The organism is Nonomuraea sp. NPDC003754 (genome assembly GCF_053605785.1).
Map to the genome: position 1 here is coordinate 1 of NZ_JBSGJX010000045.1, position 55,855 is coordinate 55,855.

At 71.3% G+C, this 55,855-nt stretch carries 50 protein-coding genes and 2 pseudogenes (1 of these 52 cut by a window edge); 23 read left to right on the forward strand and 29 right to left on the reverse strand.

Translation table 11 applies throughout. The features are described 5' to 3' along the window. Positions 1-182 precede the first annotated feature (182 nt). The 4 genes from qcrB to ACWEVS_RS37790 form a co-directional block, all read right to left on the reverse strand. Positions 183-1,823: a cytochrome bc1 complex cytochrome b subunit gene (gene qcrB / locus ACWEVS_RS37775; protein ID WP_452555518.1), complete on the reverse strand. Its 1,641-nt coding sequence runs from the start codon at positions 1,821-1,823 to the stop codon at positions 183-185. Next, the gene (locus ACWEVS_RS37780) at positions 1,816-2,343 is read right to left on the reverse strand and encodes a hypothetical protein (RefSeq protein WP_449931076.1); all 528 of its coding nucleotides are present in this window, start codon (positions 2,341-2,343) and stop codon (positions 1,816-1,818) included. The genes qcrB and ACWEVS_RS37780 overlap by 8 nt, the downstream gene beginning before the upstream one ends. Positions 2,344-2,789: 446 nt before the next feature. Continuing rightward, positions 2,790-4,619, reverse strand: coding sequence for an LCP family glycopolymer transferase (locus tag ACWEVS_RS37785; protein ID WP_449931074.1), 1,830 nt, complete (start codon positions 4,617-4,619; stop codon positions 2,790-2,792). 135 nt (positions 4,620-4,754) lie between these two features. Continuing rightward, entirely contained in the window at positions 4,755-6,410 is a 1,656-nt protein-coding gene (locus tag ACWEVS_RS37790) for a neutral zinc metallopeptidase (RefSeq protein ID WP_452555520.1), read from the reverse strand. Positions 6,411-6,933: 523 nt separating this feature from the next. On the opposite strand from ACWEVS_RS37790, the gene ACWEVS_RS37795 reads away from it, so the two are divergent. Together ACWEVS_RS37795 and folP are read left to right on the forward strand one after the other, a co-directional pair. Further along, entirely contained in the window at positions 6,934-7,803 is an 870-nt protein-coding gene (locus ACWEVS_RS37795) for a LysR family transcriptional regulator (protein WP_354921543.1), read from the forward strand. A gap of 853 nt (positions 7,804-8,656) precedes the next feature. Further along, a complete protein-coding gene (gene folP / locus ACWEVS_RS37800) occupies positions 8,657-9,505 on the forward strand; it encodes a dihydropteroate synthase (RefSeq protein WP_354921540.1) in 849 nt (282 codons plus the stop codon). A gap of 495 nt (positions 9,506-10,000) precedes the next feature. Here the strand turns inward: folP and ACWEVS_RS37805 are convergent, their stop codons facing one another. Beyond that, the gene (locus ACWEVS_RS37805; protein ID WP_449931069.1) at positions 10,001-11,335 is read right to left on the reverse strand and encodes a sensor histidine kinase; all 1,335 of its coding nucleotides are present in this window, start codon (positions 11,333-11,335) and stop codon (positions 10,001-10,003) included. Positions 11,336-11,337: 2 nt separating this feature from the next. Continuing rightward, the gene (locus ACWEVS_RS37810; RefSeq protein ID WP_354921535.1) at positions 11,338-12,012 is read right to left on the reverse strand and encodes a response regulator transcription factor; all 675 of its coding nucleotides are present in this window, start codon (positions 12,010-12,012) and stop codon (positions 11,338-11,340) included. A 109-nt stretch (positions 12,013-12,121) separates the two neighbouring features. On the opposite strand from ACWEVS_RS37810, the gene ACWEVS_RS37815 reads away from it, so the two are divergent. Genes ACWEVS_RS37815 through ACWEVS_RS37825 form a run of 3 tightly spaced genes read left to right on the forward strand, consistent with a single transcriptional unit; the run spans position 12,122 to position 15,262 of the window. Continuing rightward, complete coding sequence (locus ACWEVS_RS37815) at positions 12,122-13,246, forward strand: LolA family protein (protein WP_449931067.1); 1,125 nt, start codon at positions 12,122-12,124, stop codon at positions 13,244-13,246. Positions 13,247-13,248: 2 nt separating this feature from the next. Further along, positions 13,249-14,196, forward strand: a complete 948-nt coding sequence (locus ACWEVS_RS37820; protein WP_449931065.1) for an ATP-binding cassette domain-containing protein — start codon at positions 13,249-13,251, stop codon at positions 14,194-14,196. Then, entirely contained in the window at positions 14,183-15,262 is a 1,080-nt protein-coding gene (locus ACWEVS_RS37825) for an ABC transporter permease (protein ID WP_449931063.1), read from the forward strand. The genes ACWEVS_RS37820 and ACWEVS_RS37825 overlap by 14 nt, the downstream gene beginning before the upstream one ends. A 76-nt stretch (positions 15,263-15,338) precedes the next feature. Here ACWEVS_RS37825 and ACWEVS_RS37830 read toward each other — a convergent pair whose 3' ends face one another. After that, on the reverse strand, positions 15,339-16,076 hold the full coding sequence (locus ACWEVS_RS37830) for a YcnI family copper-binding membrane protein (RefSeq protein ID WP_452555523.1): 738 nt from the start codon (positions 16,074-16,076) through the stop codon (positions 15,339-15,341). A gap of 48 nt (positions 16,077-16,124) precedes the next feature. Then, positions 16,125-16,715: an MFS transporter gene (locus ACWEVS_RS37835; protein WP_452555525.1), complete on the reverse strand. Its 591-nt coding sequence runs from the start codon at positions 16,713-16,715 to the stop codon at positions 16,125-16,127. 149 nt (positions 16,716-16,864) lie between these two features. Here ACWEVS_RS37835 and ACWEVS_RS37840 point away from each other — a divergent pair, with 149 nt between their 5' ends. Continuing rightward, positions 16,865-17,311, forward strand: a complete 447-nt coding sequence (locus ACWEVS_RS37840) for a hypothetical protein (RefSeq protein ID WP_452555527.1) — start codon at positions 16,865-16,867, stop codon at positions 17,309-17,311. Positions 17,312-17,358: 47 nt separating this feature from the next. Here ACWEVS_RS37840 and ACWEVS_RS37845 read toward each other — a convergent pair. The 3 genes and pseudogenes from ACWEVS_RS37845 to ACWEVS_RS37855 all read right to left on the reverse strand — a co-directional run. Continuing rightward, positions 17,359-18,048, reverse strand: a pseudogene (locus ACWEVS_RS37845) (ABC transporter ATP-binding protein); the annotation flags it as partial. 2 nt (positions 18,049-18,050) lie between these two features. Continuing rightward, positions 18,051-18,839, reverse strand: coding sequence for an ABC transporter permease (locus tag ACWEVS_RS37850; RefSeq protein ID WP_452555529.1), 789 nt, complete (start codon positions 18,837-18,839; stop codon positions 18,051-18,053). After that, entirely contained in the window at positions 18,832-19,563 is a 732-nt protein-coding gene (locus ACWEVS_RS37855; protein ID WP_452419433.1) for an ABC transporter permease, read from the reverse strand. The genes ACWEVS_RS37850 and ACWEVS_RS37855 overlap by 8 nt, the downstream gene beginning before the upstream one ends. Positions 19,564-19,903: 340 nt before the next feature. Between ACWEVS_RS37855 and ACWEVS_RS37860 the strand changes: the two genes are divergently transcribed. From ACWEVS_RS37860 to ACWEVS_RS37870, 3 genes are all read left to right on the forward strand, one after another. After that, positions 19,904-20,869 carry an alpha/beta hydrolase fold domain-containing protein gene (locus ACWEVS_RS37860; protein ID WP_452555531.1) on the forward strand — a complete coding sequence of 322 codons (966 nt, stop codon included), beginning with the start codon at positions 19,904-19,906 and terminating at the stop codon, positions 20,867-20,869. Between the two features lie 48 nt (positions 20,870-20,917). Continuing rightward, the gene (locus ACWEVS_RS37865; protein WP_354921505.1) at positions 20,918-21,727 is read left to right on the forward strand and encodes a siderophore-interacting protein; all 810 of its coding nucleotides are present in this window, start codon (positions 20,918-20,920) and stop codon (positions 21,725-21,727) included. 172 nt (positions 21,728-21,899) lie between these two features. Then, complete coding sequence (locus ACWEVS_RS37870) at positions 21,900-23,459, forward strand: protein kinase domain-containing protein (protein WP_452419435.1); 1,560 nt, start codon at positions 21,900-21,902, stop codon at positions 23,457-23,459. Between the two features lie 36 nt (positions 23,460-23,495). Here ACWEVS_RS37870 and ACWEVS_RS37875 read toward each other — a convergent pair whose 3' ends face one another. Further along, the gene (locus ACWEVS_RS37875) at positions 23,496-24,704 is read right to left on the reverse strand and encodes an MFS transporter (protein WP_452555533.1); all 1,209 of its coding nucleotides are present in this window, start codon (positions 24,702-24,704) and stop codon (positions 23,496-23,498) included. 148 nt (positions 24,705-24,852) lie between these two features. Next, entirely contained in the window at positions 24,853-26,133 is a 1,281-nt protein-coding gene (aceA, locus tag ACWEVS_RS37880) for an isocitrate lyase (protein WP_354921496.1), read from the reverse strand. A 302-nt stretch (positions 26,134-26,435) separates the two neighbouring features. On the opposite strand from aceA, the gene ACWEVS_RS37885 reads away from it, so the two are divergent. Then, a complete protein-coding gene (locus ACWEVS_RS37885; protein ID WP_449931044.1) occupies positions 26,436-27,908 on the forward strand; it encodes a helix-turn-helix domain-containing protein in 1,473 nt (490 codons plus the stop codon). Between the two features lie 41 nt (positions 27,909-27,949). On the opposite strand, the gene ACWEVS_RS37890 is transcribed toward ACWEVS_RS37885, so the two are convergent. From ACWEVS_RS37890 to ACWEVS_RS37905, 4 genes are all read right to left on the reverse strand, one after another. Further along, on the reverse strand, positions 27,950-28,291 hold the full coding sequence (locus ACWEVS_RS37890) for an FAD-dependent monooxygenase (RefSeq protein WP_452555535.1): 342 nt from the start codon (positions 28,289-28,291) through the stop codon (positions 27,950-27,952). A 50-nt stretch (positions 28,292-28,341) separates the two neighbouring features. Next, entirely contained in the window at positions 28,342-29,073 is a 732-nt protein-coding gene (locus ACWEVS_RS37895) for a TetR/AcrR family transcriptional regulator (protein WP_452555537.1), read from the reverse strand. Positions 29,074-29,144: 71 nt separating this feature from the next. After that, complete coding sequence (locus ACWEVS_RS37900; protein WP_452555539.1) at positions 29,145-29,855, reverse strand: 2OG-Fe(II) oxygenase; 711 nt, start codon at positions 29,853-29,855, stop codon at positions 29,145-29,147. A 20-nt stretch (positions 29,856-29,875) separates the two neighbouring features. Beyond that, positions 29,876-30,436, reverse strand: a complete 561-nt coding sequence (locus ACWEVS_RS37905) for a methylated-DNA--[protein]-cysteine S-methyltransferase (RefSeq protein WP_452555541.1) — start codon at positions 30,434-30,436, stop codon at positions 29,876-29,878. Between the two features lie 216 nt (positions 30,437-30,652). Here ACWEVS_RS37905 and ACWEVS_RS37910 point away from each other — a divergent pair, with 216 nt between their 5' ends. After that, positions 30,653-31,579, forward strand: a complete 927-nt coding sequence (locus tag ACWEVS_RS37910) for a glucosyl-3-phosphoglycerate synthase (RefSeq protein ID WP_449931034.1) — start codon at positions 30,653-30,655, stop codon at positions 31,577-31,579. Positions 31,580-31,907: 328 nt separating this feature from the next. Here ACWEVS_RS37910 and ACWEVS_RS37915 read toward each other — a convergent pair whose 3' ends face one another. Beyond that, on the reverse strand, positions 31,908-32,891 hold the full coding sequence (locus ACWEVS_RS37915; protein WP_452555543.1) for a helix-turn-helix domain-containing protein: 984 nt from the start codon (positions 32,889-32,891) through the stop codon (positions 31,908-31,910). A gap of 101 nt (positions 32,892-32,992) precedes the next feature. Here ACWEVS_RS37915 and ACWEVS_RS37920 point away from each other — a divergent pair, with 101 nt between their 5' ends. From ACWEVS_RS37920 to ACWEVS_RS37935, 4 genes are all read left to right on the forward strand, one after another. After that, on the forward strand, positions 32,993-34,024 hold the full coding sequence (locus tag ACWEVS_RS37920; RefSeq protein WP_449931030.1) for a saccharopine dehydrogenase family protein: 1,032 nt from the start codon (positions 32,993-32,995) through the stop codon (positions 34,022-34,024). A 513-nt stretch (positions 34,025-34,537) separates the two neighbouring features. After that, complete coding sequence (locus ACWEVS_RS37925; protein WP_452555545.1) at positions 34,538-35,128, forward strand: class I SAM-dependent methyltransferase; 591 nt, start codon at positions 34,538-34,540, stop codon at positions 35,126-35,128. 485 nt (positions 35,129-35,613) lie between these two features. Then, positions 35,614-36,675: an MFS transporter gene (locus ACWEVS_RS37930; protein WP_452555547.1), complete on the forward strand. Its 1,062-nt coding sequence runs from the start codon at positions 35,614-35,616 to the stop codon at positions 36,673-36,675. A 594-nt stretch (positions 36,676-37,269) separates the two neighbouring features. After that, positions 37,270-38,481: an acyl-CoA dehydrogenase family protein gene (locus tag ACWEVS_RS37935; protein WP_452555549.1), complete on the forward strand. Its 1,212-nt coding sequence runs from the start codon at positions 37,270-37,272 to the stop codon at positions 38,479-38,481. Between the two features lie 386 nt (positions 38,482-38,867). Here the strand turns inward: ACWEVS_RS37935 and ACWEVS_RS37940 are convergent. The 3 genes and pseudogenes from ACWEVS_RS37940 to ACWEVS_RS37950 all read right to left on the reverse strand — a co-directional run bounded on the left by ACWEVS_RS37940 (position 38,868) and on the right by ACWEVS_RS37950 (position 41,839). Continuing rightward, positions 38,868-40,000: pseudogene (locus ACWEVS_RS37940) on the reverse strand (methyltransferase domain-containing protein). 20 nt (positions 40,001-40,020) lie between these two features. Beyond that, positions 40,021-41,313, reverse strand: a complete 1,293-nt coding sequence (locus ACWEVS_RS37945) for a radical SAM/SPASM domain-containing protein (RefSeq protein ID WP_452555551.1) — start codon at positions 41,311-41,313, stop codon at positions 40,021-40,023. Between the two features lie 172 nt (positions 41,314-41,485). Beyond that, complete coding sequence (locus tag ACWEVS_RS37950; protein ID WP_452555553.1) at positions 41,486-41,839, reverse strand: hypothetical protein; 354 nt, start codon at positions 41,837-41,839, stop codon at positions 41,486-41,488. 76 nt (positions 41,840-41,915) lie between these two features. On the opposite strand from ACWEVS_RS37950, the gene ACWEVS_RS37955 reads away from it, so the two are divergent. From ACWEVS_RS37955 to ACWEVS_RS37965, 3 genes are all read left to right on the forward strand, one after another. Beyond that, positions 41,916-42,362 (forward strand): hypothetical protein, encoded by a 447-nt coding sequence (locus tag ACWEVS_RS37955; protein WP_449931016.1) that lies wholly within the window; start codon positions 41,916-41,918, stop codon positions 42,360-42,362. A gap of 25 nt (positions 42,363-42,387) precedes the next feature. Continuing rightward, entirely contained in the window at positions 42,388-43,614 is a 1,227-nt protein-coding gene (locus tag ACWEVS_RS37960) for a hypothetical protein (protein ID WP_452555555.1), read from the forward strand. 110 nt (positions 43,615-43,724) lie between these two features. Then, positions 43,725-44,159 (forward strand): nucleotide triphosphate diphosphatase NUDT15, encoded by a 435-nt coding sequence (locus ACWEVS_RS37965; RefSeq protein WP_452555557.1) that lies wholly within the window; start codon positions 43,725-43,727, stop codon positions 44,157-44,159. Between the two features lie 358 nt (positions 44,160-44,517). Here ACWEVS_RS37965 and ACWEVS_RS37970 read toward each other — a convergent pair whose 3' ends face one another. The 4 genes from ACWEVS_RS37970 to ACWEVS_RS37985 form a co-directional block, all read right to left on the reverse strand. Beyond that, a complete protein-coding gene (locus ACWEVS_RS37970; RefSeq protein WP_452419451.1) occupies positions 44,518-46,575 on the reverse strand; it encodes a DUF4132 domain-containing protein in 2,058 nt (685 codons plus the stop codon). Positions 46,576-46,588: 13 nt separating this feature from the next. Beyond that, positions 46,589-46,756: a DUF7737 domain-containing protein gene (locus tag ACWEVS_RS37975; RefSeq protein ID WP_452419466.1), complete on the reverse strand. Its 168-nt coding sequence runs from the start codon at positions 46,754-46,756 to the stop codon at positions 46,589-46,591. A gap of 7 nt (positions 46,757-46,763) precedes the next feature. Continuing rightward, positions 46,764-47,156 carry a hypothetical protein gene (locus tag ACWEVS_RS37980; RefSeq protein WP_354921444.1) on the reverse strand — a complete coding sequence of 131 codons (393 nt, stop codon included), beginning with the start codon at positions 47,154-47,156 and terminating at the stop codon, positions 46,764-46,766. A gap of 224 nt (positions 47,157-47,380) precedes the next feature. After that, complete coding sequence (locus tag ACWEVS_RS37985) at positions 47,381-48,313, reverse strand: DJ-1/PfpI family protein (protein ID WP_452419452.1); 933 nt, start codon at positions 48,311-48,313, stop codon at positions 47,381-47,383. Between the two features lie 125 nt (positions 48,314-48,438). Here ACWEVS_RS37985 and ACWEVS_RS37990 point away from each other — a divergent pair, with 125 nt between their 5' ends. Next, positions 48,439-48,750, forward strand: coding sequence for a cupin domain-containing protein (locus ACWEVS_RS37990; protein ID WP_354921438.1), 312 nt, complete (start codon positions 48,439-48,441; stop codon positions 48,748-48,750). Between the two features lie 267 nt (positions 48,751-49,017). Here ACWEVS_RS37990 and ACWEVS_RS37995 read toward each other — a convergent pair whose 3' ends face one another. After that, positions 49,018-49,464 carry a cupin domain-containing protein gene (locus tag ACWEVS_RS37995; protein ID WP_449931003.1) on the reverse strand — a complete coding sequence of 149 codons (447 nt, stop codon included), beginning with the start codon at positions 49,462-49,464 and terminating at the stop codon, positions 49,018-49,020. A gap of 111 nt (positions 49,465-49,575) precedes the next feature. Continuing rightward, the gene (locus ACWEVS_RS38000) at positions 49,576-50,349 is read right to left on the reverse strand and encodes a glycoside hydrolase family 16 protein (protein ID WP_449931001.1); all 774 of its coding nucleotides are present in this window, start codon (positions 50,347-50,349) and stop codon (positions 49,576-49,578) included. 822 nt (positions 50,350-51,171) lie between these two features. Here ACWEVS_RS38000 and nadE point away from each other — a divergent pair. Then, entirely contained in the window at positions 51,172-51,984 is an 813-nt protein-coding gene (nadE, locus tag ACWEVS_RS38005; RefSeq protein ID WP_354921561.1) for an ammonia-dependent NAD(+) synthetase, read from the forward strand. 49 nt (positions 51,985-52,033) lie between these two features. On the opposite strand, the gene ACWEVS_RS38010 is transcribed toward nadE, so the two are convergent. Beyond that, the gene (locus ACWEVS_RS38010) at positions 52,034-52,588 is read right to left on the reverse strand and encodes a YceI family protein (RefSeq protein ID WP_452555559.1); all 555 of its coding nucleotides are present in this window, start codon (positions 52,586-52,588) and stop codon (positions 52,034-52,036) included. 127 nt (positions 52,589-52,715) lie between these two features. After that, the gene (locus ACWEVS_RS38015; RefSeq protein ID WP_452555561.1) at positions 52,716-53,051 is read right to left on the reverse strand and encodes a putative quinol monooxygenase; all 336 of its coding nucleotides are present in this window, start codon (positions 53,049-53,051) and stop codon (positions 52,716-52,718) included. A 222-nt stretch (positions 53,052-53,273) separates the two neighbouring features. Between ACWEVS_RS38015 and ACWEVS_RS38020 the strand changes: the two genes are divergently transcribed. The 3 genes from ACWEVS_RS38020 to ACWEVS_RS38030 all read left to right on the forward strand — a co-directional run. After that, a complete protein-coding gene (locus tag ACWEVS_RS38020) occupies positions 53,274-54,353 on the forward strand; it encodes an NAD(P)H-dependent amine dehydrogenase family protein (RefSeq protein ID WP_452555563.1) in 1,080 nt (359 codons plus the stop codon). Continuing rightward, on the forward strand, positions 54,350-54,856 hold the full coding sequence (locus ACWEVS_RS38025) for a carboxymuconolactone decarboxylase family protein (protein ID WP_449930991.1): 507 nt from the start codon (positions 54,350-54,352) through the stop codon (positions 54,854-54,856). Before ACWEVS_RS38020 ends, ACWEVS_RS38025 begins: the two co-directional genes overlap by 4 nt. Positions 54,857-54,928: 72 nt before the next feature. Beyond that, a protein-coding gene (locus ACWEVS_RS38030; protein WP_449930989.1) for a GMC oxidoreductase crosses the window boundary here: on the forward strand, positions 54,929-55,855 show its 5' portion. It continues 708 nt past the right edge of the window; the window shows 927 of its 1,635 coding nt (coding positions 1-927); its start codon is at positions 54,929-54,931; its stop codon lies beyond the right edge, outside the window.

The following is a 55,855-nucleotide window of genomic DNA, read 5'->3' on the forward strand; positions in this document are numbered from 1 at the left end:
GATGCGCGACACCGACGAGGACGTCTTCAGGGCGGCCGAGGAGCTCGGTATCGATCTGTCCCGGCGCGAGCCGAGCAGCGTGGAAGAAGTCTGAGCGGGTCACGGCCGCAGGGCCCGGCCACGCCGGCCGCGCGTGACCGGCAGGCACCCCGGGTGTGCTGGGCCTGGTCACGCGGGGACGCTCACTCGGAGCGGGAGCGCTCCTCCTCGGCGGGGCCGAGGGCGGCGTGGCCGTGTCCCTCACCGGTGTCCAGCGGGATCTTCTCCCCTCCGTACGCCCGGGACATGCGCGCCCGCAGCCTGCCGAGCGGGCCGCGCAGCCCCTTCGGCGGGATGCCCTCGGTCTCGGCGGCGCTGATCTCCCGGACGGGCTCCTTGCCCCGCACGTGGGCCTCGATGTCCTCCGACGGGGGCGTGTGGATCTCGACGTACTCGCCGTGCGGCATCCGCTTGATCACACCCGCCTCCACGCCGTGCCCGATGACGGCGGCGTCGGAACGCTGCAGGCCCAGGCAGATCCGGTAGGTGACGATGTAGGCGACCACCGGGCCGGCCAGCACCAGCACCCGGCCGATGTAGGTCGTCCAGTTCAGGCTGATGTGGAAGTTGGCCGAGATCTCGTCGTTGGCGCCGAGCAGCCACAGCACCCCGTAGAAGGTGATGGCCGCCATGCCGATCGAGGTGCGGTGCGGGTTGTTGCGGGGCCGGTCGGTGATGTGGTGCTCGCGCCGGTCGCCGGTGACCCACTGCTCGGCGAACGGGTACAGGGCGAGCCCGGTCATGATGATTCCCATCGGCAGCAGCGCCGGGATGATCACGCTCAAGGGCAACGTGCCGGCCTGGGCGGTCCCGAACAGGTTGATCTCCCAGGCAGGCATCAGCCGCAGCGCGCCCTCCAGGAAGCCCATGTAGAAGTCGGGCTGCGACCCGGCCGAGATGTCGGCCGGGGTGTACGGGCCGAACGCCCAGATCGGGTTGATCTGTGCGAAGGTCGCCAGTCCGGCGATCACCGCGAAGGTGAACATGAAGAACGAACCGGCCTTGAGCATGAACGCCGGGAGGAACGGCGCGCCGACCACGTTGTGGTTGGTGCGTGCCTTGCCCGGCATCTGCGTGTGCTTCTGCACCCACATGAGCACCATGTGGGCCGAGATGAGGGCCAGCAGGATGCCCGGGATCAGCAGGATGTGCAGCGAGTAGAACCGCGCGATGACCGAGTCACCCGGATACTCCCCACCGAACAGGAAGAAGGTGATGTAGGTGCCGATGAGCGGCAGCGAGATCATCACGCCCTCGGTGATCCGCAGGCCCGCGCCGGACAGCAGGTCGTCGGGCAGCGAGTAGCCGGTCAGACCCTCGAGCAGCGCGAGCGTCAGCAGCATGACGCCGATCAGCCAGTTCAGCTCGCGCGGCTTGCGGTATGCACCCGTGAAGAACACGCGGAGCATGTGCACCATCATGCCGGCCACGAACAGCAGGGCCGCCCAGTGGTGGATCTGCCGCATGAGCAGACCACCGCGCACCTCGAAGCTGATCTTCAGCGTCGAGGCGTAGGCCTCCGACATCATCACGCCCTTGAGCGGCTCGTAAGGGCCGTCGTAGGCGACCTCGCTCATGCTCGGCACGAAGAAGAACGTCAGGAACGTGCCGCTCAGCAGCAGGATGATGAACGAGTAGAGGGCGATCTCACCGAGCAGGAACGACCAGTGGTCCGGAAAGACCTTGCGCAGGTTACGCCGCAGGAAGTTGCCCGCGCCCGTCCGGTCGTCGAGGAAGCGGGCCGGACCGCCGGCGGCCTTCGGTACCCGCGTCAGCTCACCCATCGTCCTGTGCCTTCCTGCATCGCGAGACGGCGCGGTGGTATCGCCAGGCCACCCAGAAGCCCACGCCCACGCCGATGCCGGCGGCCAGCGCGTTGATGGTCCAGTGCACGACGTCGGAGCCGTAGCCGTACCCGTTGCCGAGCACGAGGACGGCGATGACGATCGCGGCCAGGACGCAGGCCGCCGCCCCCGACGCCACGCCGACCGCGACGGTGCGCACCAGCCGGGAGACGCGCGACCGCGGCCGCGGCGGGGGGAGCGGCGTGGCCAGGCGGCTGACGATCTCCTCAGGCGCCTCACCCACACGGCCGAGGCAGCGCTGCGAGATCAGACCCGATCGGTCCTCGCCGACGCAGATCCATTGGTCGCCCGACACGTAGACGATCGAGCGCGCGGAGTCGGGAAGGCCCAGCCGGACGAACTCCTCCCCCTCGGGAAAGTGTCTGATCCGGTACGGCACGGCAGGCAGCTGGGCGTCCAGCGCGTCGAGGAGTTCGGTCAGCTGGTGCATCCGGGTCATCGCCCCCTCACCCTCTTTCTCCCATCTTCGCGCGACAACCTTCTGCGGATGCACTGCCAGCCGTCAAAGATGCACCGGCTTCGCGCCCCCCGGGGAGCATGCCCTTGCACTCGGCGCCCTGCCCGTCACCCACAGTCACCCTGAGCCTGGGGGTCCGCACTCCACGGGGTGTCCCGAAGAGCCTCGGCGCGCTCTCAAGGGACGTCAGCCCACGTCCTGCGCCGGTTCCCGTCAGGCGTCAGCCCGAGCTCTCCGCCGGATCCCCTGAAGGCGGCGGTCCGCGCCCCCAGCCGGGATCATCGGCCCCTCGCCCGGGCTGTCCCGACAACGCGGAAGCCCGCGCCCCCAGCCGGGATCACCGGCCCCTCGCGTTGGGCTGTCCCGACAACGCGGAAGCCCGCACCCCAGGTCACCTGGGGTGCGGGCTTCCGGTCGAGACGAGACGTCTACAGCCCGCACAGCTCCGCGAGGCTCTTGGCCGAGCCGTTGTTGGCCGCCTGCCCGTTCCGCGTCGGCGTCTGCGAGGGCGTCGCGGTCTTGGAGGCCTGCGGCGTCGCCGCCACGGTGCCGGACGGGGACGTCGTCGCCCCGGGAGAGGCCGTCACCTGCGCCGCCAGCGCGCGCCTGCTCGGCTTCACCGAGTCGTTCAGCGCCTTGACGGTGGCCCTGCGGATCTTCGGCCAGTCCGGCGACCCGGTGTAGAAGTGCGGCGGCACGAACTGCAGGCTGGTGATCCGCGCGTCCTTGACCTTGAGAGCCAGGTTGGCCAGCGGCTCCAGCAACTCCTGCGGGATGTTCGTCTGCGCCATCCGCTTGGCCGCGTCCGCGATCTTGGTGAAGTTCGTGAGGATCTTGTCGGGCGTCGCCTGCTGGGCGAACGCGCCGATGACGCACCGCTGCCTGCCCATGCGGCTGAAGTCGTCGTCGACGACGCGGGAGCGCCCGTACCACAGCGCCTCCTCGCCGGACAGCCGCTGGTAGCCGGCCTTGATCGTGCCCGCGGTGCCGTAGTGGCCGCCCCACGGGATGTCCTTCTCCACGCGCAGCTTGATGCCGCCGATCGCGTCGACGAGGTCGACGAAGCCGTACATGTTGATCAGCGCGTAGTAGTCGAGCCGCAGCCCGAGCGTGTGGCCGATGGCGTCCATCAGCGCGCGGGGGCCCTTGTTCTTGCCGTGCATGATCTCGGGGTGGTCGTTGGCGAACTGCCAGACCTCGTTCAGCAGGCCGCCGTTGGGCAGCTCGGCCATGAAGCCGTTCGGGAAGTGCTTGGCCAGCGGCGAGGACGGCGGGAACCGTACGTGCTGGAGGTTCCTGGGCAGGCTGAACAGCACGGTGTTGCCGGTCTTGATGTTGACGCTGGCCACGGTCATGCTGTCGGTCCGCACGCCCTGGCGGTTGCCGGCGCCGTCACCGCCGATGAGCAGGAAGTTGACCCGGTCCTTGCCGTTCCACGGGTCCTCCTCCTTGATCGGCTGCACCTCCGGGTCGGAGACCGAGGGGAAGATGCCCTGGACGGCGTCCCGCGTGGCCAGGACAGCGTTGGCGGTCAGCGCGAACGGCGACATCACCACCACGCACAGCAGTCCGACCACGATCCCGGAGACGATCTGGCCCCGGCCGTTCAGACGGTCGGGGCCGAGGGCGATGTAGGAGACGAGCACGAGCGCGAACCATGCCAGCGCGCCGATCACGGCGGCCACCGACACGGTGATCATCGTGCTCTCCCTGACCGCCGCGCCGAGGTTGCCCACGAAGGACAGGCCGTAGACGATCGCGGCGATCAGCAGCGCGCCGAACGCGCCCAGCAGCACGAATCCGGTACGGCGCCGCCCGGCCCGCAGGTGTGCGGCACCGGGTACGAGGGCCGACAGCGCGGTCCAGCCGATGATCGAGCCGACGCCCATCTTCCTGGCGAACGCGGGCGCCTGGGCCTTGGGCGTTCTCGGCGCCTTGGCGTTCTTCGGGGCGCCGGGCGCCTTGAGGCTCGGTCGCGTGTTCTGCTCCCTGACCGCCGGGCCGGAGCCGGTGTCGCGCTGCGCGCCGCTGTCGTCCGCGGCGCGGTCCTGCGCCGCGCGGGCGCGGGTGCCACGCTCGCGGGAGGAGCGGTCCTGGCCGGTCTGGTCCGGCGCCGCGGAATCCTGCGCGGGGCGGTCCTGACCGGCGCCGTTCCGGGCGGATGGCTCCTGGGCGGAGGGCTCGGCGGGCGCGGCGCGCCGAGGCGCACGCCGCTTTCTGCCGCGCTCGGGGAAGTCTCCTCCAGGGCGCTTCGACACACCGGCTCCTTCGCACGTCGTACCAGGCCAAACCCGAAGGTTTGCCCCCCGTTGGTCACGAGATTGCCAGGATTCTAGCCCCCATATTGGGACATCAATGACAGATGACCAATGTGGGATGAACGCTCCATGAAGCTAGGACGTCGTGGAAGCGGGGGCCAGCCACGTGTTGCATTGGTAGGCCTTGTTCTTCAACCAGCCCTGCCGGAACCAGACGTTGTTGTTGGCCGGAGTGCCGTGGTCGCGGGGATACCCGGGATGGTCGCCCACCTTCGAGTAGAACCAGAACAGGATGTCACGCTGGCGGCCGCTGACCGGATAGGTGTCGGCCACCGCCCGCATGAACATACCCCCGAAACAGGTTGCCTGGAGTTCCAGTTTTCTGCTGAGTGCCAGCCGGCCGCTCTGGCTCGACGTCTGGACATGCTTCTGCCAGTGCGAGTCGAGGATGCCGGTGATCTGCTGGATGTGGTGACCGTACTCGTGGGCCATCATGCTGATCGTCGCCCCGTGCCAGGCGACCATCTCGCCGTACCCGATGGAGTTGCCGTTACCCCTGGCCAGCGCCGAGGTGGAGGCGTAGATGGTGTTGTTGCGCGGGCAGTAGTACGGCACCATGCTGCCGGGCGACGGGTAGTCGCCGCAGGCGCCCCTGCCGCGCTTGGCGGCGATCGCGTAGTTCGGCGGGCTCCAGTCGATGCCCTTCTTGCGCAGGATCGGGGCCCACGCCGCGTCCATGCACTTGCCGGTCTTCAGGATCAGCGCCTTGAGCTGGCTGTGGCTGAACAGGCTCGCGCTGCCCGCCCTGCACGTCGTGCGCGGCAGCCCGCCCGCGAAGTACAGCGTGTTGGCCTGCAGGCTCGTGTTGAGCTTGACCGTGGCGGGCTGCTCGGATGTCGGCTGTTCGGACGTCGGCGGCTCGGAGGACGGCTGCTCCGAGGAGGAGGGCCGGTCCGACGACGGCTGGTCCGACGGCTGGTCGCTGGGCCGGTCCGACGGCTGGTCAGAGGAGGACGGCTGGTCGCTGGGCCGGTCGGTCGGCTCGGCCGACTCGTCGGTGTCGTCGTCCCGCGGCTCGAACGTCGGCGGCGTGTACGTGGGGATCGCGATCGGCGAGGTCGCGTCGGTGTCCGAGGCGCCCTTGAAGACCGCCGAGCCGATCACGAGCAGCACGAAGATCGCCGCCAGCGAACCGAACACCGCGCCGACGATGGCGCCCGCGTTCGACTTCCTGCGCTGCGGCGGGCGCTGCCACGGGCCGTACGGACCCTGCGCGGGACCGTGCGGCGGCCGGTGACCGGGCCCCGGATGCGGCGGCGGGTCCTGCCGCGGCCGGCCGTTCCCCGGCGGGTACGGCCCGCCCTGCCCTGACCCGTGCGGATGGGGGCCGCCCTGTCCGGGTCCCTGCGGGTGCCCGCCTCCCTGGGGGTACGGTGCGCCCTGGCCGTTCCCCTGGGGGTAGGGGCCGCCCTGGCCCGGCCCGTGCGGGGGCGGGTACGGCATGCCGGGGTGAGGCGCCTGCGGCCCGCCGGGCGGCGGTCCGGCGGGCCGGTGGCCGTTCGGAGGGCCGGGCGGGGGAACGTACGGCCCCGCGGGCGGCGGCGGCTGCGGCGCGCCGTACGGCGGGGCCGGGCTCTGCGCCCCCGAGCCGTTCGGGTAGGGGGCCTGCGCTCCCGAGCCGTTCGGGTACGGGGTGTGCGTTCCCGGGTCGCTCGGGTGCGAAGGGTGCGCTCCTGGGCCGTGCAGGTACGGGGGTTGCGCTCCTGGGGCGTTCGGATGTGGGGCCTGCATGCCGTGGCCGGGCGGGGGCGGTGCCGGGGGGCCATGGCCGGGCGGGGGTGGGGTGTGTACGCCGGGAACGGGCGGAGGCGGCTGCGCGGGGCCCGAACCGGGCGGCGGAGGCGGCGGAGGCGGCGGCGCGTAGGGGTGCCCCTGCGCGGGTCCCTGAGGCGGGGCCGGGGGAGGCGTGGGGGGCCGGTACCGGCGGGTGGCGGGCTCCTCGTACGCCCCAGGCCCGTTCTGCTGGGGCGGCCACGTGGGGAAGGGCGGCTGCTGGGGCTCGCCGGACCCGGGCTCTCCCTGATGCCCCGGAGGCGGCGGTGGGTATTGCCCGTTGCCTGTCACCCTGTCTCCCCCTCGACCTGGTCGTCCGAACCGGACCCGCATACCGGACCTTTGCCGAATTTGGGGCAGAAGCATACTGATTTATCACCCGTCACGGATGTCGCCGTGCTCGATTACAGTCCGAAATCATTCGAGGTGATCTCTGCTATGTCGCCGTCCGAGCGGCCGCAGTTGTCCTAGCTTCAATGTCATGAATCTGCAGCAGCTCCGCTACGTGGTCGCGACTGCGGAGCACCGCACCATGACCGACGCGGCCAGGTCGCTCTACATCGCGCAGCCTGCGCTTTCACGCGCGATCCGAGACCTGGAGCGCGAGCTCGGGATGACCCTCTTCGCCCGTTCGGGGCGCGGGGTGGTCGTCACCGCGCACGGCCGCAGGGTGGTCAAGCTGGCCAAGGAGGCGCTCGACGCGGTGGGGGAGATCGAGGCGCTCTCCAGCCACGGCGGTGCCTCCGACGCCGAACTGCGCATCGCATCGACGACAACCCTCGAGCCCGGCCTGGCCGGGCGGCTGCTTCCCGCCTACGCGGCCGAGCATCCGGGTGTCCGCGTGCACATCATCCGCTGCGACGGCCGTGACGCGGTCGTCAACGCCATCAGGGACCAGCGGGCCGACCTCGGCCTCACCGACCTGCCGGTCCCGACCGACCTGATCACCCATCCCCTCGAACGACAGGAGATCGTGCTCATCTCGCCGCCGGGAACCGACCTGCCGGATCCCGTCCCGATGACCCACCTCGACGGACTACGCCTGGCCCTGCCCGCACGGGGAAGCGTCAGGAGAAGGGAGTTCGACGCGATGTTCGGCAAGTACGCGGTCAATCCGATCATCGTGCTGGAGACCGACGAGAGGAACGGCTGGCTCAACGCCGTCCGTGCGGGCCAGGCCTCGCTGCTGTGGTACCGCGGCATGGCCGAGCAGGCGCTCAGGGCCGGGCTGGTGGTGCGGTCACTCGAGCCCGCCGTCCGCCGCGTGATCGCCGTCGTCCACGCCCGCCGCAGGCTGCCGCTGATCGCCCAGGACTTCCTGGCGACCGCGGAGAAGGGTTCAGCCGCCTAGGAACGTTCCACCTCCACCGATCCGTACGCCCGGGGGCCACGCGCCACCCCCGCGGCCGACGCGGGGCCGGCAGCAGCGCACGCCGCCGCGGCCCGCCTCCTCACCCGTGCACCCTGACGCCAGACCCCGGACACGCCGGACCGCCTGCCGGGACACGCCCCTCCCCGACATCGGACCACGCCGCCCAGGCACCCGGCCACCGCACGCGCAAGCCCGTTCTGAGACAACCCTGAAGCCGGGCCCGCCGCCATCCGAACCGCTGCTCGTCTCGAGCCCGGATCCGCCGTCTTCCCGAACCCCTGCGCGTCTTGAGCTCGAATCCGCGTCCCCCTGCACCCCTGCGCGTCTCGAGCCCGGATCCGCCGGCCCCCTGAACCCCTGCGCGTCTCGAGCCCGGATCCGCCGGCCCCCTGAACCCCTGCGCCTCGTCGCCCTCGAACCAGCCGCCGATCCGCGCGAGCCCGGGCCGACCTCCCTGAGCCCCCGTGCGTTCCCAGATCGGTCGCGACGGGCTCTTGCGGGTTTCCGGGCCGGGTCCGCCTGAACCCGGGTGCGTCGCCAGGTCGGTCGCCACGAGTCCTCACCGGTTGGCCTGAGACACCAGTGCGTTCCCGGGCCGTCACCCTGGGTCCCACGTGTTCCAAGGCCGGTCAGTCTGAACCCGGGCGCGTTTCCCGGGCCGTCACCCTGGGGTCAGCCTGAACCCGGGTGCGTTCCCGGTCGGTCACCATGAGCCCCTGCGCGTCGCCGAGTCGGCCACTGAGAATCTCTTCATGTCCCGAGGCGACACCGGACGGGCAGGTGCGGGACGGCGATGTGCCAACCCGCGGGATCTTCCGTAGGCTCGAAGGTGATGAGCATCTTGCGACTGCGCGGCAAGGAGTTCGGTCCCGGAGACCACGCGGTGATGGCCGTGGTCAACAGGACCCCCGACTCCTTCTTCGACAAGGGGAAGACCTACGGCTTCGGCGCCGCGCTCGAAGCGGTCGACGCCGCGGTCGAGGGCGGCGCCGACATCGTCGACATCGGCGGCGTCAAGGCGGGCCCCGGCGACACGGTCGACGCCGAGGAGGAGATCAGGCGCGTCGCGGGCCTGGTCGCCGCCGTACGCGACCGCCATCCCGACCTGATCATCAGCGTCGACACCTGGCGCTCGGAGGTGGGCGACGTGGTGGCCGGCGCGGGGGCCGACCTGCTCAACGACACCTGGGGCGGCGTCGACCCGCTGCTGGCGGAGGTGGCGGCCAAGCACGGCGCCGGGCTGGTGTGCGCCCACGCGGGCAGGGTCGAGCCGCGCACCAGACCACACCGCATCGCCTACGCCGACGTGGTCGCCGACGTCATCGGTTACACGGTCGACCTGGCCGAACGGGCCGTCGCCGCGGGGGTGGCGAGGGAGTCGATCCTCATCGACCCGGCCCACGACTTCGGCAAGAACACCTACCACTCGCTGGAGGTCAGCCGGCGGCTCGACGAGATGGTGGCCACCGGGTGGCCGGTGCTGGTGGCGGTGTCGAACAAGGACTTCGTCGGGGAGACGCTGGGCGGGCTGCCGGTGGACGAACGGCACGCGGGCACGATCGCGACGCTGGCGGTCTCGGCGCTGCAGGGCGCCAGGGTGTTCAGGGTCCACGACGCCGCCTCGGCGCGGGCCGGGCTGGCGGAGGTCGCGCGGCTCGCCCCCACGAATCCCACCCCCTGACCGCCGCCGACAGTCCCGGCGGTCATCGACCGACCGGCCGGAGAGCCGAGCGGGCACGCCCGCCGGGACGGGCCCGGCCCACAGCCGTCAGGCGGCCGGACGACGAGCGGGCAGGCGACCCAGGCCGAGCAACCGTAGACCTGGGCGGCGATCCAGGGCCGTCAGCCGTCAGCCGTCAGCCCGGCGGGCGGCCGTGGAGCGGCCGGGGCAGATGGTGGGGCGGAGACGCGAGAAGGCGAGTCGGTGCGGAGCTGGGGTGAGAGGAAAGGCGGAGGGGGTGAAACGGGAAGGGCTCCGGCAGATCGGGAACCGGGGGTCTGTACAAGCCCTCAGCGACGCGACCCTGCGGAGAGGTCGCGGGGTGCGGTGGTGCGGCGGCGGTAGTAGTCGACGGCCACCAGAGCGAGCAGAGGGCTCCAGGCTGCCAGGGGCCAGTACGTGACGTTGAAGATCACGGCCCGGCCCGTGATCGCCTCGACTTCGCAGTTCGGTCGATCAGATGAGGGCGGGCAGCCGCACCACCGCGCGCAGGCCCGGCCCGGCGTCCTCCAGGTGGACGGCCCCGCCGTGTGCCCTCAGCGTCTCGCGGACGATCGCCAGGCCCAGGCCCGCGCCGCCCTCGTCCCTGCTGCGCCCGTGGTCGAGCCTGGTGAAGCGGTTGAACACCCGCTCCCTGTCCTCCTCGGGGATGCCCGGGCCGTCGTCGGTGACGGTGAGCACGCCGTCGCGGGTCAGCGCCACCTCGACGGTGGAGGTGGCGTGCCGGACGGCGTTGTCCATCAGGTTGGTCACCACGCGGCTCAGGTCGAGGGCGTCGCCGCGCACCACGACGGGGTCGCAGGCGGTCAGCCTCGCCTCGCCGTACCTCTCCACCACCTGACGGACGACCTCGTCCAGGTTGACGGGTACGTTCCTGGCCAGCCTGCCGCCGCGCTCGTCCAGCCTGGCCAGCGCGAGCAGGTCCTCGGCCAGGCGCGACAGGCGCAGCGTGTCCTCCAGCACGCCTTCGGCCGTCTCTGTCCAGTCCTGCCCGTCGGGGTGGCCGAGCGCCACCTCCAGCTGGAGCCTGATGCTGGCCAGCGGGCTGCGCAGCTCGTGCGCGGCGTCGGAGACCAGCGCCCGCTGGCGGGACTCGGCCTCTTCCAGTCTGGCCAGCATGTCGTTGAGGGTGACGGCCAGCGAGTGGACCTCGTCGCGGGCGGCGGGCACCGGCAACCGCCTCGACCTGGCGGTGTGGGTGATGTCCGCCGCGCCTCTGCGCAGCGCGTCGATCGGCCGCAGCGTCCTGCCGATGATCAGCCAGCCGCCGCCCGCCAGGAAGGCCACCAGCAGCGGCGTGCCGAACAGCAGCACCTTGCCCGCCGTGAGCAGGCTCCGCTCGATCTCGCGCACCGGCCGCGCGGCCAGCACCGTCACGCCCCTGTCACCGCTGACCACGACGACCCGCAGCGGCCCGGGGATCCCGTACGGCTCGCCGTTCAGGAACCAGGCCGAGTCGTGGCGCAGCGCCCTGCGCCGGTCGCCGGCGTCGAGCAGGGGAACCAGCCGGTCGGCGCCGTAGGTGCCGTGGGTGACCCTGCCGTCAGCTCCGACGACCTGCACGATCGTGCCGTCCTGGGTGGTGATCGGGTCGGTCAGCGTGCCGCTGTCGGCCTGAGCCCGCACCACCTGCGCGTGCTGCCTGGTGGTCTCGTCCACGGTGTTCGTCAGCGACCGGCCGAGCACCATCATCAGCACCGAGGCCGACACCGCGAACGCGAGCGCGAGCCCCACGGCCGACAGCGCCGTCAGGCGGAAGCGCAGGCTCTTGCGCCGCCACCACTCAGCCATCGTCAGCCACCGTCGCCGGCCAGCCGGTAACCCGCGCCGCGCACGGTCTGGAGCGCGTTCCTGCCGAACGGGCCGTCGATCTTGCGACGGAGGTAGCCGACGTACACCTCGACCACGTTCGGGTCGGTGTCGAAGGTGTCCCAGACGTGCTCGAGGATCTCCGCCTTCGACACCACCTCGTCGTGGCGGCGCATCAGGTACTCCAGCAGCGCGAACTCCCGGGGCGTCAGCTCCACCGACTCCTCCCCGCGCTGCACCTTGCGCCTGGCCGGGTCCAGCGACAGGTCGCCCGCCGTCAGCACCGCGGGACGCCGCCCCGCGTCGCGCCGCAGCAGCGCGCGCAGCCTGGCCACCAGCACCACGTAGGAGAACGGCTTGGTGAGGTAGTCGTCGGCGCCCAGATCGAGCCCGTCGGCCATGTCGTACTCGCCGTCCTTGGCCGACAGCATGAGGATGGGCACCCAGTTCTCCTCCGCGCGCAACCGCTTGCACACGTTGTAGCCCGACAGCCGGGGCAGCATGATGTCGAGCACGACCACGTCGTAGTCGCCGTGCCTGGCCAGGTGCAGCCCCTCCTCGCCGTCGTGGGCGAGATCCACGGCGAACCCCTCGGCCTGCAGCCCCCGCTGGAGGGCGGCGGCCATCCGCCGTTCGTCCTCGACGACCAGAACTCTCATAGCGCACATAGTGCACCATCGGTGCTGAGAGGCCTCTCAGCTCGTCTCAGGATCACCACAGCACTCCTCACGCACTGTTGAGACGTAAGCAATACCGTGAAGGAGTGAGATGTCCAGAGGCAAGCTCGTGAGGTGGGGCGTCCCCGTCGCGGCCGTCGCCGTGATCGGTGCCGCCATCGGCGCGGGTCCGGTCATCGCCGCCGTCAGCGGGGACCCCGTCCTGCCGGAACGCTCGGCGCAGCAGCTGCTGGCCGAGGCCGCCGCGGCGGTGCAGAAGGACGGCCTGCCCCCGATGTCGGGGACGGTCGTGGAGACCGCCTCCCTCGGCCTTCCCGCCCTGCCGCAGGGCGCCGCCACCGGTTCCCCGCTCAGCCTGCTGTCGGGTTCCCACGAGGCGAAGGTCTGGTACGGCTCCCGCGACCAGTTCAGGCTGGCCGTACCGGGCCCGATGAGCGAGACCAACGTCATCGTGAACGGCGACCAGACGTGGCTGTGGGAGAGCCAGTCCAACCGGGCCACGCGCGTCAAGCTGGCCCCCGGCACCGCCGACCGGCCCGGCGCGACGCACGTGCCCGACGCCCCCGCGCTGACCCCCCAGCAGGCCGCCGAGCGCCTGCTGGCCCAGGTCGGCGAGCACAGCGTGGTCAGCGTGACCAACACCACCAAGGTGGCCGGACGCCCGGCCTACGAGCTGGTGCTGGCGCCCAAGCAGGACGGCTCGCTGATCCAGGACGTCCGCCTGGCGCTCGACGGCGAGACCTACGTCCCGCTGCGCGTCCAGGTGTACGCCAAGGGGTCGGCGGAGCCGGCCTTCGAGGTCGGGTTCACCCAGGTCACCTTCTCCGCCCCCGCGAAGGAGAACTTCACCTTCACCCCGCCCGCGGGCGCCAAGGTGGAGGAGAAGACGTTCGGCCCGGCCCTCGAGGACCGCAAGCCCGAGCACGACTTCCGCGAAGGCGCGGTCAAGACCGTCGGCGCCGGCTGGACCACGGTCGCGGTCCTGCCGACGCCCACGCCCACGGCAGGGGCCGCCCAGCCGCAGGCCGAACCCGGTGGCGAGCAGGCGCCCTCGCTCGATGCAATCCTGCGCACCGCCACGCCGGTGAGCGGCCCGTGGGGGAGCGGCAAGCTGATCAAGACCAAGCTGGTCAGCGTGCTGTTCACCGACGACGGCCGGCTGCTGGTCGGCGCGGTCACCCCGGAGGAGCTCACGAAGGCGGCAGGCGCCAGGTGAGCATGACGCTGGAAGCGGGGGCGCCCTCAGGGGCGGCCCCGCCCTCCGCTGACCACGCGATCGTCACGGAGGGCCTGACCAAGCGCTTCAAGGGCGGGCAGATCGCGGTCGACGCCCTTGACCTGACCGTGCCGCGCGGCTCGGTCTACGGCTTCCTCGGCCCGAACGGGTCGGGCAAGACCACCACCATCCGCATGCTGCTCGGCCTGGTCACGCCCACCTCCGGCACCTACGCGACGGTGCCGCTGCCGCGGGTGGGCGCGCTGGTCGAGGGCCCGGCCTTCTACCCCTACCTGTCGGGCGAGGCCAATCTGCTGCGCTACGACGCCGCCGACCCCACCGCCTCGGGCCGCACCGCCCGCGCCAGGGTCGGCGCCGCGCTGGAGCGGGTGGGCCTGTCGGCCGCCGCCGGCAAGCGCTACCGCGCCTACTCCCTCGGCATGCGGCAGCGCCTGTCCATCGCCGCCGCCCTGCTCGGCCCGCGCGATCTGCTCATCCTCGACGAGCCGACCAACGGCCTCGACCCGCAGGGCACCCGCGAGGTCCGCACGCTGGTCAAGGAGATCGCCGCCGACGGCACCACGGTGTTCGTCTCCTCGCACCTGCTGGCCGAGATCGAGCAGATGTGCACGCACGCGGCCATCATGCGCACCGGCAGGCTCGTCGCCGACGGCACGATCGCCTCGCTGAGCGGTGGCCGCGCCCCGCGCGTCAGGGTGGAGACGCCCGACGGCGCGGACGCGGCGCGGGTGCTGCGCGGGCTCGGCCTGGCGGCCGTCACCCACGAGGGGACGCAGGTGAGCGCCGAGCTCGGCGGTCACGCCCCCGAGCGGCTCAACGTCGCGCTGGTCGAGGCCGGCGTCGCGGTCAGGGGCCTGTCGGTCGTACGGCCCAGCCTGGAAGAGGTCTTCGTCGGCCTGACGGGGGAGGGGTTCGATGTCGAAGGTTGAGCCCGAAGTGGCAGACCTGGTGGCAGACACCGTGGAAGACCCAACGGCCGGCCCGGTGGCCGGCACGCCGGTCGAGGATCCCGGCCTGCGGAGCGGGCGCGGCGCGGGAGCCAGGCGGACGCCCGGCCTGGTCCCGGTGAGCGAGTCGAGGCGCACCGCCGAGCAGGGCCCGCGCCCCGACCTGCCCGTGCCGGCCGCCTCCACCCTGGACGCCGTCACCCGGGAGGCGACGTCCGGCCCCGGAGCCGTCGCCGCGTTCGCCAGGATGCTGGGCTCCGAGCTCGGCCTGACCTTCCGCCGGCCGCGCAACCTCGCCATGCTCGCCGTCCTCGCCGCCGTCCCCGTGATCATGGGCGTCGTCCTGCGCATCCTCGGCGACGACATGGCCGACGGGCCGGGCGGCCTCATCCAGCAGGTCGCCGGCAACGGTTTCTTCCTGGCGCTCGTCTCGCTGGGCGCCCTGGTGCCGCTGCTGATGCCGGTCGCGGTCGCCGTCGTGGCGGGCGACGCGCTGGCCGGCGAGGCCGCGGGAGGCACGCTGCGGTACCTGCTGGCCGCCCCCGCCGGGCGCACCAGGCTGCTGGCGGTCAAGTTCGTCAACGCCGTGCTGTTCTGCCTGGCCGTCGCCTCGGCCGTGGCGCTCGCGGCGCTCATCACCGGCCTGCTGCTGTTCCCGGCCGGGCCCGTCACGCTGCTGTCGGGGGTCGCCATCCCGCTCGGCGACGCCCTGCTGCGCCTGCTGATCGTCATCGGCTACGTCACGCTCGGCATGGCGGCGCTGGCCGCGGTCGCGATCGCGCTGTCGACGCTGACCGAGGCGCCGATCGGCGCCATCGCGGCGACCGTCGTGCTGGTCATCGCCACCCAGGTGATGCGGGCGATCCCGCAGCTGGAGCCCGTCCAGGCGTACCTGCTGCCGAACTGGTGGAGCGGTTTCGACGCGGTCCTGCGCGACCCGATCGCCTTCGATCACCTGACCTCGGGGCTGCTGGCCTTCGGCGCCTACATCCTGCTGTTCGGCTCGTTCGCGTGGGCCCGCTTCACCAGCAAGGACATCACCTCCTGAGCCGCGGCGGGGCCGAAGGGGAGCACCCCTCCGGCCCCCGGTGACCGGACCGCGGGCCGGCCACCGGGCCCGCGGGTCAGGAGGGGCGGCGGCGCAGCCCGAGGAAGCCGACCACCAGGCCGATGGCTCCCACCACCAGCCCCGCGCCGCCGAGCAGCCGGGCCGTGCCGTCCGCCGCGGAAGCGGAGGCCGCCACCGGCGTCACCGAGGGCGCCGCGGGCGCGGACGAGGCGGCGGGTGCCGAGGGGGCGGCCGACGCCGTGCCGTGGTGGCCGTCGTCGGCCGTGGCGGGCGTGAGCTTCAGCAGCGGCGCCGGCCGCTCCGGCTCGGTGCCGTCGGCCGTGGGCTCGTCGGCCCACTTCACGACCTCACCGCCCGAGTAGGTCTGGCTGGTGGGGAAGACCAGCCGGTCGGTGTCGGTCGGCAGCTGCCCCATCGACACCTCGAACTCCTGGAACTGGCCCGGCTTGATCTGGCCGCCCGACCAGACGACCTTGGTGACCGCCTCGGTGAGGTCGCCGTACTCGGTCTTCACCGGCTTGGGCAGCTTGCCCTCGGTGACCTTGACCTCCCAGCCGGGCACCGGCTTGACCGAGACGAAGGCCAGGGGGTGGTCGACGGGGAAGGACACCTCGATCTTCGTCGTCGAGGCGTCGTCACGCTCGTTCGGGACGCGGAAGGCGACCTTGGTGAACCCGCCCTGCTCGGCGGTTCCGGGGTTGACGGTCACATGCGCGAGGGCCGGGACGGCCAGGCCGAGGGACAGGGCGGTGGCGGCGGCGAGCACGCCTGCCGTACGGGGGAAGGTGGGCATGCGGAAACTCCACGTGTCTGTGGGAGGAAGAAGGAAAGAGGGGCGAGGTCAGCGGGCGGGAAGGGGAGGACCGCGCCTGGTGACGACGTGGCGGAGGAGCGGGCCGCCGCCGATGGCACGACGGGCGGCGGGCACCGGCGCCGGCCGTACCGCGACGGCGGTGGGCGGCGGCAGCAGACGGATCAGGCGGTGCCCGAGGCGGCGTAGCAGCGACCAGAGCGCGGCCTCGCCGCGGGCCAGCCACCAGCCGGTGACGAGGGTGACGGTCAGGTGGGCCAGCAGCATGCCGAGGCTCTCGCCGAGCCCGGACTCGTGCGCCTGCCCGTAGCCGAGGACGGCGGCGCCCCGCCCGTGGGCCGTCCCGAGGAGAGCGGCGGTGCCGTCCAGGCCGAACAGCTCGTGCAGCCCCGCCTGCAGGGCGACGAGCGTGACGTTGACGGTGGTGGACGAGCGCTCCCTGCCCGACAGCGCCAGCGCCACGGCCAGCACGGCGCCGCCGCCCAGGCCGAGCATCCAGCCCGACGGGCCCGTGCCGCCGGCGGCGCGGTGGCCGAGGGCGGCCAGCAGCACGCAGACGGCCGAGAAGGCGGCCGCCCGCGTCAGCCGGAGGGGGAGGTCGGCGCGCATGGGTGCCCTCATGCTCTCACGCCAGGCCCCGGGGCGGACCGTCCGGCGACTCCGCCCGAACCATACGGCTCCGGCCAATACCTGGCTCAAACATCTGATTTGTCGCTATGGTCAGGCCCGAGGTGATGTCTGTGCGGCATTTCGCTGGTTTGCTACTCGGCGTGATCGTGACCGGTGTCCTGCTGGTCGGAGGCGGCTGGGCAGTCCAGCAGGCGCTGATGATCGCGCCTGGAACGGCCGCGCCCGTCGCGGGTCCGAAGCTGTGGGTCGCGCTCGGCGCCATGGCGGCCATCGGCCTGGTGGTCGGGCTGGTGACGGCGGGCAGGGTGTCACCGCTGGCCACGTTCGTGCCCTCGCTCGTGCTGCTGGCGTGGACGGTCGTCTACGCGCTCGACGTCCCCAGGGCCCTGTCGTTCGTGCCCGACGAGCCGTCCATGCACCGCGTCCTGGTGGAGGCGGGCGCCGGCAGCAGGACGCTGCTCACCACCGGCGTCTACGCCCTGCTGGGCGTGGCGTTGTTCCTGCCGGTGCTGATGCCCTCCCGCTGGAGCCGGCGCGACAACGCGGACGAGGAGTACGACGAGGCCGAGCAGGGCGCCTACTACTGACCGGCCCGGGTGTAGAGCCTGGTCACCACCTCTTCGATCGTCTCGTCGGGCGCGGTGGCCATCAGGTCGTCGAGCGAGCCGTCGAAGGCCAGCCTGCCGTGGTCGATGAGCATCACCCTGCGGCACAGGCGCTCGACGTCGCCGAGATCGTGCGTGGTCAGCAGCACGGTGGTGCCGCGCTCGGCGTTCACCCGGAGCAGGAACGAGCGGATGCTGTTCTTGCTGACCACGTCGAGCCCGATCGTCGGCTCGTCCAGCACCAGCACGTCGGGCGCGTGGAGCAGCGCGGCGGTGAGGTCGCCCCGCATGCGCTGGCCCAGGCTGAGCTGGCGCACCGGCGTGCGCAGGAAGGCGGCCAGGTCGAGGGTCTCCACCAGCTCGTCGAGCCGCTCGGCGAAATCCCTGCGATCTACTTTGTAAAGGAGCCGGATCAGCTCGAAGCTGTCCCGCAGCGGCAGGTCCCACCACAACGTCGTCCGCTGCCCGAACACCACGCCGATCCGCCTGGCCAGGACCGTGCGCCTGCGCGAGGGGTCGAGCCCCGCGACGCGCACCGTGCCGGAGGTGGGGGTGAGGATGCCGCACAGCATCTTGATGGTGGTGGACTTGCCCGCGCCGTTCGGGCCGAGACAGCCGACGAACTCTCCCGGCGCGACGCTGAACGACAGCTCGCGCACCGCGTGCACCAGCGTGCGCTTCACCTTGAACACGCGCCCGGCGCGCTCCAGCTCGATCATGGCTAACTCCCCGTCGATCGGTAGCGGCGGATGCCCTGGCGCCAGGCGAGGGCGGCCAGCAGGGCGAGAAGCAGGGCCGCGACGGGCCCGAGGAAACGCAGTGCCTCCGGCGTGCCGAAGGGGTCGTCCTTGCCCAGGACGTACAGGCCCGGCTGCCAGTTGACGAAGGCGAGCGGCAGCACGTAGGTGACGCCGCGCACCAGGTCGCGGCCGTAGACGCTGAAGGGGTACTGGGTGAGCTGGCCGCTGCCGTAGGTGAAGGCGTTGACCACCTCGGGGGCGTCGGTCAGCACGAACTGCACCGCCCCCGCCAGCGTCCACAGCGAGGCGAAGATGACGCCCGCGGTGGCGATCATCACCGGGACCATCCACGCCCGCTGCCACGGGATGTCGAGCGCGGCCAACGCCGTGACCAGGACGATCACCGACTGCAGCACGCGGCCGAACCTGGAGGGGGTGAACCTGTCGACGGCGGCCTGCAGCCAGGCCGGGGCCGGCTTGAGAAGCATCGTGTCCAGCGTGCCTGCCTTGATGTGCTGGCTGATCTTGTCGAGGTTGCCGACGCACATGTCGGCGACGGAGAAGGCGATGTTGGCCGCGCCGTACAGGAAGAGGACCTCCGCGCGGGTGAATCCGGCCAGCGCCGTGGTGTTGGCGAAGACCACCAGGATCACCGCGAGGTCCACGGCGGCCATCGTGAGGCCGAAGCCGACCATGAGCGCGAAGGAGACGGGGTAGGCCGCGGCGGCGCGGGTCCATGTCCAGGCCAGCATGACGTAGGTCCTAACCACCCTGGATCACCACCTTGTGCCTGATCGCCCGCGTGCCGAGCGCGCCGAGGGCGAGCAGCGCGACCGCCCAGAGCGCCTGGAACGGCACCGCGTCGGCGAAGCCCGCCTTGCCGAGGTAGACGTCGGCGGGCAGCTGCGCCATCGCGGCCCACGGCAGCGTCGCGGCCACGTCGCCGAGCAGGCCGGGAAAGATCGGCAGGGGCAGCATCATCCCGCTGAAGAAGGTGGTGAGGACCATCGACACGGTCACCACGCCGCGGTCGTCGGCCAGCCAGCACACCGACAGCGCGATCAGGTAGCGCCAGGCGAAGCTGACCAGGACGCCGAGGGCGAAGCTGGCGGCGAAGGCCGCCCACCGCCCGGCGCCGGACGGCACGACGACGCCGAACACCAGCGCGCCGATGATCATCGGCGGGAGGCCGCGGACGAGGAACAGGTAGGCCGCCCTGCCCAGGTCCTCGGACAGGGCCCACGCCTGCAGGGAGGCGGGACGGACGAGGTCGAGGGCGATGTCGCCGGTGCGGATGCGTTCGGGAATGGTCAGGCCGCCGCCGAACAGCTGCATCGGACCGATGAAGGCCTGGGTGACGAAGCAGAAGGTGACGGCGTCGAGCACGTCGTAGCCGGCCAGGCCGGGCCTGGCCTGCCACAGCGCGATCAGGACGTAGGCGCGCAGGATGCCGAAGACGCTGTTGGTGAAGGCTCCGGCGGCGGCGGCCCACACGTAGGTGGCGTGTTTGCGGAAGCCGTACCGGATGAGCCGGAGATAGAGGGAAATGGCGTGTCACCTCCGCTGTGTGATGGCATGACGACAGCCCGTGTCCACGAGGGGGCACGGGTGTGTGGAGCGGTAATTATCCGCTCGTTGATCAGGCGTCGGCAAGGCGATATCGGCGGCGGCCGCCCGCCCGCCGGTTCGCGGTGCCCCGGTTCGGTCTGTGGGGTCCGTGGTAGATGGAGATGTACGGAGCGAAGGGCCGCGTCCGACCTGGCGATGATTCACCCGAAATAGATGAGTTGCTTACTTGCCGATAGAACGATCCTCTGGAGGGAATTCTTTACCTGTGCGGCACGAGATCGACCTGGACGTCATCCCCGACTATCCGTTCAGCTGGCAGTCGCGAGCGCTCAACACGGTCATGCGCGGCACCCTGAAGCCCGCCGCCGGCCTGCTCCTGCGTCACTCCCTGGCCATCACCGCCTGCTCCCGGCTCGGCGAACTGGTCAGGCTCGTGCCCGTGCGGCCGCCCGGCCACGTGGGCATCGTCGCGCACCGCCGCGGCGAATGGGTGCGCGCGGGGCAGGGCCTCGACGAGCGCAAGGTGCTCCTCTACTTCCACGGCGGCGGCTACTTCAGCTGCTCGCCCGCCACCCACCGGCCCATCACCTGGCGGCTGTCGGTGGTGGCCCGCCGTCCGGTCTTCGCCCTCGACTACCGGCAGGGCCCGGTCCACTCGCTGGCCGAGTCGCTGCAGGACGCCCTCGACGCCTACGGCGAGCTGATCGAACGCGGCCACGAGCCCGCCGACATCCTGCTCGCCGGCGACTCGGCGGGCGGCCACCTCACGCTGGCCACCCTGCTCGCGCTGCGCGATCGCGGGCTGCGGCTGCCCGCGGCGGCCATCTGCCTGTCGCCGTGGACCGACCTGAGCGACACCCCGCGCAGGGCCAACCGCTGGACGGACCCGATGCTGCCGGCCGGGCGCGTCGAGTGGCTGGCCAGGCGGTGGACGTCGGGTCTGGACCCGCGTGACCCGCTGGTCTCGCCGGTCTTCGGCGACTACACCGGCCTGCCGCCCCTGATGATCGTCACCGGCTCGACCGAGGTGCTGCGCGACGAGGGTCGCAGGGTCGCGGTGCGCGCCCGCGCGGCGGGCGTGCCGGTGACCTACGAGGAGTGGCCGCGGATGCCGCACGTCTTCGCCATCCTGGCCGACGTGCTGCCCGAAGCGCGGCTGGTCTACCGGCACATGGCCCGCTTCCTGGCCGCCGTGCACGCCTCGGGAGAGGAATCTTCTCTCGCGGCCTGACGTTCCAGTTGTAGGTTAGGGTGACCTAACTACAGCTGGAGGGTTCTCATGACCGAGCATCGTGGCGTCGTGCTGCGGACCGAGCGGCTCACGCCGCACATGGTGCGGGTGGTGGTCGGCGGCGACGGCTTGCGTGACTTCGCCACCGCTGGGTTGACCGACCACTACGTCAAGCTCGTCTTCCCGGTGGAGGGTGTGACGTATCCGACGCCGTTCACCGTCGCCACCTGCAGGGAGCTCCTGCCGCGCGAGCACTGGCCGCGGCTGCGCACCTACACCGTGCGCGCCTGGGAGCCGGCGGCGAGGGAGCTGACCCTCGACTTCGTGGTCCACGGCGACGAGGGACTGGCCGGTCCGTGGGCCGCGGCCGCCAGGCCCGGCGACGTGATCCACCTGCTGGGTCCCGGCGGCGGCTACGCGCCGAGTCCCGAGGCGGACTGGCACCTGCTCGCCGGTGACGAGAGCGCGCTCCCGGCGATCGCCGCCTCCCTGGAGGCGCTGCCCGAAGGGGCCAGGGCGCATGTCCTCGTCGAGGTCGAGTCGGCGGCGGAGGAGCAGAAGCTGGACGCTCCCGTGGTCTACCTGCACCGGGAGGGCGCGCCGTACGGGCGCAAGCTGGTCGAGGCGGTGCGCGGTCTGCACTTCCCCGAGGGCAGGGTGCACGCGTTCGTGCACGGCGAGGCGGGCTTCGTCAAGGAGTTGCGCCGCTTCCTGCGCGTGGAGCGGCAGATCCCGCTCGAGCAGCTGTCCATCTCCGGCTACTGGCGGCTCGGCGTCGACGACGAGGGCTGGCGCGCGGTCAAGAAGGAGTGGAACCGCCAGGTGGAGGTCGAGGAGAGCGCCGCCCTCGACGGATGAGCCCCGGCACTGTCCCCTCGTCCCTGAAAGCCCAGGTACCTCAGCTCTTTCTCACCTAGCGGAAAGATTCGCCTTACCTTCGATACTCCTTGTGGCAGTCCCGGGGAAATGCCTCGCCCGATCCGGTCACAGTGTGCTGTGGCCGTGGTCCAGAGCAGGAGAGGCGAGCCGGATGGCGCGTGGTACGAGCGGCATGCCGCCAGGCGTGCGACCGCTGACGGTGGGCGACCCGGTGATCATCGGCAGGTACCTGCTGCTCGGCCGCCTGGGCGCCGGCGGGATGGGGGTGGTCTACCTCGCCGAGCACCCACGGGGCGGGCTGGTGGCGCTGAAGACCCCGCACGACGTGCACCTGCGGGACGCCACGCTCCGCGCCAGGTTCGCCGAGGAGGTGACGTTCTCGCGCAGAGTGGTGCCGTTCTGCACGGCCGCCGTGATCGAGGACGGCAGTGATCGCGACCGGCCGTACCTGGTCTGCGAGTACATCCCGGGGCCGGCGCTGTCGCAGGTGGTGGTGGGGCGCGGCCCGTTGACGCCCGACCTCGCCTACGGCGTCGCGCTCGGGGTGGCCGCCGCGCTGGTCGCCGTCCACGACGCGGGGCTGGTGCACCGCGACCTCAAACCGGGCAACGTGCTGCTGTCGCCGGACGGGCCGCGCGTCATCGACTTCGGCATCGCCCGCGACGTCGACACCGCCGCCGCCCACACCCAGGCGGGGCTGGTGATGGGCAGTCCTGGCTGGGTGGCGCCCGAGCGGCTGACCGGCGGTGCCGCCGTCCCGGCCTCCGACGTGTTCGCGTGGGGCTGCCTGATCGCCTTCGCCGCCACCGGCCACCACCCGTTCGGGGCCGGCGAGGCCGACGTGCTGACCAGGCGGATCGTGCTGGAACAGCCGCGGGTCGACGGCGTGCCCGCGCTGCTGCGGCCGGCGGTGGAGGCGGCACTGGCCAAGGATCCCGCCGCGCGGCCCAGCTCGGCCGAACTGCTGCGTGCCTTACTGGCCGCGGGCGGCGTGGGCGACCCCTGGGACCTGCGCGAGGCCGTCGGCCGGGTGCTGGGGGACATCTGGACACCGGTGCCGTATCCGCCGGGTGGGGGCAGGGTGCGCCTGGCCGACGCGCCGCCGGACCCGGCGGGGACCGAACCGCCGGGGCGGCCCGGCCCTGCCGCGCGCCGGCGGCGGGCCAGGTCGGGCGCTCAGCTGTCGCACGCGAGCTTCGCCGCGCTGGCCACCGTCTCGATCGCGGCCCTGACGGTGGCCGCGGCCAGCGGGGGAGCCGGGATCCGGCTGGACGGCACCCGCCGGCCGGAGGCCGTTCCCTTCGTCGTGCCCAACGGCACCGCGCAGTCCACGATCAGGCCGGATCCGCTGACCAGGGCACCGGCCGAGCCGATCCCCGCCGGGCCGTCGATCACCCCGACCGTGGTCGTCACCCAGACCAGGACGCTGGGGCCCACGACGCTGCGACCGCCGTCCACGACGCCGGAGGAGCGGAGCCGGCCCGACCACGAGAGCGTCTGGTCGCCCGACCCGCCGGGCAACGGGGACCCGGGCGACTGCGTCAACCCGGCGGGCAAGCGGCGTGGGCGTGACTGCCCGCAGCCCTCCTCCAGCATCACCACGATCCCGCAGGAGGGACCGGGCGAGACACCGGACCCGTCGGCGTCGGCGTCGGTCACCCCGACCGACCCGGTGTCGCCCGGCCCCACGGACTCCTCGCCGGGCGCCTGAACCGCGGGCCGGCCTCCTGAGCCGGGCGTTCGGGGGTCAGCGCTGCCCGGCGGGGGCGGGCCGGCGCCTGCCGTACCGGAGGGAGAGCGCGGTGGCCGCGCAGAGCAGCAGCGCGCCCGATCCGATGATGGACACGGCGACGCCCGCGAGCTCCGCGACCAGGCTGCCGGCCAGCACGCCCGCGATCGTGACGTTGACCATGAGCGCGTTGGCCAGCGCGACGCCGCGCCCGCGCAGGTCCTCGGGCAGGTCGCGCAGCAGGGGGTGGGCGACGGGAACCTGGAACAGGCCCGACCCGAAACCGGTCAGCAGGCACCACGCGCCGATCGCCGCGATGTGGCCGCTCCACTGGGCGGGGGCGAGCGCGACCATGGACAGGCCGAAGGCGACGATCGAGGCGGGCAGCAGCCGGTCGGGGAAACGGCGCAGCAGCGCGGGACCGGCCAGCGCGCCGAGGATCGAACCGCCGCCGAACAGCGCCTGCGCCAGCCCGAACGTGAGGGCGGGCAGCTGGAAGACGGTCAGCAGCTGGGCGTTGAGGTTGGTGGTGAACAGGCCGAGGGCGAGCATGACCGGCGTCAGGAAGACCGCCAGGTACCGCAGCGAGGGCACCGCCAGGACGCCGCGCACGCCGGCGCGCAGCGCCGCCCAGTACGGCTCGCGCGCCGCGGACGGCACCTCGCGCAGCACCGCCATGCTGCCCAGCAGCAGCGCGGAGAGCAGGAAGGTGGCCGAGTCGATCATCAGGACGAGGGGGACGCTGCCGGCCGCGACCAGCAGCCCGCCCAGCGCCGGGCCGAGCAGGTTGATCGTGTGGGCGGTGCTCTGGAACAGGGCGACCGCGGAGGGGATGCTGTGCCCGCCGACGATCTTCGGGATGGCGGCGATGCGGGCGGTCTCGAAGAACGCCTTGCCCAGGCCCTCCAGGAAGATCAGCGCCAGCAGGAGCCAGGCCGAGCGCAGGGCGGGGATCATGGCCAGCACGATCAGCGCTCGGGCCAGGTCGGATCCGATGAGCAGCACCCGCTTGGGCAGCCGGTCGGCCAGCGGGCCGACGAAGGCGCCGAGGATGCCCGACGGGAGCAGCTGCGCGACGACGACGAGCGCGATCAGCACGACGGGGGCGTCGGTGAGCGTGGCGGCGACGTAGATCAGGGTGACCTTGGTGATGGCGTCGCCGAGGAAGGACACCACGACGGCGAGCCAGTAGGTGAGGTAGGTGCGGTCCCGCAGCAGCCTGAGCACCCTCGTGAGGCTAGATCAGCCGGAAGGGGGCGAAGGTGACGGATCGCGCGGAGCGTAAAGCGCCCCGGTCCCGCGGGCGCGGGACCGGGGCGGTCGCCGGGGAACCCTCCCATGCCCTAGGAGGTATCGGCGAGTCCGGGCGGGCTCTTTAGTGGAACTGCTCCTCCTCGGTGGAGCCCCTGAGCGCGGTCGTCGAGGAGTCGGGCGCGATCGCCGTGCTGACCAGGTCGAAGTAGCCGGTGCCGACCTCGCGCTGGTGCCTGGTGGCGGTGTAGCCGCGCGCCTCGGCCGCGAACTCGGCCTCCTGCAGCTCGACGTAGGCGGTCATGCCGTCGGCGGCGTAGCCGTGGGCCAGGTTGAACATGGAGTGGTTAAGCGAGTGGAAGCCGGCCAGCGTGATGAACTGGAACTTGTACCCCATGTGCCCGAGCTCGCGCTGGAACTTGGCGATCGTGGAGTCGTCCAGGTGCTGCTTCCAGTTGAAGGACGGCGAGCAGTTGTAGGCGAGCATCTGGTCGGGGTACCTGGCCTTGATCGCCTCGGCGAACTCGCGGGCCACGTCGAGGTCCGGGGTGGAGGTCTCCATCCACAGCAGGTCGGCGTAGGGGGCGTAGGACAGGCCGCGGTCGATGCAGGCCTCGACGCCGTTGCGGACCCGGTAGAAGCCCTCGGCGGTACGGTCACCGGTGGTGAAGCGCTGGTCGCGGGGGTCCACGTCACTGGTCAGGAGCGTCGCGGCCTGGGCGTCGGTCCGCGCGATGATCAGTGAGGGGACGCCCGACACGTCGGCCGCCAGGCGGGCGGCGTTGAGCGTCTTGATGTGCTGGCCGGTCGGGATCAGCACCTTGCCGCCGAGGTGGCCGCACTTCTTCTCCGAGGCGAGCTGGTCCTCCCAGTGCACGCCCGCGGCGCCGGCCGCGATCATGCCCTTCATCAGCTCGAAGGCGTTCAGCACGCCACCGAAGCCGGCCTCGGCGTCGGCGACGATCGGGGCGAGCCAGTGGGTCTGGTCCGAGCCCTCCGACCAGCTGATCTGGTCGGCGCGCAGCAGCGCGTTGTTGATGCGGCGCACGACGGCGGGCACGGAGTTGGCCGGGTACAGCGACTGGTCGGGGTAGGTCTGCCCGCCGAGGTTCGCGTCCGCCGCCACCTGCCAGCCGGACAGGTAGATCGCCTTCAGGCCCGCCTTCACCTGCTGCACGGCCTGGTTGCCGGTCAGCGCGCCGAGCGCGTGCACGTAGTCCTCGGTGTGCAGCAGGTCCCACAGCCGCTCGGCGCCGAGTCTGGCAAGCGTGTGCTCCTCCTGCACGCTGCCGCGCAGCCGGACGACGTCCTCGGCGGAGTAGGTGCGCTCGGTGCCCTTCCAGCGGGGGTCGTTCTCCCATGCGTGCCGCAGCTGGTCAGCCGCTCCCTTGAGGCGATCGTCCATTTTTCACTCCTTTGTCGTCCCCTGGGTGCTTGTTCCGAGTGTCTGCCCCGGGCAAGCCCTCTCAGTAGGGTCCGAAGTGCAGAAAATTCGACGAATTTCACATCTAGGACATACTGGCGGGTATTCAGGGGAGAAGAATTCACGACTTTTCGCTATGGACTAGACCACTGGACCGGCTGTCACCTCGGCTTTCGGCGACCGTCCGGTGTTCCGGCGGCGATCGGAGGTCCCTCGCCCACTTCAGCCCGGCTTCCGGTGGCTGGGTGTAGAAAAACCAGGATTCTTCCCCTTATGATGCGCGCATGGCCCCCTTGCTCGGCGAAGAACCGCTTTCTTTGACGCAGGAGCTCGATCTCATCGCCTTCGGCCAGCGCCTGCGTCACCTGCGCAAACAGCGCGGGCTGACCCTGTCCGACCTGGGGGAGCGGGTCAGCAGGGCACCCAGCCAGCTGTCCCTGCTGGAGAACGGCAAGCGCGAGCCCAAGCTGTCACTGCTCAAGTCACTGGCCACCGCGCTCAACGTCCCGGTCGAGGAACTGCTGCGCCGCCAGCCGCCCAACCGCCGCGCCCAGCTGGAGATCGCGCTCGAGGAGGCCCAGCGCGACCCGCTCTACGCCGGGCTCGGCCTGCCACGGCTCAAGGTCTCCGCCCGGGTGCCCAACGACGTCCTCGAGCACATCCTCGGCCTGTACGGCGAGCTGCGCGCCAGGCAGGCCCGCGGCACCGCCACCCCCGAGGAGGCCCGGGCGGCCAACGCCGAACTGCGCCGCAGGCAGCGCGAGCAGGGCAACTACTTCCCCGAGATCGAGAAGGCCGCGGCCGCGGCGCTGGCCGCCGTCGGCTACCGCACCGGCGCGCTGTCGCAGAGCACGGTCCAGGCGCTGGTCACCCACTTCGGCTACTCCGTCAACACCGTGCAGGACCTGCCGCGCTCCGTCAGGTCCATCACCGACCTGCGCAACCGCCGCATCTACGTCAAGCACGAGCAGCTCGGCATGCACACCCCGCGCACGATCCTGCTGCAGACCCTCGGCCACCTCGCGCTCGGCCACGGCAAGCCGCGCGACTTCGCCGACTTCCTGCTGCAGCGCACCGAGGCCAACTACTTCGCCGCCGCCGTCCTCGTGCCCGAGCGCACCGCCACCCAGTTCCTCCAGGAGGCCAAGCAGGACCGCGCCCTGTCGGTGGAGGACCTGCGCGACGTCTTCGCCGTCTCCTACGAGATGGCCGCCCACCGCTTCACCAACCTGGCCACCCACCATCTCGACCTGGTCTGCCACTTCGTCCGCAACGACGCCGGCGGCACCATCTACAAGGCCTACGAGAACGACGGCATCGTCTTCCCCGCCGACGAGCAGGGCGCCATCGAGGGGCAGCGCATGTGCCTGCAGTGGTCCGGACGGCAGGTCTTCCTGTCACCCGACCGGTTCTCGGTCTTCTACCAGTACTCCGACTCGCCGACCGGCACCTACTTCTGCGTGGCGCACGTCGACCCGTCCCGTGAACGCGACTTCGCGATCACGCTGGGCGTGCCGTACCGGGAGTCGCGGTGGTTCCGCGGGCGCGAGACGACCAACAGGACGCGCTCCAACTGCCCGAACGGCGACTGCTGCCGCCGCCCTCCGGCTGAGCTGGCCCAGCGCTGGGAGGGTTACGCCTGGCCGTCGGCACGCGCCAACTCCCACGTGCTGGCCGCGCTGCCGCCCGGCTCGTTCCCCGGCGTGGACGAGGCCGACGTTTACACCTTCCTCGAACGGCACGCCACCCACGGCTGAGCCTTCCCTAGCCCCGGCCTGGCGGGTCTGGGCCCGGGCGGTCACGTCGTACGGTTCCCGGTGGCGTGACGGGTGGCGTGCAGGGTGGTCTGTCGGGTGGCGCACGACACCCGGCTCAGCGCCACGGTCAGCGCGTCGGACGGGAGGGCGGGCAGGTCGCGGGAGCGCCAGGCGAGGTAACCGTCCGGCCGGACGAGGGCCGCGCCGCCCCGGGAGAGTCCGTAGGCGCGAAGGAACTCCGCCGGCTCGTGCGGATGCGGCGAACCCGCGGTACGGCGCTCGACGACCATCGCGGGAACCCCGCGCCAGGACAGGAACACCGCCGCCGACAGGCCTACCAGCCCGCCGCCGACGACCAGCACCGATGTCGATTCCGTTCGCATGACCCTCCTCGGCCCGCGCGGCTTCGGGAACCGTCAGGTGTCTTGAGCTGTCAGTTGTCTTGAGGGGGTGTCGCCGATCCGCCGGTGTTCCCGATGCCGGTGTCCAGGATGTCCAGCGCGCGGCCGACCGTGTCGGTGAGGCTGGCGACGATCTGCTCAGGCGACCGGCCCGCGCCTTGCAGTCGTGCCGCCTCCTCGACCATGGCGGAGACGGTGGTCAGGACGAAGGCGGCGATCGCCCGTGCCGCGACGGCTCCCAGATGCGCGGGCACCCGGTCGGACAGGATCGCCGCCAGGTCCTCCTGGTATCGGGTGCCACGCAGTCGCAACGCGTCCTGCAGCGCCGGACTGTTCTGGATGATGGCGACGACACCGGCGAGCCGATCGTCGACCGCGGTCCGTGGATCTCCGCCGTCCGGCGCCTGCGGCAGCTCCGGCAGGTGGGCGAACAGGCGCGGCAGCTCGTCCTTGAGGAACTCCGGCAGCGAGGCGCTCAGGGGGAGCTGGTCGACCATGTCGATCACGTCGGCCTCGACCGGGCGGTGCCAGGCGAACAGGAGGTCCTCCTTGGCAGGGAAGTGGTTGACAACGGTCTGTTTCGCGACGTCCGCGGCCTCGGCGACGTCGGCGATGGTCACCGCGTCGTAGCCCCGCTCGCTGAACAGGGCCAGCGCGGTGGTGGCGATCCGCTCCCTGGTCTGGCGCCGCCGCCGCTCGTGCCGGGACGGCGCGCCTTCCTGCTGCGGCTGTGGCCGGTCGGCGCCGCTCGCGTCGGTGCTCATGGAAGGACCGTACCATGAATGGGACGATACCAGCACTGGTACCAGTCCAATGATGTGGCGTGCCCCCAGTGTCAGGCCGCGTCGTGGAAGACCAGGCCCAGCGTGTGCCGCCGGCCGCGCCGTACCGTGCTGACGCCGTGCCGGACCGGCGATGCCGACCAGCCGCGGGAGGAGCGGACAGGCCGGTCCCTCGTGGTGAAGACCAGCCCGTGACCCTGCGGCAGCAGCGTCACCGTGCCCCGCGACTGGGCCCGTGGCCGCTGCTCGACCAGCAGGAACTCGCCGCCCTCGTAGTCGGCGCCAGGCGCGTCCAGCCCGATCACGACCTGCAGGGGGAAGACGAGGTCGCCGTACAGGTCGCGGTGCAGCGCGTTCCAGTCGCCGTCCCGGTAGCTCAGCAGGATCGGGGTGGACTTGGTCTGCCCCGCCGCGTGGCACATCTCCAGCCATTCCGCCAGCGTGTCCGGCCAGGGGGCGGGCCTGCCGAGCCTGGCGGCCCAGTCCCTGGCGATGGGCAGCAAGCGGGGGTAGAACGCCTGCCGCAACTCCTCCACCGGCTCAGGGAAGGGCCGGTCGAAGTAGCGGTACTGGCCCCGGCCGAACCGGTAGCGCTCCATGTCGATCGTCGAGCGGAACCGGGCGACCTCGTCGTACAGGCCGGCGATCTCGCGGCACTCGTCCGGGGTGAGGACCGGACCGGTCAGCGCGCACCCGTGCGCGTCCATCTCCTCGGCCAGGGCGGCCCAGTCGGCCCTGTCCACGCGTTCGTGCGGCTTAGGCATGATCTGCTCCTTTCTCGATGTCAGACGAACAGCGGCTGCAGCGCGCCCTCGTGGGTCAGCAGGAACCGCTTGCGCTCCAGGCCGCCGGCGTAGCCGGTCAGCGACCCGTTGGCGCCGATCACCCGGTGACACGGCCTGACGATCAGCAGCGGGTTGGCGCCGATCGCCCCGCCCACCGCGCGGATCCGGTCGCGCGGCGCCCCGACCTGCTCGGCGAGCCGGCCGTAGGTGGTGGTCCTGCCGTACGGCAGGCCGTCCAGCGCGGCCCACACCGTCTCCTGGAAGGCGCTGCCGTGGTGGACGAAGTCCAGCTCGAAGCCGGTCCGCTCGCCCGCGAAGTACTCGCGCAGCTGGCGCTCGACCGCGGCGAACGCGCCGGGGTCGCGCCGCCCCGCCCGCGCGCCGCCCTGGCCGGCGCCCTGGCCGGCGCTCTGGCCGGCGCTCTGGTCAGCGCCCTGCGTCGCGCCCTGGTCAGCGAACGACACGGACGCCAGGGCCAGCCCGCCCCTGGCCGCCTCGGACCGCTCTCCGATCAGCAGCAGCTCGCCGATCGGGCTGTCGACCGTCGTGTGGACGTTCATGCTCCGCACCCTTCTTCGTGGAGTCCCTCTCTTGAGAGAACACCGGAGGGCCCAGGAAGGATCGGCGGTTTTCGGACCTCGCGGTGGCGATGCGGCGCGCTCGTCGCGCGCTCGTCGGGCGGCCGCCGGTCAGGGCGGCCTCCCGTCGGACGACCCCTCGTCAGGAACGCCTGAGCCGGACTCTAAGCTGAGGTGACATCGACGGGGGAGGGGCGTGTGCTGCCTGAGGTAGAGGCGTGGCTGCGGAGCCGCACGTCCTCAGCCGCCGACTGGCCCCTCGAGGCGCTCCTGGAGCGCAAGGGCGACACGACGATCAGCGTCGTCCTGCCCGCCCGCGACGAGCGCGAGACCGTCGGCGAGATCGTCGGGATGATCAGGCGGGAGCTGCGCGCCCTGGTCGACGAGGTCGTGGTGATCGACTCCCGCTCGAGCGACGACACCGCCGTGGTGGCCGCCAGGGCGGGCGCGTCCGTGCACGCCCAGGACGAGATCCTGCCCGATCTCAAACCGCTCGACGGCAAGGGCGAGGCGCTGTGGAAGTCGCTGGCGGTCACCTCGGGCGACCTGCTGGCCTTCATCGACGCCGACCTGCGCGACTTCCGCTCCTCCATGGTGACCGGGCTGCTCGGTCCGCTGCTGTCCGACCCGTCCGTGGTCTACGTCAAGGGCAGCTACGACCGTCCCCTGCTGGGCGCGCCCACCGGCGGCGGCAGGGTGACCGAGCTGGTGGCCCGCCCGCTCATCAACATGCACTGGCCCGAGCTGGCGGGGTTCGTGCAGCCGCTGGCGGGAGAGTACGCAGGGCGGCGCTCGGCGCTCGAACGCGTCCCCTTCGTCACCGGCTACGGCGTCGAGCTCGGTCTGCTGGTCGACCTGTACGAGCTGGCCGGGCTCGACGCGCTGGCCCAGGTCGACCTCGGCTCCCGCGAGCACTCCCACCAGTCGACCGAGGCGCTCGGCGGGATGGCGGGGCAGATCATGCTGGCCGCCTGGTCCCGGCTCGAGCGGCAGGGCAAGATGATCCCGCTCCACGAGCCTTCCGTACGGCTGTCGCAGTTCCGCAGGAACGAGCGTGGTCACCACGTGCTGACCAGGAACGTCTCGGTCGCGGAACGACCTCCGATGATCACCGTGGCCGGTTGACCCGGACGGGCCGACGCGCCCTTGTCCGCGCTCGACCAAGCGCGCCGGATCAGGACTCGCAGGCGCAGATGACCGCCTGGATCCGGTCGCGCAGGCCGAGCTTGGACAGCACGTCACTGACGTGGGCCGGGGCGGCCGCCGTCTCCCTCCGCACATCGATGTCATCCGGTCTCCGAAAGCGGCGGCACCTCCCGGTCTTCGAGGGCGGCGGCGTCTCCTGGTCTCCGAGAGCGGCAGCGTAACGCGGTCTTCGAAAGCGGCGGCGTCTCCCGGTCTTCGAGAGCGGCGGCGCTGACGGTGACACCGCCGGCGTTGTCCGGGAGAAGGCTCAGGGGTGCTGGTGGTGCCGGCCGCTGTCGTCGGGGCCGGGGCGGGTCCGCGAGCGGAAGGTGCGGCGGTAGGTGTCCGGGGGCACGCCGACCGTGCGGTTGAAGTGCCGGCGCAACGTCGTGGCGGTGCCCATGCCGGTGGCCGCCGCGATGGTGTCGACGCTGTCGTCGGTGGTCTCCAGCAACTCCTGGGCGTGGCGGATCCGCTGGGTCAGCAGCCACTGCAGCGGAGTCGTACCCGTCACCGACCTGAAATGGCGGCCCAGGTTGCGCGAGCTCATCCGCGCCTGGCGGGCCAGGTCCTCCACGGTCAGCGGATGGTCCAGCCGTTCGATCACCCAGGGGAACAGTTCGGCGAGCGGGTGGTTGTCCGGGGCGGGCACAGGGGTGGTGACGAACTGCGCCTGGCCCCCGTCCCGGTGTGGCGGCACGACCAGGCGGCGGGCGACCACGTTGGCGATCGCCGAGCCGCGGTCGAGGCGGACGAGGTGCAGGCACAGATCCACGGCGGCGGCCTTGCCGGCGGAGGTGAGCACGCTGCCGTTGTCCACGTAGAGGACGTCCGGGTCCACCTTCACCTGCGGGTAGCGGGCGGCCAAGGTGTGGGTGTGCGCCCAGTGCGTCGTCGCGCGCCGCCCGTCCAGGAGGCCGGCGGCGGCCAGCACGAAGGCGCCCGTGCACAGTGAGGCCACGCGCGCGCCTGCCTCGTGGGCCGCGCGCACCGAGTCGACCAGGTCGGCGGGTGGGTCCTCGTCGACGTCGGCCCAGCCCGGGACGATCACCGTGTCGGCGTCCGGCAGCCGGTCGAGGCCGTGGTCGGGCTCCAGCCGGAACCTGCCTGCCCGTACGGAGCCCGGCCCGCAGACGGCGACGCTGTACCAGGGGCCTGCCACGCCGTCCGGGGCGGCGCCGAAGATCTCGTACGCCACGGACAGTTCGAAGTGCAGCATCCCGTCGGTGACGGCCAGCGCGACAGTACCCATGTCCGGAATTATACGTGTCATGGCGTTCCGGACACTCGCGGTGGGATGCCGGCCTTCGCCAGGATGTCCGCAACCAATCATTCGAGGACAGGGGACCACCCATGGGATCGGGGCACACGGTAGCGGTGTTCGGCGCGTACGGGCACACCGGGCGTTTCGTGGTGGCACAGCTGCTGGAGCGCGGGTCCGTTCCGGTTCTGTCCGGGCGCGACGCCGACAAGCTGAAGATGCTGGCGGCGTCCGAATCCGGGCTGGAGGCCCGGCCGGCGTCGGTCGACGACCCGGCCTCGCTCGACCGCGCACTGGCCGGTGCGGCGGCCGTGATCAACTGTGCCGGACCCTTCGCCGATACCGCCGCCCCCGTGATCGAGGCGGCACTGCGCGCCGGGATCCCGTATGTGGACGTGGCGGCCGAAGTCGAGGCCAACGTCGACACGTTCGCGCACTTCACCGACCGCGCCCGCGACGCGGGAGCGGTGATCGTCCCCGCGATGGCCTTCTACGGCGGCCTCGGCGACCTGCTGGCCACCGCGACCATGGGCGACTGGGCCACGGCCGACGAAGCGCACGTCGCGTACGGGCTGAGCAACTGGCACCCTACCGCCGGGACGCGTGCCGCGGGCGCGGTCTCCCGGCAGCGGCGGGGCGGACGCCGCGTTCGATACACGAACGGACAGCTGGAGTACCGCCATGACGACCCGCCGACCCTCGACTGGCCGTTTCCCGACCCGTTGGGCACCCGGGCGGTCATCGGGGAGTTCACGATGGCCGACGTGGTCACCATCCCCAGCCACCTGTCCATCCCTGAGGTGCGCACGTACATGACGGTCGAGGCGGCCAGAGACGTGTCGGCCCCGGACACACCGACGCCGGCCACGGTCGACGAGCATGGGCGGTCGGCGCAGACCTTCCTTGTCGACGTCGTCGTGCGCTCCGGCGGCACCGAACGGCGCGCTGTGGCCAGAGGCCAGGACATCTACGCCGTCACCGCGCCGCTCGCGGTGGAAGCGGTCGACCGCATCCTCACGGGACGGACCAGGACGGTCGGTGTCGCCTCCGCGGGTGCGGTCTTCGACGCGCCGGACTTCCTCCGCGCACTGTCCCCGCACATTTCCATTGACCTGCGCCAGTAGCGCCAACAGACCGGGCCGATCCCGGTGTGGATGTACAGGTTCCATGCCGGCTTCACCGGTCCGCTTCCATGCCGGCATCATCTACCGGCACGCTCGGGCCTCGCGCGGGACGAGGACTTCACCCCTCCGGCTGTGAGCCCACCGCCGCTTGACCTGCGGGACTCCGGTGAACGCGAGGCGGAGCATCGGGTCGGGCCGGGGGCGCGCCGTCGGGTTCCTGTTCCCCGGTTCGACGGGAGGGGCCTCGGCCGTACGGCTCGCGACTCGCGCGCACCGCGGCGTGCGGGACGGGCGGCCTGCGGCATGCGGGGCCGATGGGTCGCGGTATGCGGGATCGGCGGCCCGCGGTATGTGGGAGCGATGGGCGCAGTATGGGGGATCGGCGGCCCGCGGCATGTGGGAGCGATGGATCGCGATATGTGGGATCGGCGGCCCGGGGTTGCGGGATCGGCGGGCCGCGGTATGTGGGACCGGTGGGCGGAGCGCCGGGGCGGGCCGTACAGAATGGGCTGCATGAGCAGATGGCGTGACCTGACCGGTGGAAAGCTGGGCGAGGCCTATGACGGACGCTTCACGGCGCTGGCCGCCACGGGTGCCGACGTCCACGGAGAGGCGCGCTTCTGCGCCGCGCTGGTGCCGCCCGGCGCGAGGATCCTCGATGCGGGATGCGGCACCGGCAGGGTGGCGATCTGGCTGGCCGAGCAGGGCTACGACGTGGTGGGCGTCGACCTCGACCCCTCCATGCTCGCCGTCGCCAGGAGCAGGGCGCCGGAGCTGACCTGGATCGAGTCCGACCTGGCCGCGTTCGACCTTCCCGAGCGCTTCGACCTGGTCGTCGCGGCGGGCAACGTGATCCCGCTGCTCGCCGAGGGCAGCGAGCCTCAGACCGTGGGCCGCCTCGCCGACGCGCTGCACCCCGGCGGCCTGCTGGTGGCCGGATTCGGGCTCGACGCCGATCACCTGCCGGTACGCCCGACGTTCACGCTCGACGACTACGACACCTGGTGCGCGGCCGCTGGGCTACGGCTGCGGGACCGCTTCGCCACCTGGGACGGCGAGCCGTACCGGGATGGTGGGTACGCGGTCAGTGTGCACGGCCGGTAACCGCGCCGGATCAGGTTGGTCGCACCACCGGGGGCGGCGAGCCGTACCGGGATGGTGGATATGCGGTCAGCGTGCACGGCCGGTAACCGCGCCGGATCAGGTTGGTCGCACCACCGGGGGCGGCGAGCCGTACCGGGATGGTGGGTACGCGGTCAGCGTGCACAGCCGGTAACCGCACGCGGCGCGCCGGACCGGGCTGGCCGCCGCGCATCAATCCGCGGCGGGAGCGGCGCGCCCATGCCGGCCGTCCGGTCAGGGTCGCGCCCGGTGTGCGGTTAGGGTCGCGCCCGGCGTGTGCCGGTCGGCCTGCGGGCTCAGGGCGCGCCCGGGGTGAGCCGGGTGGAGTCGACATCGTCGCCCGGTCAGGGCGCGCCGCCCTTGAGCGCGGCGGCGACGAAGGCGGCGATCTGGTCGCGCCCCGCCGCCTCGTCCTCCACGTCGTCGCCCAGGATGATCCGGCCGAGTTGCCGCATCATGGCCGGCACATGGCGGCGGGACGGCACACCAATCCGAACGCGCTCACCTGGCTCGTCACCGCTTTCGCCGCCGGCTACGGGCTCGGGTTCCTCCTGTTCGGCCCCCTTTCCGACCAGTACGGCAGGCGCCGGCTCCTGCTCCTCGGCATGCCGATCGCCGCCGCCGCGACCGCGCTGGTGGCGGCCAGCCCGAACCCCGCCGTCGCGATCGCCCTGCGCTTCGTCCAGGGCGTCGCCGTCGCGACCTTCCCGCCCGCCGGCATGGCCTACCTGGGGGAGAGCGTCGAACCCCGCCGCAGGGTGGTGGCCATCAGCGCGATCACCGGCGCCTTCCTCGCCTCCGCCGTGCTCCTGCAGGTCGGCGGCCAGCTCGTCGTCGGTGCGCTCGGCTGGCGTGGCCTGTTCCTCCTGCCCGCGGTGGGCCTGGCGGCGGCGGCGCTCGCCCTGCGCGCCGTCATGATCCCGGACGCGCCGCGCCGGTCGGCCGTCTCCCTCGCCTCCGCCTACCGCGTGGTGCCGTCGCTGCTGGCCAACCCCGCCCTGGCGCTTCGCTACGCGGCCGTCCTCGTCCTGCTCGGCGGCTTCGTCGCCGTCTACACGGGGCTGCAGCTCTCGGGCATCGTCACCTCCTCCGGCGAACTCCTCGGGCTGCGCGCCAGCGGCCTGCCGTCCATCCTGCTGGTCCCGCTCCTCACGCCATGGCTGGCGCGCCTCGGCGCACCGGTCCGGGCCGCCGCCTTCCTGCTGCTGGGCGCCGCGGTGCTCGTCGTCACCGGCGCCACCGTGCCGGGCGCGGTGGGGCTGGCCGTCCTGCTCGCCCTCTACGTCGCGGCGATCACCGCGGGACTGCCCGCACTGAACGAGTCCATCGCCGCGCTCGCCGAGGGCTCTCGCGGCACCGCCCTGGCGCTCTTCTCCTTCTTCTTGGCGGTCGGCAGCAGCCTGGGGCCGTTGGCGGCGGCCTCGTTCACCGGCTTCAACCTGCTGATGTACGGCCTGGCGGGCGCGATGGTCGTCGCGGCCCTGGCGGTGCTGGCGTCGAGGGCGATCACGGCAGGCCGCCGTCCCTGAACGGACGCACCCTCGCGGCAGGCCACCGCCGTTCGAAGCGCGTGGCAGGCCACGCGCGAGACGCCTGGTCAGCCCCTACGGCCGGCCACCTCGTCCGACCCACGCGGGTTCACCCCCCACTGCGACCACCTCGCGCATACGCCGGACCCCACGACCGCCTCGCGCACGTACCGGACCCCACCTGAGCAGCCCTCGCCGCATGGACCGGATCCCACCTGTGTCGCCCTCGCCCATGGACCCCCACCTATGGCGCCCTCGCGTATGCGCCGGACCCCACCTACGGCGCCCTCGTGCATACGCCGGACCCCCGACCGCCTTCCGCATGTGCCGGGGGCACATCGGCGCCGGTGGGCGCCAGCCGCTCCCATCAAGACGCTGCCCCCGACTCGGGGGGTTCCAGGCGCGACCGAATCGTCTCGCCGGCATCACCGCCCACCCAGGGGCCGCTGCCGTCAGCGCCAGCTCCGGGCCCGCCTGGCCGATCCCCGGCAGTGGCGGCCTGCCGTACCGGCGGGTACAGTCAGCGATGTTACCGCCGGTAACGCCCGCTGGGGCGGGAACCGGAAATATCGCCATTTGAGTGGGAGCAGTGGTATGGCCGGCTTCTGTCCAGAACCCAGCGACGACGTCCGTGACGTGCGCACATGGGTGCACGAGTTCGCCCGTGACGTCATCCGCCCCGCAGGCGCCGAGTGGGACGAACGCGAAGAAACCCCCTGGCCCGTCATCCAGGAAGCCGCGAAGGTCGGCCTGTACTCGCTCGACTTCTTCGCCACCCAGTGGTTCGAGGAGAGCGGCCTCGCGCTCCCCGTGGCGTTCGAGGAGATCTTCTGGGGGGACGCGGGCATCGGCCTGTCCATCGTCGGCACCGGCCTGGCCGCCGCCGCCATGGCCTCCGGCGGCACCCCCGAGCAGATGGGGGAGTGGCTGCCGCAGATGTTCGGGACGGAGAACGACGTCAAGCTCGGCGCCTTCTGCGTCTCCGAGCCCGACGCCGGCTCCGACGTGGGAGCCGTCCGCACGCGTGCCGTACAGGATCCCTCCGGCGACTGGATCCTGAACGGCGTGAAGACCTGGGCCACCAACGGCGGCATCGCCAACGTGCACATCGTCGTCGCCTCCGTCGACCCGGCGCTCGGCGCCCGGGGGCAGGCCTCCTTCGTCATCCCGCCGGGGACGCCGGGCCTGTCCATGGGGCAGAAGTTCCGCAAGCACGGCATTCGCGCCTCGCACACCGCTGAGGTCGTCCTGGAGGACGTCCGGGTGCCCGCCTCCTGCCTGCTCGGCGGGCAGGACAAGCTCGACGCCCGCCTCGCCCGCGTCCGCAGCGGCGAGCGCGCGGGGGAGCAGGCGGCCATGCGCACGTTCGAGACCACCCGCCCGTCCGTCGCCGCCATGGCCGTGGGAATCGCCCGCGCCGCCTACGAGTACGCCCGCGACTACGCCCGCGAGCGCGAGCAGTTCGGTCGCAGGATCGGCGAGAACCAGGCCATCGCGTTCCTGCTCGCGGACATGGCGACGCGCGTGGACATGGCCCGCCTGCTCACCTGGCGGGCGGCGTGGATGGCCAGGAACGGCAGGCCGTTCGACCGCGCGGAGGGCTCGATGTGCAAGCTGGTGGCGGGCGAGACGGCGGTATGGGTGACCGAACAGGCGATCCAGGTGCTGGGCGGCGCTGGTTACACCCGCGAGCACCCGGTGGAACGCTTCCACCGCGATGCCAAGATCTACACCATCTTCGAGGGCACGTCGGAGATCCAGCGCCTGATCATCAGGCGCGCCGTCACCGGCCTGCCAGTGAGGTGAGAACTTCGCGCGTCAGAGGGGCGGCGTGGCCACAGGGCAGTTGTCGTGCCACGCCTCCCCTGGCTGACGGAGCAGCGTTGGCGCGGCGTGGGACAAGGTCCTCAAAGCCATGACTCTGGCGCCCTACCTGGCCGGCGTCGCCGGTATGGCGGTACTGCAGGCGGTCAGCAACGACCCGTCGATGATCGCGTTCCTGCCTGACTGGGTGGAGGCGATCACCCTGCCGCTGCTGCCGACCGCGCTGGCGGCCGTCGTCGGCTATAAGGCCCGGCACACCCCGCTGGTCGGACCTCCCGGCCGACCAGCAGTAGCAGCCACACGAGAGCGCCCCGTTCCTCCTCCGCGGAGGGGCGGGGCGCTTTTCGCGTTTCCGGTGACTCCTGAAGTCAGGCGATGGTGGCCTTCCACTGGCCGCGCTGCAGGTGGATCGCCCCGTCAGAGTCGATCCGGACGTTCGCGCCGTACAGCGGCAGCATGCCGTTCTCCAGCCAGTAGTCGCGGGCCTCGTCGAGCACGTCCCACAGGCGGCGCGGCCCGCCCTGATGGACGACGCCGGTCTCCTTCCCGGTCTGAACGGCGCGGGCCCACGACCCGTCCGCGTGCACCATCAGCGCGGTCCGGGTGTCGCCGTCCTGCTGGAAGTCGTGTTCGATGCCCGGCGACATGACCTCCAGCATCGAGCGGAGCTCCCAGGCGTTCTCCTCGATGTCGATCACGGGGTACCTCGCGGCCGCGACCTGGTCACCCTCGACGGTGCGCGCGGTGTCCATCAGACTGGCCAGGCCCGGCGGGTAGTCGGCGCCGGTCCTGGTCTTCATGAACATCGCCCAGTCTCGCTCGATCTGGCCGGCCGCGCCGCCGTCGTCGGTCTTGGTGGCGCTGACGATGAGCGAGGTGTTGGAGATGGTCGTCACCAGGCGGCCGCCGGGTTTGAGCGCGGTCAGCCAGGAGGCGGGGATAGGCCGTACCGACACCATCGCCACGATCCGATCGAACGTCCACGGGATCTCCCCGACGGCGTCCATCGGCGCGACACGCGGATGGCAGTCCTGCTGGGACAGCCGCGACGCGGCGATGGAGGTGACGTAGTCGTCCACGTCGATGCTGGTCACCTGGCTCTCGCCGAGCAGGTGGCACAGCAGGCGGTGCCGTACCCCGAGCCGGTGCCGACGTCGAGCACAGTGTCCTTCTCGCTGATCCTCGCGTGCCGGTACATCTGCAGTACGAGAGTCGGCAGCGTGCTGGAGGAGGTCGGCCGTCCGGTCGGGGCGTCGCTGGGCTTGGCGTGGTCGGCGTGGAGAGTGCCGACCTTCGTGACGACCGTGCGGTCCCGATAGACGGTGTCCAACCAGGCCGCTTCGTCGGCCGCGCCCTGATGCAGCTCCCAGTGGCCGCCGCTCCACGTCCACCAGGCGGGCACGAACTGGTGCCGGGGGACGTTCGTGATGGCGTCGCGCCACCGCGACCCAGGATGGGTGACGCGGGCGGCGAGCGCGTGCGCGTAGGGTTGCCAGTCCATAGTGATCAGTCTGCTCCCTGTCACCTGATCCCGGCGAGAGGGATCCGCTGCGCGGGCAGGATGAGTGCGTTGCTCTCGCAGATGGTCTCGGCCGGCGCGCAGTCGTTGCCGTCCGACCCCGGGTTGCAGGCCGTCGCGCCGGCGGGGCGGGGGACCTGAGTGAGGAGGTTCTGCCAGATCTGCCCGACGAGGATCTCCGCGAGCGGTGTGGTCTTCACGTTCCCTGCGGGCTGAAGGAACCGGGACATGACGCACATCCACACGTCCCCGTTGGACGCGACGGCGGCGCGTCCGTTGCCGCACTGGCCGCACAGCTCTTTGACGCCCGTCTCGATGGTGGCGGCGCCGCGACCGACGCCGCGCAGCCGGTCGATCGGCCCGAGACGGTTCACGCCGAGCGCCTTCATCTGCGCCCACGCCTGCTCGGCGCGCTGCTCGTCGGAGAGCTGGACGATGGCGACCTTGAGAGGGATGCCGCGCCGTAGGGCCTCCTGGATGTTGGCGAGGGTCCGGGCGTGGGAGCCGCTGCGCTCGGTGATGCGGTCGTGCTGGTCGGGGTCGTCGGTGTAGTACGACGTCGCCAGCGTGACGTTGGGGTCGTCGAGCAGGTCCCACACGCGGTCGGTGACCCGGTAGAGGTTCGAGAACACCTGCGTCTTCAGGCCCTGGGCGAGGGCGTGCTTCAGCAGCCGCTCGAAGTCGGGGTGCTGGGAGGGTTCGCCGCCGATGAGTTGCACGGTGGTGATCCCGGCGGCGGGGGCCGAGGTGAGCAGGTTCTCCCAGTCGCCGGTCGTCATGGTGCCGTGGCTGGCGTTGGGACCGGAGTCGGCGTAGCAGTGGCCGCACCGGAGCTGGCAGCGGCCGGTGATCTCCAGCTCCAGGAAGTGGACAGGGGCGAGCTGGGGTGTGGCTTGTGCTGTCATCGTCGGTCCTTCTGTGGGGGACGAGGTCGAGCCCACGGCCACGAGAGAGATGCCGCCCTCCGCGCGCACCACCCGTAGGGGGTGAAGGGCGATTCGTCTCGTGGCCACGGGATTGTGCCTGGCGAGCCTCGCCGGCGAGCGGATTGACTGCGCGTCGCTGCCGGTGAGCACATTGAGGCCCGCCAGAGTCTCGAATTCGGCGTCGATCATCAGGTGGCGCAAGGTGTCGGGGTCGGAGGACTCGACACAGCGGCACTGGCCGGGATCGGCCATGTGCATCGCGCAGAAGGTTCGTGCCCAGGGACGCCACATGATGAGCCAGCCGGGACAGAACGCCTGCAGGAGTTCGGCGCGGGCGACCTCGTGCGCGTCATACCGGGGCGGCGTCACGTCGGACCTCTGTCTCGTCGAGAAGGGCGGCCGCCATGTACGTGATGCGTCTGCTGGCCAGCATGTTGGCCAGCGGCTCCGAACACAGCTGCTGGCTGCAAGTAGAGCCTGCTTGTGCTCGTCTGCTGTGGCTGCGTGGGCGATGTCACGGTGTTGGTCCTCCCGTCCGCGATCAGGAGTGGGGGTCCCCGGCGTTATGACGCGAATGCCGGGGCTCCTGGTCCGGTGCGCTGGTCGGTTGTCGTGTCGTGTCGTGTCTCAGCAGGGTGGTTGCCTCGGCGCGGCTGGCTGCGCCAGGTAGGCCGGGCAGGAAGGCGGCGCGATCAGCGGTTGCTGGTTCGTCGCCGTGCTCGCCGAGTTCGTATCCGTAATCGGTGAGGTAGCGACCGTTAATGGCGCCAACGGCCTCGCGGACGTGTGGATGCAGAGGGTTTCTGATGGTTAGTGAGCCGTCGTCCCGGTTTGTCACGGACTGCCCGCGCGCTTCGAGCGGCTCGGTCGGAATGGTCGAGTGATTGGCTTCCACGGCTCAATCTCACTGCGGAGGATGAGTGGGCGGGATCTGACAACCTATGACACGGAGTTGATCAATGCCTTTGGCTGTGACGATCACCGGAACCAGGTCTACCGGCCATCGCGAGCTCTCGTGGTACGCCGACCGGTTCAGCACCTACCTCGGGCCGTTCGCGAAGGATGGCGCGCACTTCTACATCGGAGGTGCGGTCGGCATCGACAGCCTGTCGTTGCTCTGGCTGGCCGGAAACTCGAAGGCGCAGATCACGATCGTCGTCCCGGGCACCGTGGAGCAGCAGCCGGCTGAGGCGCGGCAAGCCATCGCCCGGTGCCGTGATCGAATCGCCGAGATCGTCGAGCTGGGTGCCGCGGAGCTGCATACACCCACGTACTGGGCGCGCAACATGTGGATGGTCGATCACGCTGACATGGTGATCGGCTTTCCCCGTGACGGTGTTGAGGGCACCTCAGGGACCTGGCAGACGATCAATTATGGGGCGACGCAAGGGAAACCCCGGCTGATCGTGCCCGTCTGAGCCGCGAGGAGTGCATCATAAGCGGATGAGCACGCGGGACAAGCTCGTCGGCGCGGCCACCCTCAAACGGCTACGGCTCGCCCGCGGTTGGTCACTATCCGACACTGCCCGAGCCATCATCGACGCGGCGGCCCGACTCGGGCAGCCCTTCGACATCAGCGCTGCGAGTGTGCAGCGGACCGTCGCCCGCTGGGAGACCGGTACGGCGCCGGTCCTGCCCAGCGAGCGGTATCAACTGCTCCTCGCGCATTTGTATGCACACGGCACTGACGGGCGGAGATCCCTCGGCACTGGCAGTGACTTCGCCGAGCTGCTCGATGCCCTCGGACAGCTCGGGGAGAGCGAGCGGCGACTCGGCGAGCTGCGCACACTCCTCCTACGCACCACTACCGACGCTGGCGGAGGTCTGCTCGCGCTGCTTGGCCCGCCGATGCAGCGCACACTCTCGGTCGCCCTGGCCGACGCGTCCCGTCTCGACGAGGGGCTGATCGCGGCGATGCGCGATGCCGTCTCCGCCGTGAACGACCAAGTCGGCAGCATCCCGTTCGTGCGGCTGCAGCTGGTGCTCGCGCCGATCGTCGAGTCATGTCGCCGGCTGCTCGGCTCCCAGGCTCCCCGGCAGTTCCTTCCCGACTTGAGATCCGTCGCCGCCCAGGCATACATGCTCTCCGGGCGGTTCGCTTTCGAGACCCGAGACGACGAAGCCTCCAGGGCGTTGTACATCGCGGCGACGGACGCAGCCAGCGGTCTGGGCGCGCCATGGCGCAGCGCAGTCGTCCGCATGAGTCACGCGCTCGTCACGCTGTATTCGACTCCGGGCCTTGATGCCGCGAAGGAACTCGTGGACGCAGCGGTACGCGATGCCCGAGCTGGCGATCGGCCTCGTGCCTGGCCTGGAGACGTGCGTCTGGTCGAGGCATACGAGTTGCCCGTCGATGTCGCTGTGGAGTTCCCAGGTCACGACGGGGAGCCGGGGGCGAGGCGGAGGTCGTGGGCGACCGCCTTGGTCGCATTCTCGTCCCCTGGAGCGTGCGCCGTCAGGTGGCCTGTGACCCCGGCCTCGCGTCAAGCGGCTGCCCACGCGGTGGGCTCGTCGCGCCGCTCGATGGCCATGGGCATCGTGATGGCGACGGCCGGTCCTTGGACGATCATGTCGCGGTTCGCGATGCGCCAGACCAGCCGGGACGTGATCTTATGGCAGGCGCCCGGGTCCGCAAACAGGCCCGCCCGAACGTCACCACCCCACTGCTGAGGATTCGGGGGGCTGCACTGCCCATCGTGGTCGGCGGGTGACGACGTCTCCTCGACCCGAGCTCGATCCCCCGCCACCTCCCACTTCACGCCGCCACTATTGTTCCGTTCGTGCCGGTTCACAGCGCCCATGGTTTTCGTGCGGAACGGATGGTCGGGGTCGGGGTTGTCCTCACAGATGCCCGTGGGCGGATCCTGCTTGGGCATCGGATCAAGGCCGGTGAAGATCCGTCGTGGTGCCTGCCCGGCGGGGCGGTCGAACCGGGCGAGAGCTTCGAGGCGGCAGCCGTACGCGAACTTGCTGAGGAGACCGGGATCAGAAACGCGGGCGTGCCCGTGGTCACCGCGGTGGTCCTGGATCACCCCGGCGGCGCGGTCCGGGTGACAGCCGCCGTGGCCATGTCAGCGGGTGTGGCGGAGCCGTACATCACCGAACCGGAGGTCTTCGCCCGATGGGCCTGGTTCGCCCCGGACGCGCTGCCGACACCGCTCTTCCCTGCGACCGCGCTGGTGCTCGGTGATCACGGCTATCGGGTGCTCCGGTGAGTCTGGAGGAGCTGGTCGGGCCGGCCATCGCGGTCGCCGAGGAAGGGCTCGCGGCCGGTGAGCTGCCGATCGGCGCGGTGGTCCTGCTCGGTGAGGGGGTTGTCGGCAACGCCTGCACCCAGGAACGAGTCCAGGGGAGACGGCTGGTCCATGCCGACCTGCTGGCGATGGAGGAGGCCGGCCGACGGCTCGGCTTCCGGAAGCGTTGCCAGGATGGTGCGGGGTTTCCGGTGGTGGTGATGAAGTCGGTGGTGATGAAGTCATCCCGCGCTGACCGAGCCCGACGGTGTCCCGGCCGCCCCATCCCGACCTGTGCCGCCGGGGCGGGGCGCGAGTGTGCCCCGCCCCTTGGCGTCGGTCAAGGCTGGAGTTGGCGGGTGATGGACGGATCGGTGATGGCGGTGTCGGCGGCCAGCAGGAACGCCTTGGACAAGATGAGCGCCAACCGACCGTCCTCCTCGAAGGGTAGGAACAGCCCGGCCTGGGGGTCGCGGCCGGCGACGATGCACAGGTAGGCGTCGTTGGGCTCCATCAGGATGTTCGCCGACCCCAAATGGATCTTGTAGGTGCGGAGGTCGCCGCGGACCACCAGGAAGCGGTCGGTCAACGTGCAGCGGTCGGCGATGGCCAGGCGCGGCAGCAGCCGGGACAACGCGTCCCGGCGCACCTCGGCGGAAGGTGCGAGCGGAGCGAACGAGCCGGTGTGCCAGTAGGTCTGCAGTTCGTCCGGCCCGCTGTCGGCCCACTGCGGATCGGATGTTATCGAACAGACCCCCACGAACAGGTCCACGTCCCTCATCGCCTCACTGAACACCAGCGCGGGGACCTCGGCCAGCGGCGCCTGGTGCCATCTGCTCTCGACCAGCCGGTGGAAGTGGACCCGTTCGGTGAGCGCGTAGCCCTCGTCGTAGAGGCTGTGTTCCAGCGTCGCCCGCCACTGCCCGCCTGCCAGCAGCCGCCGCGCGTCGCCGCCGTCGAAGCCGCCGTCCCATTGCCCCAGGAAGTTCGACGTCCAGCCCCGGCTCTTGAACAGTGCGCGGAGCCTGCGGTAGTGCACCACATGCCCGGCGAACCGGTTCGAATGGTCGTGCGTCTCCTCCTCGGCGGGCGTGAGCAGGTAGACCTCGCGGAAGGCCTGTTTGAACGGCTGGCGCAGTTCCTTGCCCTCCACGACGTCGCGCCAGGCCCGCACCTCCTCCACCGTGGCGCGCGCCGGATGCCACAGCCGCACTGGCACGTCCGGTCTGGTCAGTCCCAGCTCGCTGCGCCACACGCCGGGTGTGATCTCGAACTCCCAGATCAGCCGCTCCGTGATCGGGTGACCCTCCAACCGCCGGTACGGCGGAGCCGTCTCGGCCGCGTAGCCCGCCTCCAGTGCCCTGGCCAGGGTCGCTTGTTGCTGCTGGACCAGCTTGACCTGCTCGCGCAGCCGCTTCACCTCGTCGGGGTGCTCCCGCTTGACGGCCGCCGGGACTGATTTGAGCTTCTTGTCACCGTGCCACCATGACAGCTCGGCCTCGCCGTCGATCGAGATCACCGCCGTGTGCTCGCCGAACGCCTGCCGTACCCGCCCGTCCGGCAGCCGGAACGCCACCTCCAGCCGCTCGGCCAGCGCGGGCTCGATGCGCTTGAACATGCGGTCGAGCTGCTTGGGCACCCCGGCATGCCGGGTGATCTGGCGGGCGGCGCGCAGCGAGGAGATCGCCTCGGGAGTCGGGTGGTCCTCCACCGCGCGGCCGATCTCGAACAGCAGCCCCTGGGAGGGGAGGGTCTTGGCCGCGGTGGGAGCCACCGCGACGCCGCGCAGCAGCCGGTCCAGCAGGCTGGGCAGCCAAGACTCGTCGCTGAAGAGGGCCAGCCGTACGGCACGCCCGAGGGTCTCCTTCTCCCGGTCGTCGAACGCCTTCTCCGCCTGGTAGGGGATCTCGCCGGACTGGATGGCGGCGACGCGGGCGTCGGCCTGATCCAGGGCGGTGCGGGCGAAGGCGGGATAGCCGGGCAGGCCGTGCAGCCATTCGGCCAGGCCGGCCCGTCGTGGGGTGCCGAATTGAGGGTCCCGGACAGCCTCGGCGAACAGGGCGCGCAGCTCCACGTCGCAGCCGAGCAGCAGGTCCATCTCGAAGACCGCGATCGGGCCGAGCGTTTCGGCGAGCTGCGCTCTCACCTCGGCATCCATGTCCGCCATCCCTGCCGCCACCAGCAGGGCGAAGGGCCGATGATGTGTCTCGCGCAGGAGGTGGCCGACGAGTTCGCGGGCTGGGACGACCATGTTGCGCCAGGTATGGTCGACGACCGCGCTGTCACCTGGCCGGCCCAGAGCGGTGGTCAGCTGGGAGGCGGCGGGCCAGTGGGTGGCGTCGGGCGCGGAACCGTTGAGCAGCTTGAGCAGGCGCTCCGCGAGGGGGGAGAGGGGCACGCTGATATTCCTGTCACGGGTGGATCTGGCGGGTGATGGACGGGTCGGTGATCGCGGTGCCGGCGACCAGCAGGAAGGCCTTGGAGATGGTGATCGACAGCATGCCGCCGTCCTCCTCGAAGGGCAGGAAGACCTGGTCGGCCGAGCCGCGGGGCACGATGCGGAGATGAGCGTCGAGAATCCCCTGGTCAGCCGCCGACCAGAGGAACGAGCTTGACGAACGACACCACCGGGTCGGTGGTCAGGTCGATCTCGGTGTCCAGGTCCTCGATCTGGCGGTCGCCGACCAGCAGCAGGAACCCGTTGCGGGCGAACGCGGCCTCGGCGGCGTCGGCCTGCCGCTCCCAGTCGAGCTTGCGGGCGGTGCGCATCCGGTAGCCGTTCAGCTCGGCCTCGGCGTCACTGGGCTTGACCAGGCCGCGGAAGTGCTGGGACGGGGTGGCGTTGTGGCGGGCCACCTCCGCGCGCACGCGCAGCCGTACCAGCTCCCGGGCCGAGATCCGCTCGGGCAAGCCGGGCAGGGAGAACTCCTCCAACGCCCGGCCTGTCGCCGTCTCATCGCGAAACACTACCGATGCCATCGAACATCCTGCTTCTGTGTATGTCAGGGGATGGCGCAATCTATAGCAGCGCCCTGCGACAAAACGTCGGCGACGGCGGGCATGTGCTCCCACCCAGCGCGGGACAACTGGTTGGCGGCTGGGCGGACCGGGCTCATATCTCGTGTGGGGTCTCCTCCCAGGAAGTGAGACGGGCCTCCGGGGCCGCGCGGCCCCCGCGCGCATGCGTCGGGTAATGGACGCGGTCACGTGGCCGGCCGGCCGCGGTAGGCGCGGCGGTAGGCCGTGGGCGTGGTGGACGCATCGCGGGACAGGTGCAGCCGCAGGTTGGCGGCGGTACCGAGGCCGCAGCGCCGGGCCACCTCGTCGACCGACAGATCGCTGGTCTCCAGGAGCCGCCGGGCCTCGAGGAGGCGTTGCGCGGCGAGCCAGCGCAGCGGGGTGGTGCCCGTTTCCGCGACGAAGCGGCGGGCGAAGGTGCGGGGCGCGAACCCCGCCTGGCGAGCGAGATCGGCGACGGTCAACGGCTCGGCCAGCCGGTCCAGCGCCCACGCGCAGACCGCCGCCATCCCGGCGCCGGTGGGGGGTACCGGGCGCTCCAGGAACTGCGCCTGGCCGCCGTCGCGGTGGGGCGCGACGACCAGGCGCCGCGCGGCCCGAACCGCGGCCTGCGGGCCGTAGTCGTTCCGCACCAGGTGGAGGCAGAGGTCGATGCCGGCGGCGAAACCGGCGCTGGTCAGGACGTTCCCGTTGTCGACATACAGCAGATCGGCATCGACGTCGACGGCCGGGTGGCGGGCGGCCAGATCGGGCGCGTCCATCCAGTGCGTGGTCGCCCGGCGGCCGTCCAGCAGGCCGGCGGCGGCGAGCGCGAAGGCGCCCGTGCACACCGAGACGATCCGCGCGCCACGCCCGGCGGCGGCGCGCAACGCGTCCAGCACCGGCGGGGAAGGCTCGTCCAGCGGCGCGTAGCCCGGCACGACGACGGTGTCGGCCGTGGCGAGGGCGTCCAGGCCCAGCGGGACGTGGATGTCCCAACCAGTGGTCGAGGGCACCTGTCCGGGCGACTCGGCGCACACGGCGAAGGCGTAGTGGTCCCGGTCACTGAAGACCTCGGCCGGGATCACCAGATCGAATGTGACGACGGCGGGCACGACCAGCGCCATGACACGATGCATGGCAGCATTCTTACGGATATGGGCATTCCTGCTGCTCGTGGCGGGCGGCGCCGTGGAGCAAGCTGATGGCTCAGCGCCGGACCCGGACGACGAGGCCCGAGCGCGCGAACCAGGGAAAGGACCTCATGCTCTTCCTCGATGCCCGTTCCTACACCGCCGAGCGGCCGTGGGGAGCCTTCGACGTCACCGAGATCGACGATGCGACCGTACGGCTGCACTGGACGGATCAGCCTTATGTCTGGCACGTCAACGACGGGCCGGAAGTCTTCGTCGTTCTCGACGGCGCCGTCGACATGCACTACCGCCACGAGGGCGAGGAACACGTCGAACGGCTCACTCCCGGCCGCATCTGCTACGCCGAACCCGGCGACGAGCACCTGGCGCACCCCGCACCGGAGGCGCGCGTCCTGGTCGTCGAGCGCAGGGGCAGCATCTGACCGCCGCGCGGGTCCCGGCACGTCGCAATCCCCTGGGCCGCCCGGCGACTGCGGCGATTCCGTCCGGTACGGCATCGCCGACACGCTGCGGAGACAGGCCGCCCTGCCGCTACGGGACGGCGAGCGTGCTCTGGACGCCGGTCAGGAGGGCGCGGCCTTCTCGCCGGCCCGCAGGGCGAGCGTGCTCGCCGGAGGCGCCGGGGCAGACGGCAGGGCCCTTGCCGCCTGGTGTGGTGCGCTTCCTGGACCTGGTGTGGGAGGGAGCTCCTAGCGGGTGGCCTCGTGGAAGTCGTAGGGCAGCTCGTCGAAGACGTAGTACGTGCAGTCGGCGCCGGGAGCGCAGCGACCCCAGTGGACGGCCTCCCCCGGGTAGTACAGGAAGTCGCCGGCGCCGACGCGGTAGGTCTTCTTGTGGCCCTTGACGTTCCACAGCATGGTGCCCGAGACGCCGACCACGTGCTCGGGGCTGGTGTGCCAGTGAGGGGAGAACGGCGTGCCGGCCTTGAGCGTGAACATCGCCTCCGACGGTCCGGCCTTCGGGTCTCCCTTGAGCTGGACGTAGGTGCATCCCGCCAGGCCTTCGCAGGGGGATCCCTTGCCCTGAACGTGATGGTGGTACGTGACCGGGTCCTGCGCGGTGGCCGAGCTCGCCGACCCCGTCGTGATCGCGGCCAGGACCGCGGCCGACAGGGCGACGAGGACCTTCTTCATCATGGTGCACTCCTTCAATCGGACTGTGGTCCGATTGTGGCGTAACCGGACTGTGGTCCGCAAGTGGAGTATGACGCGCGCCACGTCTGGGTCGGGCCGGCGGGGAACGCGTTCCTACCTCTGCCACACGCGGACGTAGTCCACCACCATGCGCCCCGACGAATCCGGCGCGGGCGGCACCCCGGAGTAGACGAAGTTGCTCACCACCAGGTTGGCCGGTCCGGGAGGGGTGCCCTCGGCGTGACACACGTGCTGCCCGTCGACGTAGAAGTCCGTCCCCGACTCGTGGATGTCGGCCCCGTAGACGTGCATGCCGGCGCTCGGATCGAAGGCGGGCCGGTGGGTGCACCCATGGTCTTCGCCCCAGTGCCAGGAGTGGTACAGCTGCTGGTGGTTGTCGGAGAAGTACTCGAAGACGTCCGTCTCGGTTCGATGTCCGTTGTCGGACGCCTGCCAGGTCCAGAACGACGGCCAGAATCCCGGAGACTGGGGAAGCATCGCCCTGATCTCCATGTACCCGTACCGGAAGGCGTAGCCCCCGGGCCCGGTGGAGGTGATCAGGCAACTGGACCACCTGTACCGGTGCCCCGACTGGGACCGGATCTTGGCGGGCTCGGCCGTGATCGTCAGTGCCCCGTCGCCCACCGAGCAGTTCTCGGGCCGGTCGAACTCCATCTGCTTGCTGTCGGGATTCCCGGTGCCGTACGGCTCGTCGGACCAGTCGGACTCGGCCGTCGAGCGGAACTGCCACTTCGACCCGTCAACGGCGGATCCATCGAACTCGTCCTGGAACCTGAGGTTCCACTGGCCGCCGGGCCCTACGGGATCGACGTCGCCGGGCCGCGCAAGCGAAGCCGGGACCATGTCCTCGGTAGAACTCATGGTCATGGCCGAAATCACTGCCAAGAATCGTATCAACCACATGGTTCCCGCCTTTCTCAGACAATTCATTGTTTCGCTGCCCAAGAGGGAAACCTGTTTCGACGGTGTCCGGGTGCTCTGTTTGCCGTGTGTACAAGTGCCAGCAAACCTCTTTGGTTTGCAGGTATCGCTCTTTAGTGTCCGATTGGCATCAATGCCTGGCTGGCCGCCAGGGCGGAATTTCGCCCGCTATATGGTGATATGAGGGTTAAAGGGGTGAAGACGGACAATCCGGTGCGGGTATGAAAGCGGACTGTGAACCCCGGGCGTGGCCGTCGGGCGAGCTGCGGGATCCGCGGTCCGAGGCCGAAGACGGCTCGCCGGTTCGAGGTTACGCGACGAACCAGAAGAGTCCGGCGAACAGCGCCGGCGGCAGAACACGCCATACGACAGGAGTGCCAGGCACGGCCACCATGACGGCCGAAGGGTAAGCGACTGTTCCGCCCAGGAGAACGGCCAGACCGGTGATATGCGTGCCGAAACTCGGCCCGGCCAGCCGCCACACCACCCCCATGGACATTCCCCCCAAGGCGGCGACCAGTCAGGCCCGGGGTATTTCAAGAAGGCGCAACTCCGCCGGCGAACAGCGGCCTCCAGGAATCCGCGGCATGCCGCCCGCCTCTCCCGGAGGAGGACGGCGGCCAGCACGTCGGATGCCTTGAGCGGGTCTTCGCAGCCGTCCTCTAGAGTGCTTCCGTCCCCTGCACGCGCCGGCGGCCCCGGCCGGTGGCGCGTGCCGACCCTGCCCCAGAGCCCGACCCCGGAGCGACCGTGACCGACTTGGCGTCCATGTCCCTGCAGCAGGAGATCGCCCGGGATCTCCAGGTGAGCGCGTCCTTCGACGTACAGCAGGAGATCGAACGCCGGGTGGCCTTCCTCGCCGACCAGCTGACCTCCACGGGCCTGCGGTCGTTGGTGCTGGGCATCAGCGGCGGTGTGGACTCCACGACCGCGGGCCGGCTGTGCCAACTCGCGGTCGAGCGGGTGCGTGCCGCCGGGCGGGAGGCGACCTTCTTCGCGATGCGGCTGCCGTACGGCACGCAGGCCGACGAGAAGGACGCGCAGCTGGCGCTGGAGTTCATCCGGCCCGACCGGGTCATGACCGTCGATGTGAAGTCCGCCGGCGACGCCGCCCTGGAGGCGGTGCTGGCCGGCGGCATGGTCTTCCGTGATGCCCACCACCAGGACTTCGTGCACGGCAACATCAAGGCCCGGCAGCGCATGATCGCCCAGTACGCGGTGGCGGGCGCGCACGAAGGCCTGGTCGTCGGCACCGACCACGCCGCCGAGGCGGTCTCCGGCTTCTTCACCAAGTTCGGCGACGGCGCGGCCGACGTGGTTCCGCTCACCGGCCTCACCAAGCGGCGCGTACGGGCCATGGCGCAGGCTCTGGGCGCGCCGCCCGCGCTGGTCCGCAAGACCCCGACCGCTGACCTGGAGACGCTGAACCCGGGCAGGCCCGACGAGGAGGCGCTCGGCGTCACCTACGACGAGATCGACGACCTCCTGGAAGGCAAGCCGGTCGGTGAGGCCGCCTTCGAGGCGATCGTCCGCCGCTACCGGCTCACCGAGCACAAGCGACAGCTGCCGATCGCCCCCTGAGCCGGTCCCTCGTCAACCGGGTCTCGCGCCGGACGCGGGTCCGGTCAGGTCACTGCTTCGACACGAGGCCGATGTCGAACTGTATGCCCACCTCGTCGCTCACCTTGAGCGCGCCGAGGAAGGCCGAGTAGGGCCGAATCCCCCAGCGGGACTGCACCATGGTCGCCGAGCCGCGAACCCGGTCCTCGGCCAGTGAGCCCTGCAGGGTGACAGGCTGGGTGGTCCCGGCGATGGTCAGGTCGCCTTCGACACGGAACGACTCCGCCGTCCCGTCGACCCGTGTCGAGCGGAACGTGATCGTCGGATGGCGCGCGGTGTGCAGGATCTTCTCTCGAATGATCTTCTTGATCTCCTCGCGATCGGAGTTCGTCAGCGGCTTGACGCCGCCGGATCCTTCCTGGACGTCGAGCGACTCGACGTCGGCCTCGACGGTCACGGAGCAGCCGGCCGGGTCGGTGGTGTCGATGGTCGCATCGCCGCGCCAGCGGGTGACCGCGATGGTGAGATCGTGGCCGGCCTTCGCGCCCAGCCCGCTACGCGTCGTCTTGATCAGGAGCCGCCCGGATTCAGGTCCGAACGTGTAGCTACCTGCGGTAATGCTCACCCTGCCAGGCTAGCTCGGGTACGGCCGGCCCGGCAGGAGCACCGCGCGGCCGCCGCCGGCGACGAGCGGGACGATCACAGGAACGGGGAGTCGCCGCCTCGGCGGGCGGCCACCCGCGACCCCGACGCTAGGCGTCGTCTCGGGAGACGGCCATCTCGCCGAGCAATGACCAGTCCTGCTGATCCAGCTTCGCGTTCACGATCCGCGGCGTCTGCGCCAGGTAGCCGGGCAGCGTCCGCTGGGCCTTCCTGAAGTGCTCCGACTGGACGTGCGCGGCGCCCGCGTCGTCGTCACGGAACGCCTCGACCAGGACGTACTCGGCAGGGTCCTCGATGCTGCGCGACCAGTCGAACCACAGGCAGCCGGGCTCGCCCCGGGTCGCCCTGGTGAACTCGTCCACGATCTCGGGCCACCGGTCGGCGTGCTCCGGCCGTACGCGGAACCTCGCGGTGATGAAGATCATTGACACTCGCCCCTTCAGCTGGAAACGCACGCGCTCAGGGACACGACACTAGCGCCCGCCCGGTCCTGCTTCGCGGATGCGGCGGGCACGTCGCGCGGTGACGTCGACCTGCTGGTCTCCTGCCGCGTCGGGAACGGCCTGGTCGACCGTGTGATCTTCACGCTCTGAGGCGGGGCGGAGCGGGCACTATACACCTAACCAAGCGCTTGCTACGCTCCGCCCATGACGCCCACCATCGTCTGGGGCACCGGCAACGTCGGCCGCGCGGCCATCCGCGCCGTCGAGGCCCACCCGGCGCTCAGCCTGTCGGCCGTACTCGTCCACAACCCCGGCAAGGTCGGCCGCGACGCGGGCGAACTCGGCGGCCTCGACCACGCGCTCGGCGTCGCCGCGACCGACGACGTCGAGGCGGTGCTGGCCACCCGCCCGCGCGCCGTGGTCTACGCGGCTTCCGGCGACATCCGCCCCGACGAGGCGCTGGCCGACATCGTCAGGGCGATCAGGACCGGAGCCGTGGTCGTCACCGCCTCGCTCTACGCGCTCTACGACCAGCGCAACGCCCCGCCGGAACTGCGGGAGCCGGTGCTGGCCGCCATCGCGGACGGCGGAGGCTCGCTGTTCGTCTCCGGCGTCGACCCCGGCTGGGGCAACGACGTGCTGCCCCTGCTGATCAGCGGGCTCGGCACCACGATCGACGCCGTCCGCTGCCAGGAGATCTTCGACTACTCCACCTACGACCAGCCCGACGCGGTCCGGTACATCGTCGGCATGGGCCAGCCGATGGACTACGAGCCGCCGATGATCGCGCCGACGGTGCCGACCATGGTGTGGGGCGGCCAGGTACGGCTGATGGCCAGGGCCCTCGGCGTCGAACTCGACGAGATCCGCGAAACCGTGGACCGGCGCCCGCTCGAGGCCACGGTGGGCACCAGCTCGATGGGCGAGTTCCAGGCCGGCACCCAGGGCGCGGTCCGCTTCGAGGTGCAGGGCGTCGTCGAGGGCGAGCCGCGCATCGTCATCGAGCACGTCACCCGCATCCACCCGTCCTGCGCGCCGGACTGGCCGTCGCCGCCCGACGGCGAGGGGGCGCACCGGGTCGTCATCGAGGGCCGCCCCCGCATCGAGGTCACGGTCGAGGCCACCGACGAGGGCGGCAACCGGTCGGCGGGCGGCAACGCCACCGCGGTCGGCCGGCTGGTGGGCGCCATCGACTGGCTCGTGAACGCGGAACCCGGGCTGTACGACGCGCTCGACGTCCCCCTGCGCCCGGCCGTCGGCAGACTCGGAAGGAAACGGCCATGAGAATCGACATCCCCGACGGCAAGGACGCGATCGAGTACGTGTGGGGCGAGATGGTCCCCGGCATCGGGGTCGCGGCCTCGAACTTCTCGCTGGCCGTCTACGCCCACACGACTCTCGGCCTGCGCGAGTTCGAGGCGGCGCGGCTGCGGATCGCGCAGATCAACGGCTGTGTCTTCTGTCTCGACTGGCGGACCGAGCGGGACGGGGAGAAGGTCGAGGCGGAGTTCGCCGACGCGGTGGCCCAGTGGCGTACCACCGACGCCTTCGACGATCGCACCCGGTTGGCCGCCGAGTACGCCGAGCGGTACGCGCTGGATCACCACGGCCTGGACGAGGAGTTCTGGACAAGGATGAGCGCGCATTACAGCCAGCTCGAGATCGTGGAGTTGAGCATGAGCATCGGCTCGTGGCTGGCGTTCGGCCGGCTCAACCGGGTGCTGGGCCTCGACACCGTGTGCAGGCTGCCCAGCGGCGCGTCGCCCCGCGCCGTACGTCCCTCTTGACCCGACAGCAGTGACTCCAGGCGCGACGAGATATGGACCGTTTTCTCGTTTTGCGAGAGTGAGGAGCACCGCATGAGGAGCAGACCCCCGACCACCACCGGCATCTCGCGTCGCGGCTTCATCGCCGGAACCGGATCCCTGCTGGGAGCCGCCGCCCTCGGCGGCCACGCCACCGCGGCCCGCGCGGCCGCCGTCCCCGCCTCCGCCCCGATCGCCTCGGGCGCGCACGTGCCCGCCCTGGTGATCGGCACCGGGTACGGCGGCGCCGTCGCCGCTCTCCGCCTCGCCCAGGCGGGCGTCGACGTCCACATGATCGAGATGGGCATGGCCTGGGACACCCCCGGCTCCGACGGCAAGATCTTCTGTAACACGCTTCAGCCCGACTACCGCTCCTACTGGCTGCGCACCAGGACCAAGGCGCCGCTCAACTACTTCCTGGGCTTCCCGATCGACAGGGACATCCCCCGCTACACCGGGATCCTGGACGCCGAGGACTTCAGCGGCATCACGGTCTACCAGGGACGCGGCGTCGGCGGCGGTTCCCTCGTCAACGGCGGCATGGCCGTCACTCCCCGGCGCGAGAACTTCGGCGCGGTCCTCCCGTCGGTGAACGCCGACGAGATGTACGACGTCTACTACCCGCGCGCCAACGCCGGACTCGGGGTCGGCACCGTGGATCCGGCCTGGTTCGAGGACACCCCCTACTACCAGTACGCCCGCGTCGGCCGCAAGCACGCCCAGCGGTCCGGCTTCCCGTTCGTCTTCGTGCCCGACGTGTACGACTGGGACTACATGGAACAGGAGGCCGCCGGTACGGTCACCAAGTCCGCGCTGGCCGGCGAGATCCTCTACGGCAACAACCACGGCAAGAAGTCGCTGCAGCGGACCTACCTCGCCCAGGCCAACGCCACGGGCAGGGTCGCCATCTCGGCGCTGCACAGGGTCACCTCGGTCGCCCCCGCCTCCGGCGGCGGCTACACGGTCGTCATCGAGCAGATC

What these genes read in the sequence shown, in the direction of transcription:
- ACWEVS_RS37995 (WP_449931003.1), bottom strand. Translation starts at nt 49,464, where the DNA reads ATGATGAAGAAGGTCCTCGTCGCCCTGTCGGCCGCGGTCCTGGCCGCG.
- ACWEVS_RS38015 (WP_452555561.1), bottom strand. Translation starts at nt 53,051, where the DNA reads ATGATCTTCATCACCGCGAGGTTCCGCGTACGGCCGGAGCACGCCGAC.
- ACWEVS_RS37890 (WP_452555535.1), bottom strand. Translation starts at nt 28,291, where the DNA reads ATGCGAACGGAATCGACATCGGTGCTGGTCGTCGGCGGCGGGCTGGTA.
- aceA (WP_354921496.1), bottom strand. Translation starts at nt 26,133, where the DNA reads ATGGACGATCGCCTCAAGGGAGCGGCTGACCAGCTGCGGCACGCATGG.
- ACWEVS_RS37790 (WP_452555520.1), bottom strand. Translation starts at nt 6,410, where the DNA reads ATGCAGGCCCCACATCCGAACGCCCCAGGAGCGCAACCCCCGTACCTG.
- ACWEVS_RS37915 (WP_452555543.1), bottom strand. Translation starts at nt 32,891, where the DNA reads ATGGGTACTGTCGCGCTGGCCGTCACCGACGGGATGCTGCACTTCGAA.
- ACWEVS_RS38020 (WP_452555563.1), top strand. Translation starts at nt 53,274, where the DNA reads ATGACGCCCACCATCGTCTGGGGCACCGGCAACGTCGGCCGCGCGGCC.
- ACWEVS_RS37885 (WP_449931044.1), top strand. Translation starts at nt 26,436, where the DNA reads ATGGCCCCCTTGCTCGGCGAAGAACCGCTTTCTTTGACGCAGGAGCTC.
- ACWEVS_RS37810 (WP_354921535.1), bottom strand. Translation starts at nt 12,012, where the DNA reads ATGAGAGTTCTGGTCGTCGAGGACGAACGGCGGATGGCCGCCGCCCTC.
- ACWEVS_RS37900 (WP_452555539.1), bottom strand. Translation starts at nt 29,855, where the DNA reads ATGCCTAAGCCGCACGAACGCGTGGACAGGGCCGACTGGGCCGCCCTG.
- ACWEVS_RS37990 (WP_354921438.1), top strand. Translation starts at nt 48,439, where the DNA reads ATGCTCTTCCTCGATGCCCGTTCCTACACCGCCGAGCGGCCGTGGGGA.
- ACWEVS_RS37870 (WP_452419435.1), top strand. Translation starts at nt 21,900, where the DNA reads ATGGCGCGTGGTACGAGCGGCATGCCGCCAGGCGTGCGACCGCTGACG.
- ACWEVS_RS38025 (WP_449930991.1), top strand. Translation starts at nt 54,350, where the DNA reads ATGAGAATCGACATCCCCGACGGCAAGGACGCGATCGAGTACGTGTGG.
- ACWEVS_RS37895 (WP_452555537.1), bottom strand. Translation starts at nt 29,073, where the DNA reads ATGAGCACCGACGCGAGCGGCGCCGACCGGCCACAGCCGCAGCAGGAA.
- ACWEVS_RS37905 (WP_452555541.1), bottom strand. Translation starts at nt 30,436, where the DNA reads ATGAACGTCCACACGACGGTCGACAGCCCGATCGGCGAGCTGCTGCTG.
- ACWEVS_RS37825 (WP_449931063.1), top strand. Translation starts at nt 14,183, where the DNA reads ATGTCGAAGGTTGAGCCCGAAGTGGCAGACCTGGTGGCAGACACCGTG.
- ACWEVS_RS37930 (WP_452555547.1), top strand. Translation starts at nt 35,614, where the DNA reads ATGGCGGCGGGACGGCACACCAATCCGAACGCGCTCACCTGGCTCGTC.
- ACWEVS_RS37985 (WP_452419452.1), bottom strand. Translation starts at nt 48,313, where the DNA reads ATGCATCGTGTCATGGCGCTGGTCGTGCCCGCCGTCGTCACATTCGAT.
- ACWEVS_RS37835 (WP_452555525.1), bottom strand. Translation starts at nt 16,715, where the DNA reads ATGAGGGCACCCATGCGCGCCGACCTCCCCCTCCGGCTGACGCGGGCG.
- ACWEVS_RS37805 (WP_449931069.1), bottom strand. Translation starts at nt 11,335, where the DNA reads ATGGCTGAGTGGTGGCGGCGCAAGAGCCTGCGCTTCCGCCTGACGGCG.
- ACWEVS_RS37920 (WP_449931030.1), top strand. Translation starts at nt 32,993, where the DNA reads ATGGGATCGGGGCACACGGTAGCGGTGTTCGGCGCGTACGGGCACACC.
- ACWEVS_RS37865 (WP_354921505.1), top strand. Translation starts at nt 20,918, where the DNA reads ATGACCGAGCATCGTGGCGTCGTGCTGCGGACCGAGCGGCTCACGCCG.
- ACWEVS_RS37830 (WP_452555523.1), bottom strand. Translation starts at nt 16,076, where the DNA reads ATGCCCACCTTCCCCCGTACGGCAGGCGTGCTCGCCGCCGCCACCGCC.
- ACWEVS_RS37820 (WP_449931065.1), top strand. Translation starts at nt 13,249, where the DNA reads ATGACGCTGGAAGCGGGGGCGCCCTCAGGGGCGGCCCCGCCCTCCGCT.
- ACWEVS_RS37815 (WP_449931067.1), top strand. Translation starts at nt 12,122, where the DNA reads ATGTCCAGAGGCAAGCTCGTGAGGTGGGGCGTCCCCGTCGCGGCCGTC.
- ACWEVS_RS37780 (WP_449931076.1), bottom strand. Translation starts at nt 2,343, where the DNA reads ATGACCCGGATGCACCAGCTGACCGAACTCCTCGACGCGCTGGACGCC.
- ACWEVS_RS37960 (WP_452555555.1), top strand. Translation starts at nt 42,388, where the DNA reads ATGAGCACGCGGGACAAGCTCGTCGGCGCGGCCACCCTCAAACGGCTA.
- ACWEVS_RS37795 (WP_354921543.1), top strand. Translation starts at nt 6,934, where the DNA reads ATGAATCTGCAGCAGCTCCGCTACGTGGTCGCGACTGCGGAGCACCGC.
- nadE (WP_354921561.1), top strand. Translation starts at nt 51,172, where the DNA reads ATGTCCCTGCAGCAGGAGATCGCCCGGGATCTCCAGGTGAGCGCGTCC.
- ACWEVS_RS38000 (WP_449931001.1), bottom strand. Translation starts at nt 50,349, where the DNA reads ATGACCATGAGTTCTACCGAGGACATGGTCCCGGCTTCGCTTGCGCGG.
- ACWEVS_RS37935 (WP_452555549.1), top strand. Translation starts at nt 37,270, where the DNA reads ATGGCCGGCTTCTGTCCAGAACCCAGCGACGACGTCCGTGACGTGCGC.
- ACWEVS_RS37980 (WP_354921444.1), bottom strand. Translation starts at nt 47,156, where the DNA reads ATGGCATCGGTAGTGTTTCGCGATGAGACGGCGACAGGCCGGGCGTTG.
- folP (WP_354921540.1), top strand. Translation starts at nt 8,657, where the DNA reads ATGAGCATCTTGCGACTGCGCGGCAAGGAGTTCGGTCCCGGAGACCAC.
- ACWEVS_RS37925 (WP_452555545.1), top strand. Translation starts at nt 34,538, where the DNA reads ATGAGCAGATGGCGTGACCTGACCGGTGGAAAGCTGGGCGAGGCCTAT.
- qcrB (WP_452555518.1), bottom strand. Translation starts at nt 1,823, where the DNA reads ATGGGTGAGCTGACGCGGGTACCGAAGGCCGCCGGCGGTCCGGCCCGC.